The 56,330-nt window shown below is 62.9% G+C and carries 56 protein-coding genes and 1 other RNA gene (2 of these 57 cut by a window edge); 19 read left to right on the top strand and 38 right to left on the bottom strand.

Going from position 1 to position 56,330, the window contains the following annotated elements; translation table 11 throughout:
* From C2L66_RS04365 to C2L66_RS04355, 3 genes are all read left to right on the top strand, one after another.
* Positions 1-679: the end of a hypothetical protein gene (locus tag C2L66_RS04365; protein WP_054934109.1), read on the top strand. It extends 788 nt beyond the left edge of the window; the window shows 679 of its 1,467 coding nt (coding positions 789-1,467); its start codon lies off the left edge, out of view; its stop codon occupies positions 677-679.
* 24 nt (positions 680-703) lie between these two features.
* A complete protein-coding gene (locus tag C2L66_RS04360; protein ID WP_060601777.1) occupies positions 704-2,254 on the top strand; it encodes a sigma-54 dependent transcriptional regulator in 1,551 nt (516 codons plus the stop codon).
* A gap of 125 nt (positions 2,255-2,379) precedes the next feature.
* Positions 2,380-2,880, top strand: a complete 501-nt coding sequence (locus tag C2L66_RS04355; protein WP_060601779.1) for a dihydrofolate reductase — start codon at positions 2,380-2,382, stop codon at positions 2,878-2,880.
* A 962-nt stretch (positions 2,881-3,842) separates the two neighbouring features.
* Here the strand turns inward: C2L66_RS04355 and pmbA are convergent.
* Positions 3,843-5,213 carry a metalloprotease PmbA gene (gene pmbA / locus C2L66_RS04350; protein ID WP_054934105.1) on the bottom strand — a complete coding sequence of 457 codons (1,371 nt, stop codon included), beginning with the start codon at positions 5,211-5,213 and terminating at the stop codon, positions 3,843-3,845.
* A 218-nt stretch (positions 5,214-5,431) separates the two neighbouring features.
* Here pmbA and yjgA point away from each other — a divergent pair, with 218 nt between their 5' ends.
* Positions 5,432-6,043 (top strand): ribosome biogenesis factor YjgA, encoded by a 612-nt coding sequence (yjgA, locus tag C2L66_RS04345; protein WP_060601782.1) that lies wholly within the window; start codon positions 5,432-5,434, stop codon positions 6,041-6,043.
* Positions 6,024-6,650 carry a molybdopterin adenylyltransferase gene (gene mog, locus C2L66_RS04340; RefSeq protein ID WP_060602770.1) on the top strand — a complete coding sequence of 209 codons (627 nt, stop codon included), beginning with the start codon at positions 6,024-6,026 and terminating at the stop codon, positions 6,648-6,650. The genes yjgA and mog overlap by 20 nt, the downstream gene beginning before the upstream one ends.
* A 3-nt stretch (positions 6,651-6,653) precedes the next feature.
* On the opposite strand, the gene orn is transcribed toward mog, so the two are convergent.
* Complete coding sequence (gene orn, locus C2L66_RS04335) at positions 6,654-7,286, bottom strand: oligoribonuclease (protein ID WP_060601786.1); 633 nt, start codon at positions 7,284-7,286, stop codon at positions 6,654-6,656.
* A gap of 130 nt (positions 7,287-7,416) precedes the next feature.
* Here orn and C2L66_RS04330 point away from each other — a divergent pair, with 130 nt between their 5' ends.
* The 3 genes from C2L66_RS04330 to C2L66_RS04320 are packed head-to-tail and all read left to right on the top strand — an operon-like array spanning position 7,417 to position 9,958.
* Positions 7,417-8,676, top strand: coding sequence for a M48 family metallopeptidase (locus C2L66_RS04330; RefSeq protein ID WP_060601790.1), 1,260 nt, complete (start codon positions 7,417-7,419; stop codon positions 8,674-8,676).
* Positions 8,673-9,626: a ribosome small subunit-dependent GTPase A gene (gene rsgA / locus C2L66_RS04325; protein ID WP_060601793.1), complete on the top strand. Its 954-nt coding sequence runs from the start codon at positions 8,673-8,675 to the stop codon at positions 9,624-9,626. Before C2L66_RS04330 ends, rsgA begins: the two co-directional genes overlap by 4 nt.
* Positions 9,627-9,637: 11 nt before the next feature.
* Positions 9,638-9,958: a putative signal transducing protein gene (locus C2L66_RS04320; protein WP_060601796.1), complete on the top strand. Its 321-nt coding sequence runs from the start codon at positions 9,638-9,640 to the stop codon at positions 9,956-9,958.
* Positions 9,959-9,985: 27 nt separating this feature from the next.
* On the opposite strand, the gene C2L66_RS04315 is transcribed toward C2L66_RS04320, so the two are convergent.
* The 6 genes from C2L66_RS04315 to rpsP form a co-directional block, all read right to left on the bottom strand.
* A complete protein-coding gene (locus tag C2L66_RS04315; protein WP_042314525.1) occupies positions 9,986-10,924 on the bottom strand; it encodes a CobD/CbiB family protein in 939 nt (312 codons plus the stop codon).
* A gap of 163 nt (positions 10,925-11,087) precedes the next feature.
* Positions 11,088-11,786 (bottom strand): CoA pyrophosphatase, encoded by a 699-nt coding sequence (locus C2L66_RS04310; protein ID WP_054934098.1) that lies wholly within the window; start codon positions 11,784-11,786, stop codon positions 11,088-11,090.
* A gap of 92 nt (positions 11,787-11,878) precedes the next feature.
* Positions 11,879-12,268 carry a 50S ribosomal protein L19 gene (gene rplS, locus C2L66_RS04305; protein ID WP_035990096.1) on the bottom strand — a complete coding sequence of 130 codons (390 nt, stop codon included), beginning with the start codon at positions 12,266-12,268 and terminating at the stop codon, positions 11,879-11,881.
* Positions 12,269-12,414: 146 nt separating this feature from the next.
* The gene (gene trmD, locus C2L66_RS04300) at positions 12,415-13,182 is read right to left on the bottom strand and encodes a tRNA (guanosine(37)-N1)-methyltransferase TrmD (RefSeq protein WP_035990094.1); all 768 of its coding nucleotides are present in this window, start codon (positions 13,180-13,182) and stop codon (positions 12,415-12,417) included.
* Between the two features lie 25 nt (positions 13,183-13,207).
* Complete coding sequence (gene rimM, locus C2L66_RS04295; RefSeq protein ID WP_035990092.1) at positions 13,208-13,912, bottom strand: ribosome maturation factor RimM; 705 nt, start codon at positions 13,910-13,912, stop codon at positions 13,208-13,210.
* 96 nt (positions 13,913-14,008) lie between these two features.
* A complete protein-coding gene (gene rpsP, locus C2L66_RS04290) occupies positions 14,009-14,263 on the bottom strand; it encodes a 30S ribosomal protein S16 (RefSeq protein WP_006476550.1) in 255 nt (84 codons plus the stop codon).
* 401 nt (positions 14,264-14,664) lie between these two features.
* On the opposite strand from rpsP, the gene C2L66_RS04285 reads away from it, so the two are divergent.
* On the top strand, positions 14,665-15,132 hold the full coding sequence (locus C2L66_RS04285) for an NINE protein (RefSeq protein WP_054934100.1): 468 nt from the start codon (positions 14,665-14,667) through the stop codon (positions 15,130-15,132).
* An 8-nt stretch (positions 15,133-15,140) separates the two neighbouring features.
* On the opposite strand, the gene C2L66_RS04280 is transcribed toward C2L66_RS04285, so the two are convergent.
* Positions 15,141-16,295: a PA0069 family radical SAM protein gene (locus C2L66_RS04280; protein WP_054934097.1), complete on the bottom strand. Its 1,155-nt coding sequence runs from the start codon at positions 16,293-16,295 to the stop codon at positions 15,141-15,143.
* 111 nt (positions 16,296-16,406) lie between these two features.
* The gene (locus C2L66_RS04275) at positions 16,407-16,895 is read right to left on the bottom strand and encodes an Lrp/AsnC ligand binding domain-containing protein (RefSeq protein WP_054934096.1); all 489 of its coding nucleotides are present in this window, start codon (positions 16,893-16,895) and stop codon (positions 16,407-16,409) included.
* A 165-nt stretch (positions 16,896-17,060) separates the two neighbouring features.
* Here C2L66_RS04275 and C2L66_RS04270 point away from each other — a divergent pair, with 165 nt between their 5' ends.
* On the top strand, positions 17,061-18,347 hold the full coding sequence (locus C2L66_RS04270; RefSeq protein WP_054934095.1) for a D-amino acid dehydrogenase: 1,287 nt from the start codon (positions 17,061-17,063) through the stop codon (positions 18,345-18,347).
* An 87-nt stretch (positions 18,348-18,434) separates the two neighbouring features.
* On the opposite strand, the gene C2L66_RS04265 is transcribed toward C2L66_RS04270, so the two are convergent.
* From C2L66_RS04265 to C2L66_RS04240, 6 genes are all read right to left on the bottom strand, one after another.
* Positions 18,435-20,225 carry an acyl-CoA dehydrogenase gene (locus C2L66_RS04265; protein WP_060601799.1) on the bottom strand — a complete coding sequence of 597 codons (1,791 nt, stop codon included), beginning with the start codon at positions 20,223-20,225 and terminating at the stop codon, positions 18,435-18,437.
* A gap of 103 nt (positions 20,226-20,328) precedes the next feature.
* Complete coding sequence (locus C2L66_RS04260; protein WP_054934091.1) at positions 20,329-21,264, bottom strand: electron transfer flavoprotein subunit alpha/FixB family protein; 936 nt, start codon at positions 21,262-21,264, stop codon at positions 20,329-20,331.
* A gap of 28 nt (positions 21,265-21,292) precedes the next feature.
* Positions 21,293-22,042, bottom strand: a complete 750-nt coding sequence (locus C2L66_RS04255; protein ID WP_054934090.1) for an electron transfer flavoprotein subunit beta/FixA family protein — start codon at positions 22,040-22,042, stop codon at positions 21,293-21,295.
* Positions 22,043-22,286: 244 nt separating this feature from the next.
* A complete protein-coding gene (locus tag C2L66_RS04250) occupies positions 22,287-23,087 on the bottom strand; it encodes a MetQ/NlpA family ABC transporter substrate-binding protein (protein WP_054934089.1) in 801 nt (266 codons plus the stop codon).
* A 28-nt stretch (positions 23,088-23,115) separates the two neighbouring features.
* Entirely contained in the window at positions 23,116-23,769 is a 654-nt protein-coding gene (locus tag C2L66_RS04245) for a methionine ABC transporter permease (protein WP_035991258.1), read from the bottom strand.
* Positions 23,759-24,793: a methionine ABC transporter ATP-binding protein gene (locus C2L66_RS04240; protein WP_060601807.1), complete on the bottom strand. Its 1,035-nt coding sequence runs from the start codon at positions 24,791-24,793 to the stop codon at positions 23,759-23,761. Before C2L66_RS04240 ends, C2L66_RS04245 begins: the two co-directional genes overlap by 11 nt.
* A gap of 238 nt (positions 24,794-25,031) precedes the next feature.
* Here C2L66_RS04240 and C2L66_RS04235 point away from each other — a divergent pair, with 238 nt between their 5' ends.
* Positions 25,032-25,907 carry an alpha/beta hydrolase gene (locus C2L66_RS04235; RefSeq protein ID WP_060602773.1) on the top strand — a complete coding sequence of 292 codons (876 nt, stop codon included), beginning with the start codon at positions 25,032-25,034 and terminating at the stop codon, positions 25,905-25,907.
* Positions 25,908-25,913: 6 nt separating this feature from the next.
* Here C2L66_RS04235 and C2L66_RS04230 read toward each other — a convergent pair whose 3' ends face one another.
* Positions 25,914-26,723: an enoyl-CoA hydratase gene (locus C2L66_RS04230; protein WP_054934087.1), complete on the bottom strand. Its 810-nt coding sequence runs from the start codon at positions 26,721-26,723 to the stop codon at positions 25,914-25,916.
* 38 nt (positions 26,724-26,761) lie between these two features.
* Positions 26,762-27,685, bottom strand: a complete 924-nt coding sequence (locus C2L66_RS04225) for a histone deacetylase family protein (RefSeq protein WP_054934086.1) — start codon at positions 27,683-27,685, stop codon at positions 26,762-26,764.
* Between the two features lie 206 nt (positions 27,686-27,891).
* Here C2L66_RS04225 and mltB point away from each other — a divergent pair, with 206 nt between their 5' ends.
* On the top strand, positions 27,892-29,100 hold the full coding sequence (gene mltB / locus C2L66_RS04220; RefSeq protein ID WP_054934085.1) for a lytic murein transglycosylase B: 1,209 nt from the start codon (positions 27,892-27,894) through the stop codon (positions 29,098-29,100).
* 85 nt (positions 29,101-29,185) lie between these two features.
* Here the strand turns inward: mltB and cysM are convergent, their stop codons facing one another.
* The 17 genes from cysM to gyrA all read right to left on the bottom strand — a co-directional run bounded on the left by cysM (position 29,186) and on the right by gyrA (position 48,518).
* Positions 29,186-30,088: a cysteine synthase CysM gene (cysM, locus tag C2L66_RS04215; RefSeq protein WP_054934084.1), complete on the bottom strand. Its 903-nt coding sequence runs from the start codon at positions 30,086-30,088 to the stop codon at positions 29,186-29,188.
* A 312-nt stretch (positions 30,089-30,400) separates the two neighbouring features.
* On the bottom strand, positions 30,401-30,766 hold the full coding sequence (locus tag C2L66_RS04210) for a ComEA family DNA-binding protein (RefSeq protein ID WP_060601810.1): 366 nt from the start codon (positions 30,764-30,766) through the stop codon (positions 30,401-30,403).
* Between the two features lie 76 nt (positions 30,767-30,842).
* Positions 30,843-31,835 carry an ADP-glyceromanno-heptose 6-epimerase gene (gene rfaD / locus C2L66_RS04205; protein WP_035990061.1) on the bottom strand — a complete coding sequence of 331 codons (993 nt, stop codon included), beginning with the start codon at positions 31,833-31,835 and terminating at the stop codon, positions 30,843-30,845.
* A 78-nt stretch (positions 31,836-31,913) separates the two neighbouring features.
* Entirely contained in the window at positions 31,914-32,915 is a 1,002-nt protein-coding gene (gene rfaE1 / locus C2L66_RS04200) for a D-glycero-beta-D-manno-heptose-7-phosphate kinase (RefSeq protein WP_051453772.1), read from the bottom strand.
* A complete protein-coding gene (locus C2L66_RS04195; RefSeq protein ID WP_060601813.1) occupies positions 32,872-34,284 on the bottom strand; it encodes a UDP-glucose dehydrogenase family protein in 1,413 nt (470 codons plus the stop codon). Before C2L66_RS04195 ends, rfaE1 begins: the two co-directional genes overlap by 44 nt.
* A gap of 90 nt (positions 34,285-34,374) precedes the next feature.
* Complete coding sequence (lapB, locus tag C2L66_RS04190) at positions 34,375-35,550, bottom strand: lipopolysaccharide assembly protein LapB (RefSeq protein WP_054934082.1); 1,176 nt, start codon at positions 35,548-35,550, stop codon at positions 34,375-34,377.
* Positions 35,551-35,604: 54 nt separating this feature from the next.
* Complete coding sequence (locus C2L66_RS04185) at positions 35,605-35,898, bottom strand: LapA family protein (RefSeq protein ID WP_007576449.1); 294 nt, start codon at positions 35,896-35,898, stop codon at positions 35,605-35,607.
* 339 nt (positions 35,899-36,237) lie between these two features.
* The gene (locus C2L66_RS04180; protein ID WP_054934081.1) at positions 36,238-36,561 is read right to left on the bottom strand and encodes an integration host factor subunit beta; all 324 of its coding nucleotides are present in this window, start codon (positions 36,559-36,561) and stop codon (positions 36,238-36,240) included.
* A gap of 22 nt (positions 36,562-36,583) precedes the next feature.
* Positions 36,584-38,314 (bottom strand): 30S ribosomal protein S1, encoded by a 1,731-nt coding sequence (gene rpsA / locus C2L66_RS04175; RefSeq protein ID WP_054934080.1) that lies wholly within the window; start codon positions 38,312-38,314, stop codon positions 36,584-36,586.
* A 149-nt stretch (positions 38,315-38,463) separates the two neighbouring features.
* Positions 38,464-39,150 carry a (d)CMP kinase gene (gene cmk, locus C2L66_RS04170; RefSeq protein WP_054934079.1) on the bottom strand — a complete coding sequence of 229 codons (687 nt, stop codon included), beginning with the start codon at positions 39,148-39,150 and terminating at the stop codon, positions 38,464-38,466.
* 47 nt (positions 39,151-39,197) lie between these two features.
* Positions 39,198-40,502 (bottom strand): 3-phosphoshikimate 1-carboxyvinyltransferase, encoded by a 1,305-nt coding sequence (gene aroA, locus C2L66_RS04165; RefSeq protein ID WP_060601815.1) that lies wholly within the window; start codon positions 40,500-40,502, stop codon positions 39,198-39,200.
* 18 nt (positions 40,503-40,520) lie between these two features.
* Positions 40,521-41,483, bottom strand: a complete 963-nt coding sequence (locus tag C2L66_RS04160; RefSeq protein WP_060601817.1) for a prephenate dehydrogenase — start codon at positions 41,481-41,483, stop codon at positions 40,521-40,523.
* Positions 41,484-41,534: 51 nt separating this feature from the next.
* Positions 41,535-42,647, bottom strand: coding sequence for a histidinol-phosphate transaminase (gene hisC, locus C2L66_RS04155; protein ID WP_054934076.1), 1,113 nt, complete (start codon positions 42,645-42,647; stop codon positions 41,535-41,537).
* A 71-nt stretch (positions 42,648-42,718) separates the two neighbouring features.
* Positions 42,719-43,801, bottom strand: coding sequence for a prephenate dehydratase (gene pheA / locus C2L66_RS04150; RefSeq protein WP_060601820.1), 1,083 nt, complete (start codon positions 43,799-43,801; stop codon positions 42,719-42,721).
* Between the two features lie 72 nt (positions 43,802-43,873).
* The gene (serC, locus tag C2L66_RS04145; protein ID WP_035990040.1) at positions 43,874-44,956 is read right to left on the bottom strand and encodes a 3-phosphoserine/phosphohydroxythreonine transaminase; all 1,083 of its coding nucleotides are present in this window, start codon (positions 44,954-44,956) and stop codon (positions 43,874-43,876) included.
* 212 nt (positions 44,957-45,168) lie between these two features.
* Positions 45,169-45,774 (bottom strand): DUF2059 domain-containing protein, encoded by a 606-nt coding sequence (locus tag C2L66_RS04140; RefSeq protein ID WP_054934074.1) that lies wholly within the window; start codon positions 45,772-45,774, stop codon positions 45,169-45,171.
* 116 nt (positions 45,775-45,890) lie between these two features.
* Entirely contained in the window at positions 45,891-48,518 is a 2,628-nt protein-coding gene (gyrA, locus tag C2L66_RS04135) for a DNA gyrase subunit A (protein WP_082434013.1), read from the bottom strand.
* A gap of 502 nt (positions 48,519-49,020) precedes the next feature.
* On the opposite strand from gyrA, the gene ompA reads away from it, so the two are divergent.
* From ompA to C2L66_RS04110, 5 genes are all read left to right on the top strand, one after another.
* The gene (gene ompA, locus C2L66_RS04130; RefSeq protein ID WP_007576432.1) at positions 49,021-49,671 is read left to right on the top strand and encodes an outer membrane protein OmpA; all 651 of its coding nucleotides are present in this window, start codon (positions 49,021-49,023) and stop codon (positions 49,669-49,671) included.
* Between the two features lie 195 nt (positions 49,672-49,866).
* Positions 49,867-50,565, top strand: coding sequence for a bifunctional 2-polyprenyl-6-hydroxyphenol methylase/3-demethylubiquinol 3-O-methyltransferase UbiG (gene ubiG, locus C2L66_RS04125; RefSeq protein WP_054934072.1), 699 nt, complete (start codon positions 49,867-49,869; stop codon positions 50,563-50,565).
* A gap of 16 nt (positions 50,566-50,581) precedes the next feature.
* Positions 50,582-51,295 (top strand): HAD family hydrolase, encoded by a 714-nt coding sequence (locus C2L66_RS04120; protein WP_060601823.1) that lies wholly within the window; start codon positions 50,582-50,584, stop codon positions 51,293-51,295.
* A 108-nt stretch (positions 51,296-51,403) separates the two neighbouring features.
* Positions 51,404-51,773: a transfer-messenger RNA gene (ssrA, locus tag C2L66_RS04115) on the top strand.
* Positions 51,774-52,060: 287 nt separating this feature from the next.
* Positions 52,061-52,312: a PAAR domain-containing protein gene (locus C2L66_RS04110; protein ID WP_054934070.1), complete on the top strand. Its 252-nt coding sequence runs from the start codon at positions 52,061-52,063 to the stop codon at positions 52,310-52,312.
* A 101-nt stretch (positions 52,313-52,413) separates the two neighbouring features.
* Here the strand turns inward: C2L66_RS04110 and C2L66_RS04105 are convergent, their stop codons facing one another.
* Positions 52,414-53,541: a glycosyltransferase family 4 protein gene (locus C2L66_RS04105; RefSeq protein WP_060601825.1), complete on the bottom strand. Its 1,128-nt coding sequence runs from the start codon at positions 53,539-53,541 to the stop codon at positions 52,414-52,416.
* A gap of 378 nt (positions 53,542-53,919) precedes the next feature.
* Between C2L66_RS04105 and C2L66_RS04100 the strand changes: the two genes are divergently transcribed.
* Complete coding sequence (locus tag C2L66_RS04100; protein WP_054934068.1) at positions 53,920-54,279, top strand: COG4315 family predicted lipoprotein; 360 nt, start codon at positions 53,920-53,922, stop codon at positions 54,277-54,279.
* Positions 54,280-54,339: 60 nt separating this feature from the next.
* On the opposite strand, the gene C2L66_RS04095 is transcribed toward C2L66_RS04100, so the two are convergent.
* Positions 54,340-54,606 carry a hypothetical protein gene (locus tag C2L66_RS04095; RefSeq protein WP_054934067.1) on the bottom strand — a complete coding sequence of 89 codons (267 nt, stop codon included), beginning with the start codon at positions 54,604-54,606 and terminating at the stop codon, positions 54,340-54,342.
* Between the two features lie 156 nt (positions 54,607-54,762).
* Positions 54,763-55,842 (bottom strand): substrate-binding domain-containing protein, encoded by a 1,080-nt coding sequence (locus C2L66_RS04090; RefSeq protein WP_054934066.1) that lies wholly within the window; start codon positions 55,840-55,842, stop codon positions 54,763-54,765.
* Positions 55,843-55,976: 134 nt separating this feature from the next.
* Here C2L66_RS04090 and C2L66_RS04085 point away from each other — a divergent pair, with 134 nt between their 5' ends.
* Positions 55,977-56,330, top strand: partial view of an NAD(P)H-dependent oxidoreductase subunit E gene (locus C2L66_RS04085; protein WP_054934065.1) — the 5' portion only. It continues 168 nt past the right edge of the window; the window shows 354 of its 522 coding nt (coding positions 1-354); the start codon lies at positions 55,977-55,979; the stop codon falls past the right edge of the window.

Raw genomic sequence — 56,330 nt, 5'->3', positions numbered from 1 at the left:
CGTCGGCGGCGCGGGCGGCGCGGCGAATACGCTGTCGGACGCGTCCGTCAATTCGAGTTCGGTGGGCGACGTGAACTTCGGGCTCTATTACCAGATCCTGAAAGAGACCAACAACATTCCCGACGTGGTCGGCAGCCTGCGCGTGAAATCGCCGACGGGCACCTCGCCGTTCGGCATCAAGGTCGTGCAGCTCGAACCGGACAACACGAACCTGGTCGCGCCGTCAAAGCTGCCCACGGGCACGGGCTTCTGGAACCTGACGGCAGGCCTGTCGGTGCTGAAGACCTATGACCCTGTCGTGCTGTTCGGCAGCCTGTCCTACACGTACAACATCGCGCGCTCGTTCTCGGATATCTCGTCGATCGCCGGTCAGACGCAGCCCGCGACCGTCAAGCTCGGCGATATCTTCCAGCTCGGCGCGGGCGTCGCGCTCGCGTTCTCCGACAAGGACTCCGCCAGCATCTCGTACACCCTCGCACTGCAGCCCGCGTCGAAAACCAAAGCGCCCGGCGGCGATTACGTGAAGGTGCCGGGCAGCGAGACGACGGCGGCCGTGATGAATTTCGGCCTGAACCATGTAGTGAACAAGCATCTGACGATCAACGGTTCGGTATCGATCGGCATGACGCCCGACGCGCCGAACTATGTGATCGGCGTGCGCTTTCCCTATACCTTTTGACGTGACACCGATACGAGGCAGATCGTGCGCGAAACTTCTCATCTGAGCTCCGTTCCTCCGCTCGCAGGCTCCGGGTTGCGTCTGGCCGTTTCACGCGGGAACGACACGCCTGCTACGTGTCCCGCGACCGTCGACACGCCGCGCGTCGCCGCGCCCGATCCCGGCACGCGCATCCTGCTGTACGCCGCGCGCACGCCTGACGACGCGCTCGTCGAGCATCTGAAGAGCCGTGGCTGGAGCGTGCTGGTCGCGCGCTCGGCGCACGAGATCGGGCGGCTCGTGAAGCCCGCGACGATGTGCGCGGGTATCGTCGACATGGCGAGCTTTTCGGTGCGCGATCTGCCGGGCCTGGAGGCGAGCCTGCGCGCGCAGCAGGTCGGCTGGATCGCGCTGGCGAATCCCGAACGGCTCGCAGACCCGGCCGTGCGGCGGCTGATCAGGCATTACTGTTTCGACTACGTGAAGATTCCCGTGGCAAACGCGACGATCGACTATCTGGTCGGCCACGCGTACGGCATGGTCAATCTGTGCGACGCCGACCTGCCGCCCGACACGACGGGCGCGAGCGACGACGAGATGGTCGGCACCTGCGAAGCGATGCAGCAGCTGTTCCGCACGATCCGCAAGGTCGCGAACACCGACGCGAGTGTGTTCATCTCGGGCGAATCGGGCACGGGCAAGGAACTGACGGCGCTCGCGATCCATGAACGCTCTCCGCGCCGCAAGGCGCCGTTCGTGCCGATCAATTGCGGCGCGATTCCGCATCATCTGCTGCAGTCGGAGCTGTTCGGCTACGAGCGCGGCGCGTTCACGGGCGCGAACCAGCGCAAGATCGGGCGCGTCGAATCGGCCAACGGCGGCACGCTGTTTCTCGATGAAATCGGCGATCTGCCGATGGAAAGCCAGGCTAGCCTGCTGCGCTTCCTGCAGGAAGGCAAGATCGAGCGGCTGGGCGGGCACGAATCGATTTCCGTCGACGTGCGCATCATCTCGGCGACGCACGTCGATCTGGAGGGCGCGATGGGGGATGGGCGCTTCCGCCAGGACCTGTTTCACCGTCTGTGCGTGCTGCGCGTCGACGAGCCGCCGCTGCGCGCGCGGGGCAAGGACATCGAGCTGCTTGCGCATCATATTCTCGGCAAGTTCAAGACGGACAATGCGCGCAAGATTCGCGGCTTCACGCCCTCGGCGATCGAGGCAATGTACAACTACCATTGGCCGGGCAATGTACGCGAGCTGATCAACCGGGTGCGCCGCGCGATCGTGATGGCGGAAAACAAGCTGATATCCGCTGTGGATCTCGACCTCGCGAACTTCAGCGAGCAGCAGACGATGAGTCTTGCCCAGGCGCGCGAGGCCGCGGAGAAGCGTGCCATCGAAGTCGCGCTGCTGCGGCATCGGCACCGGCTCAACGAAGCCGCCACGGATCTTGGAATTTCGCGTGTGACGCTGTATCGGCTGATGGGCACGCACGGGTTGCGCGATACGTCGAGCGACGACAAGGCGGGTTTCAGGGCCGATGAGAAGGCTGATGGCAAGGGTGCGTTTAGCGGCGACCAGCAATCGCGCGAGTGACGGTTGCTGGTGATTTCGCTGTTCGCGCGGGCATCCTTGAGCGAGGCGCGTTCTCGCGGCATTCTCGCGGACGGGGCGCGGTCGGGTAGAATCAGCTTCCGCTTTCCATCCGCTTCACTTTTCGCATGACGACGCTGACGCTGATCGTCGCTCGCGCCCGCAATGGCGTGATCGGCCGTGATAACCAGTTGCCCTGGCGGCTGCCCGAAGACCTCGCATTCTTCAAACGCACGACGATGGGCGCGCCTATTGTCATGGGGCGCAAGACGCATGAATCGATTGGGCGGGTGCTGCCTGGGCGGCGCAATATCGTCGTGACGCGCGATGCTCAGCGACGCTTCGACGGGTGCGATACCGTTACCAATCTCGATGATGCGTTGGCGCTCGCGGCGCGCGATGGGGCCGCCGAGGCGTTCTTGATCGGCGGTGCGCAGTTGTATCAGGAAGGTGCGCTTCGCGCGGATAAGATGATCGTTACTGAAATTCATGCCGATTTTGACGGCGATGCGAGGTTTCCGGCGCCTGATCCGGCGATTTGGCGTGAGGTTTCTCGCGAGATGCATCGGGCTAAAGAGCCGAATGATTTTGAATATGCGTTTGTGGTTTATCAACGCGTAGCGAGGTAGGGGTTTTTGTCTGCGACGCTATTGGTTGGGGTGCTAGCAGGTTCGTGTTCTTTGCTTCTGCGCTGGTATCCGCGGTTTGTTTTGCGTCGCTGGCATCCGCGTTACGGTGTTTGCTGGTCGCGCGTTGCCCGTGCGGTGTGTTGGCCTTTGCTTTCGCTGGCATCCGCGATTCGTTAGCTCGCTTCAAGCGTCGCCCCTGTGCGGGGCGGCACCTACTTTTCTTTGCCGCCGCAAAGAAAAGTAGGCAAAAGAAAGCGGCTCACACCGCCAGCCCATCTTCTTATCCACGGGCCCCCAACGTCCCCACACTTCACACACCAGTGGCCCTGGTTGGTGCTCGTTGCCAACGCTTCGAATGAACGCCTGACCCACTTCAAATACCCGTACCCGGGCAAGCGGCAGCGAACGGTATGCGCCGCCCAGGTGGCAAACTGTGTGTAGGCCGTAGCGCCTCGCACGCCTCACTCCGGACCGATTGCGCATGCGTCCTACCCTGTAGGAGCGCTATCCTATACGACGCGACAACCTACACACAGTTTGCCACCTGGGCGGCCGTGGAGTATGTGGCACGGCGTGCTGTAATGCGGGACTCTGAGGCGGGTGATGAGCACCGCAAGTGCGCTGGCAACGAGCATGAGTCATGCGGTTGCCGAGTGAAGCGTGGGGACGTTGGGGGCCCGTGGACAAGAACACGGGCTGGCGGTGTGAGCCGCTTTCTTTTGCCTACTTTTCTTTGCGGCGGCAAAGAAAAGTAGGTGCCGCCCCGCACAGGGGCGACGCCTGAAGCACGCTAACGTAACGCGGATGCCAGCGAAAAGCAAAGGCCAACACACCGACCAGCGAAGCGAGAAGTCAAATCGCGGATGCCAGCGCAAAAACAAAAACAAAAAACACCAAACAACATCACAAAAGCCAGCGGCAAGCCAACCGAAAGACCCCAGCCGGCCGCAGGCAAAAAAAAATCACTGCCCAGCAACAGTCATCCGCTCAATCAAAACAGAACCCGTCTGCTTAGTCCCGCGGACAATCGTGTCCGCCCCAATCGCTACGACATGCCGGAACATCTCCTGCAGCGTACTGGCAACAGTAATCTCTTCAACGGGATACTGAATCTTCCCATTCTCGACCCAGAACCCCGACGCGCCGCGCGAATAATCGCCCGTCACGTAGTTGACGCCCTGCCCCATCAACTCGGTGAGCAACAACCCCGTCCCGAGCTTGCGCAGCATCTCCTCGAAGTCATCCGACGCCTGCGTCAACGAACTCCGCAGCGACAGATTATGCGAACCACCCGCATTGCCCGTCGTCGGCATGCCGAGCTTGCGCGCCGAATACGTCGACAGAAAATACCCTTCGACAACGCCGTCCTTCACCACCGAACGCTGCTTCGTCCGCACGCCCTCTTCGTCGAACGGCGCACTGCCCATCGCGCGCGGCACGTGCGGATCTTCCACGACCTGCACATGCGGCGCAAACACCGGCTTGCCGAGACTGTCGACCAGAAACGTCGTCTTGCGATACAACGCGCCGCCACTCGTCGCCTGCACGAACGCGCCGAGCAGACCAGCCGCGAGCGGCGCCTCGAACAGCACCGGCACCTTGCGCGTGTCGAGCCCGCGCGCGCCCATGCGCGCCAGCGCCCGCTCGGCGGCATAGCGTCCGACCGCTTCGGGATCGGCAAGCTCACCAGCACTACGCTTCGACGTATACCAGTCGTCGCGCTGCATGTTGCGCCCGCTCCCCGCGATCGGCGCGCACGCCACGTAATGACGCGAGTACGGATAACCCGAGAGAAACCCTCGCGACGTGCCGAGCACGAACTGCGAATGCTGGGCCGACACACTCGCGCCTTCCGAGTTCTTGATCTGCGGGCTCACGGCGAAGGCGGCATCTTCCGCGCGACGCGCGAGCTCGACAGCTTCGTCCGCGTCCAGATTCCACGGGTGATACAGGTCGAGATCCCGCGGGTCCTTTTCCAGCAGCTCTTCTTCCGCCAGACCCGCGCAGTCGTCCTCGGCCGTGAAGCGCGCGATGTTGTACGCGGCCATCACCGTGTCCTTCAGCGCTTGGGACGAAAAGTCAGACGTACTCGCGTTGCCGCGCTTGTTGCCGATGAACACCGTCACGCCGACCATCTTGTCGCGGTTGTGCTCGATGGTTTCGACTTCGCCGCGCCGCACGGAGACGGACAGGCCGTCGCCTTCCGAAATCTCGGTTGCCGCGTCGCTTGCGCCGAGCGACTTTGCGTGACGAAGAATGTCGGAGGCGATTTCCTTCAGTTCATCCTGCGTATGCGGGAAAAATCGTTGCCGGGCTTCCGTGTCTGCTGCCATTGTCGTTTGCCGTCCTGAGTTGCGGTGCCGTCCGGGCCGAAGCCCGCGAGAGTTCGTCGTTGCCAGCGCTGTGTTCAGCCGGCCTGTGCGCCGACGTATCCCGCGATCATAGCAAGCTCTACGCTAGCGTACCTGGCATTCGCATGTGCCTCGCGCGCATTGCTTCGCGGACCGCACCTCGCCCGGCCAGCGCGGCCCGGCACGCTACAATATCGGGCATGACACGCAAAACCCGCATTCAACCCATGGAACCCGCTGACGTCGTCGACGACAACGGGTATGACCGTCCCAGCAAGTCGCAACTGAAGCGCGAAATGCACGCGTTGCAGGAGCTGGGCGTAGAGCTCGTCGCGCTGCCGAAAGACGCATTGAAGCGCATGCCGATGCCCGAATCGCTCGATGACGCCGTGCGCGAAGCACGCCGCATCACCGATCACGAAGGCAAGCGCCGCCAGATGCAGTACGTCGGCAAGGTGATGCGCGGCCTGCTGGACCACGAAACGGCCGCGCTGCGCGAAGCGCTCGACAGGTACAAGGGCGTCAACAAGGCCGAAACGGCGCGCCTGCACTGGATCGAACGCACCCGCGAGCAGCTGCTCGCCGACGACGCCGCACTGACCGAATTCATCCGCCAGCACCCCGCCGCCGACCCGCAGGAAGGCCGCACGCTGATCCGCAATGCGCGCAAGGAAGCGCAGCAAGGCAAGCCGCCGCGCTACTTCCGCGATCTGTTCCAGTGGATCAAGAACGCAGACGGCGCCGGCCATGACGACGCCGGCAGCAACGATTCCGAAGATCTGGACGACGACGATGACGAATCCCGTGCGTAATCATCCCGACGAGCTGATCGTCGGCCTCGTGTCGATCAGCGACCGCGCCAGCACGGGCGTCTATGAGGACAAGGGCATTCCGTCGCTGCAGGAATGGCTCGGCAGCGCCGTCACCTCGCCGTTTCGCACGGAAACACGGCTGATCCAGGACGACGCGCCGACCATCACGAAGACGCTGATCGAACTGGTCGACGAAGCCGGCTGCGATCTCGTGCTGACGACAGGCGGCACAGGCCCCGCGCGCCGCGACGTGACGCCCGAGGCGACGCTGGCAGCGGGAACGAAGGAAATGCCCGGCTTCGGCGAGCAGATGCGCCAGATCAGCCTCAACTTCGTGCCGACGGCGATCCTGTCGCGCCAGGTGGCGGTGATTCGCGAGACGGCCGAACGCGCCGCGCTGATCGTCAATCTGCCGGGCCAGCCGAAGTCGATCAGGGAAACGCTGGAAGGCTTGCGCGATGAAGCAGGGAAAGTGAAGGTGCCGGGCATTTTCGCCGCCGTGCCGTACTGCATCGACCTGATCGGCGGCCCGTACATCGAGACGAACGCCGCCGTGGTGGCGGCGTTCCGGCCAAAGAGCGCGGTGCGCGCTCCGCGGCAAGGCTGAAACTTATTTCGCGCTGGCTTCGCTGGACGGCGCGTCGGCCGCGCTCGCGGTGCTCGCCGCCGGGATCAGGAAATGCTCGCGGTAGTAGCGCAGTTCGTCGATCGATTCGTGGATGTCGGCGAGCGCGGTGTGCATCGCGCGCTTCTGGAAGCCCTTGTAGATCGCGGGCTGCCAGCGGCGGCACAGTTCCTTCAGCGTGCTGACGTCGAGGTTGCGGTAATGGAAAAACGTTTCCAGTTCGGGCATCCAGCGCGCCATGAAACGGCGGTCCTGGCAGATCGAGTTGCCGCACATCGGCGACTTGCCGGGCGGAACGTGCTGGCCGAGGAACGCGCGGATCTGTTCGGTGGCGTCGGCCTCCGTCACCGTCGACGCGCGCACGCGGTCGATCAGCCCGGAACGGCCATGCGTGTTCTTGTTCCAGTCGTCCATCTTGCCGAGCGTTTCGTCGCTCTGATGAATGGCGAGCACGGGGCCTTCAACCAGCCTGTCGAGCGTCGAGTTCGTCACGACCACGGCGATTTCGATGATACGGTCGTTGTCGGGATCGAGCCCCGTCATTTCCATGTCCAGCCAGACGAGATTCATGTCGCTGCGCACGAGCGGCTGATCGACGGATTCGATAATGTCAGTCATTGAAGGCAACCTTGATTGGGGACCGCGCGAGCGGATCGCGTTACACCCGCCGCCCGCCGAAGATGGCGCGCTCCCGCCCGCGAGCGGGAACAACCATATAATTCTCGCATAGAACCTACGGATTCCCCGGATGCCTCCTCTCTACTTCACCGTTCTGTTCGTGATCGCCGTGCTGGCGATGGTCGGCACGAAGCTCTGGCTCGCGTCGCGCCAGATCCGCTTCGTTGCGGCGCACCGCGAGAGCGTGCCGCAGCAGTTCGCGGGCACGATCGCCCTGTCGGCGCACCAGCGCGCCGCCGACTACACCGTCGAGCGCACGCGGCTCACGATGATCGAGATCGTCGTCAGCGCGGCCGTGCTGATCGCGCTCACGCTGCTGGGCGGCGTGCAGGCGCTCGATCTCGCCATCGGCGACGTGGCGGGCAACGGCTACATCGGCCAGATCCTGCTGGTGGCGGCCGTGATCGCGATCACGAGCGCGATCGACCTGCCGTTCGACTATTACCGCCAGTTCGGTATCGAACAGCGCTTCGGCTTCAACCGGATGACCAAGCGCATCTTTTTCGTCGACCGCATCAAGGGTGTGCTGCTGGGCGCCGCGTTCGGCCTGCCGCTGCTGTTCGTCGTGCTGTGGCTGATGAATCAGGCGGGCACGTACTGGTGGTGGTGGACGTGGGTCGTATGGGTCGTGTTCCAGATGCTGGTGCTGATCCTCTATCCGTCTTTCATCGCGCCCATGTTCAACAAGTTCGAACCGCTGAGAGACGAGGCGCTCGTGCAGCGCATCGATGCGCTGATGAAGCGCTGCGGCTTCGCGGCCAAGGGCCTGTTCGTAATGGACGGCAGCCGCCGTTCGGCACATGGCAACGCGTATTTCACGGGCTTTGGTTCGTCCAAGCGCATCGTGTTCTTCGACACTCTGCTCTCGCGTCTGTCGGGCAGCGAGATCGAAGCGGTGCTCGCGCATGAACTCGGCCACTTCAAGCGCCGCCACGTGATCAAGCGGATGATCGTCACGTTTCTGATCAGCCTGGCGATGCTTGCGCTGCTCGGCTGGCTCACGCAGCGTACGTGGTTCTTCGAGGGGCTCGGCGTGCGTCCGTCGCTGACGGCCAGCAACGACGGCCTCGCGCTGGTGCTGTTCTTCCTCGCGGTGCCCGTGTTCCTGTTCTTCGTGACGCCGCTGGGCAGCCTCAGTTCGCGCAAGCATGAATTCGAAGCGGACGCTTTTGCCGCGACGCAGGCCGACGCGAAGGATCTCGTCAACGCGCTCGTCAAGCTGTACGAAGACAACGCGTCGACGCTCACGCCCGACCCGCTCTACACCGCGTTCTACTACTCGCATCCGCCTGCGTCGCAGCGGATCGACCGTCTGCTGCGTCACGCATGAGCGGCCGCTCGCCGAAAGCGCTGCGCGCCGCTGCCGCCAGCGACCGCGCCCAGGAGCGCGTGCGCGGCCTCGTGATCGCCGCGCATGGACGTCACTACATCGTCGCGCCCGAGGACGGCAGCGCGATCCTGCAATGCTTCCCGCGCGGCAAGCGCAGCGAGATCGCCGTCGGCGATCAGGTGCTGTACGAGTCGACATCCGCCGATCAGGGCGTGATCGTCGAGATCGGCGAACGGCGCAATCTGCTGTATCGCTCGGATCAGTACAAGTCGAAGCTGTTCGCGGCCAATCTCGATCAGCTGCTGATCGTGCTCGCCACCGAGCCGCATTTCAGCGAAGACCTGCTCGGCCGCGCGCTCGTCGCCGCGGAAGAGAACGAACTGAAGCCGCTGATCGTGCTGAACAAGATCGACGTCCAAGCCGCGCTGCCGCTCGCGCGCAAGCGGCTCGACCTGTATCGCGGACTCGGCTATACGGTGCTCGAAGTGTCCATCAAGGGGCAGCCGGACGCCGCGCGCGAAATCCTCGAAGCCCATCTGAGCGGCCATTCCACCCTGCTGCTCGGCCAGTCGGGCATGGGCAAGTCGACGCTCGTCAATCTGCTGATTCCCGATGCCGAAGTGGCGACGCGCGAAATCTCGACAGCGCTCAACAGCGGCCGCCACACGACCACGTTCACGCGCCTCTACCCGCTTCCCGTTGGCGAAGGCGCGTTGATCGACTCGCCGGGCTTTCAGGAATTCGGCCTGCATCATCTGACGGAAGGCATGCTCGAACGCGCGTTTCCCGAGTTCAGGCCGCTCTTGCCCAACTGCCGGTTCTACAACTGTCACCATCTGCATGAGCCCGGTTGCGCGATCCTCGAAGCCGTCGCCGATGGCCGCATCGCGAAGGAACGGCACGCGCTCTACGCGCAGCTCGTACATGAGGCAAGCCAGATCGTCCGTTGACAGCAATCATGATGAAGCTCATGCACGCGCCCAACGTCGTGATTGGGCAGCATTGGATCAACGTGCTGGCAGCGGCGGGTATTGCGTGCGAATTGCATAACCGCTATCTGAGCGGCGCGATCGGCGAGATTCCGGCGGATCAGTGCGCGCCCGAGTTATGGCTCGTCGACGAACGCGACGAAGCATTGGCGAGGAAGTTGATCGATGCGGCGCGCAGCGGACCGGCCATCGGCGCGCCCAGCTGGCGCTGCGCACAGTGCGGCGAACTGCTCGAAGCGCAGTTCACCGTGTGCTGGAATTGCGGAACGGCGCGCGATCCGCTGGACGGGTGAAACGCCTGTTTAAGGGAAAGCCGGCGCTCAGGCGAGCCAGACGGCGATCGTCAGCATCAGCAGCAGGATCATCCACAGGATCACAGCCCGCCATACCAGGCCCACCGCCGATTGCAGCGTGCGCGGCGTGCAGTCGTCGCCGACGGGCATCGGGCCGCCGTCGCCCGTTGCCAGCGCGTCGAGGCTCGATACCTCAGCGAGCGGGCCCGCGAGACGCGCACCCAGCGCGCCGCTGCCGGCGGCGAGCAGCACGCCGTCGTTCGGGTCGGGCCATTGGCGCGCATGGTTGCGCCACGCGTAGATCGCGTCTTCGAAGTTGCCGACGATCGCAAAGCCCATCGAAGTCAGACGCGACGGAATCCAGTCGATCACGAAGAACGCGCGTTGCGCGAAGGTGGAGAACGCAGCCGTCCGGTCGTCGACAGGCTTCGACCAGGTGCGCGCCAGATACTCAGCCGTGCGATACAGCACCGCGCCCGCCGGACCGACAGGAATCAGGAACCAGAAGAACACGCCGAACACATGCCGATGCGATGCGACGACGGCATGAATCAGCGTGTGCCGGACGATTTCGCTGACGGGCATATCGACGGTATCGAGGCCCGTCCACTCATTGAGAATTTCACGCGCGCGCGGCACGTCATCGTTGTTCAGCGACAGATGGATGTCGGTGAAGTAGTGGCTGAACTGGCGAAAGCCGAGCGTGAAGTACAGCACCGCAACGTTCCAGAGGAACGCGAGCACGAAGTGGATCTCGTACAGCACGAAATAGATCAGGCCGGTGACGAGCGTCCACGGCAGCACGACGACCAGCCACGCGAGGATGCCGTGCTTCTCCTTGCCGGCATCGAAGCCGTGCGCCGTCGATTCCGCATGGTATTGAAGGAGCGCCGACACCGGATTGTTCGGCGACAGCGCGCGCATCTGTTCGATGATGAGGGCCAACAATACGGAGAAAAAAGTCATGCGAGACGCCGTGCTATTCGAGTTCTTACCGGGCGGTTCTTGCCGGCCGATCCGGTCCGATGAGCGGAATTGGCCATAACGATAGCACAGGGTCTGATGAGGCTGAGCGGCTGCAATACAAACGTAATGAAGCGGCCCTGGATGCCGATCGCGCGGCTACGCATCATGCGGCGAGGAAGCGATAGAAATTGCGCAACATGCCCGCCGTTGCGCCCCAGATGAAGTAATCGCCGCCTACCTCGCCGCGCGGATACGGCATTGCAAAAAAACGACGCTCGCCGCCTTCCCAACTCAGCACGCGGACCTCGTGATTCTTCGGGTCCATCAAAAAGCCTAGTGGGACTTCGAAAATCTCCGCTACCTCGAACGTATCTGCCTGCACTGTGAACGGCGGATGCACGAGACCGACCACGGGCGTCACGCGAAAACCCGTGCCCGTCAGGTATTCGGGCAACGCGCCCAGCACCTCGACGCGCGACGGATCGAGGCCGACTTCTTCCTGCGCTTCGCGCAAGGCAGTTGCCGTCGTGGTGGCGTCGTGAGGCTCGTGACGGCCGCCGGGGAAACTCACCTGCCCCGCGTGATCGTTCAGATGCGCGGTGCGCTGCGTGAGCAGCACGGTCAAGCCGCCGTCACGCACGACGAGCGCCACCAGCACGGCGGCGACGCGGGGATCGCCTGTTTCGCGCCACCGCACTTCGCGCGTCTCCTGCTCCCATGGCACGTTTTGCTCGAAGCGTGCGCGCAGGCCGTCCGGCGTCAGGCGCTCTGGCGCGATGGCAGGCAGATCGATATCCGCCGGTTCAACAGGCAAGCTTTCGGGATCAAAAACGGGACGGGAGGGACGGGAAGGCGCGGTCAATGGAAGTCTCGAAACGAGCGCGAGTGGACACGACTCTATTTTGACCTGGCAAACAAAAAAGCACCCGCGGAGGGTGCTTTTTCTTACAGCTTTTACTCTTGAGCAGCTGCAGCGCGGTCTTTCGACACCAGCTTTTCTTTGATTCGAGCCGACTTGCCCGAACGTTCGCGCAGGTAGTACAGCTTCGCACGACGCACATCGCCACGACGCTTGACGACGATGCTTGCCAGCAGCGGCGAATACGTCTGGAACGTACGCTCGACGCCTTCGCCCGACGAAATCTTGCGGACGATGAACGACGAATTGAGGCCACGATTACGCTTCGCGATCACGACGCCTTCGTAAGCCTGAACGCGCTTGCGGTTACCTTCAACCACGTTGACGCTGACGATCACCGTATCGCCGGGAGCGAATTCGGGGATGGTTTTGCCTGCGAGCGCGCGCTCGATTTCTTCCTGCTCGAGTTTTGCAATCAGATTCATTACTGACTCCTGTTGCCATCTTGTCGGCGTTCGTACCTGCCTCGCGCTGCGCGCGTTCGGCTACGGCCCCGATAGAGGATGGGTTCACATCTGGAACCGGCCACGCATGGACGGCTCCGCCTTGACCCCGCTTCGTTGCGCGAAGCTCAATGCTTCGCTGCTTCCTTGGCGAGATTTGCGAGCCACGCCTCGTCGGCACGGCTCAACAACTTGTTCTTTCTGGCCTGAACGATCAGATCGGGCCGCTTGACCAGCGTATTGCGCAACGCTTCGCGCCGCCGCCACAACTCGATTTCCGCATGATGGCCGCCGAGCAGCACATCCGGCACACGCACGCCGTCGTATTCCTCGGGACGCGTGTAGTGCGGGCAATCGAGCAAGCCATCGACGAAACTGTCCTGCACCGCCGATTGTGCATCATTCAGCACACCCGGCAGATGACGCACGACGGCATCGATCAACGCCATGGCCGGCAACTCCCCACCCGACAGCACGAAGTCGCCGAGGCTGACTTCTTCGTCGACGACGCGGTCGATCAGACGTTGATCGATCGCTTCGTAGCGCCCGCACAGCAAAATCAGACCAGGCTCGGCGGCAAAGCGCATGACCTTGTCGTGATTGAGCGTGGCGCCTTGCGGCGACATCATCACGACGCGCGCGCCTTCGATGCCCTGCTCCGCCTGCGCCGCCTTCGCGGCGCCGATCGCGTCTTCCAGCGGCTTGGCCAGCATCACCATGCCGGGGCCGCCGCCGTACGGGCGATCGTCGATCGTGCGGTAGTTGTCGGTTGTGAAATCACGCGGATTCCACGTGCGCAACCCATATCGCTCCTGCTTCGCCGCACGGCTCGTAATACCCCAGTCGGTCAGCGCGCGAAACATGTCAGGAAAGAGCGTAACGATATCGAACTGCATCGCTCTCTCCGTAAAGCGAAATGTTTTAGTAATCGGCTTCCCAGTCGACGATGATCTTCTTCGCCGCCTGATCTACCGTTTTGATGAAGACGCCGACGAACGGGATCAGGCGCTCGCCGGTGACCGGCTCGCCGTCTTTCCCGGTAGCCGGATATTCGATGCGCAACACCGACTGCGCACCGTTGTCGATCAGATCTGCAACCTTGCCGAGTTCGACCCCCGCCTCGTTCACAACATCGAGGCCCAGCAGGTCGACCCAGTAGAATTCGTCGGTTCCGAGCGCAGGGAAATCGCTGCGACGCACGTAGACGCGATGGCCACGCATCGCGAATGCAGCATCCCGGTCAGCCAGGCCGCCGAGTTGCGCAACGATGCTGTCGCCATGAACCTTGGACTGCAGGCGGGGCGCCGATTTGCGCTCGCGGCCCTTCTCGAGCCACCAGCGTTTGGCACTGAGCAAGGCGTCGCCGCCCTGACCGGCGTCCGCATGCGCGGCCACCTTCACCCAGCCTTTGAGACCGTATGCATCGACGATTGCGCCGACTTCGACAGCGTCGTCGGGCCAGCTTTCCGCCGATTCAGCCTGCATGCCTTGCGCAGCTTCGGCCGTTGCGGCATTCGCCGCGGCCCGTTCGACCGGCTTGCGGACAAACGCGCCAAACGACGCTCGCGCGCCAGGCTGTGTTTTCGCCTTGGCGCGTCCTGAACTATCCGAATCACGCTCCGACATCAGCGAACCTCAAGCCCTGCATACGTCAAACCTGCACACCTCGGACTCGCGCAGAACCACTGCCGCACGAGCCGACGATGTACCGTAACACTGCACTTAAGCAGCCGGTTGCGCCTTTTGCGCTTCCTTCACCAGACGCTGGACGGTCGGCGACAGTTGCGCGCCAACGCCTTGCCAGTACGTCAGGCGGTCTTGAGCGATACGCAGCGACTCACCCTTCGTGGCGACCGGGTTGTAGAAACCAACGCGCTCGATGAAGCGGCCGTCACGACGGTTACGCGAATCGGTTGCGACGATGTTGTAGAAAGGGCGCTTCTTCGAGCCGCCACGAGCCAAGCGGATGATGACCATACTAGAATCCTTGAAAACCGGGGTTCGAAACTACTGAAACACGCGATTATAGCCGGAAACCGAAAGCACAACAAACACTTAGCGGGATAAACTGAGCCGGGACGCTGCGGGCAAGCCTCGATGGCCAGGCCACATGGGCCCGTACAAGCACGATGGGAGCGACATGAGGCGCTTGCTGATGCGATTTTGCCTATATGTCAGGGCACCGTCGCGCGGATGCCACGCTGCGCCTGCGCGCCGTTTCCGTTTCCGGGTCACATCCGCTTCGCGCCGCCCCACCGCGGAATGCCGGCATAAGTTTCCACAAGTGCCGCGCGCAATGCGGCCAGCGTAGAATGCGCGACGGCTGTGCGTGGATTCCGCAGCCTCAGAAGCCGTCCGTCACCCTGTCGCTCACGCTCATGGCCACCGTCGCTACGCATCACTCGCGCTTTCGCTCGAAGACCCTCACCGCCGCGCTCGCTTTCTTCTTCGGCACGCTCGGCGCGCACCGCTTCTATCTGTACGGTTTGCGCGACGTGTGGGGTTGGGCGCACCTCGTTGGGACGATCATCGGCATTCCTGGCTTCATGCTGCTCGCCGCCACCGAACGCGCCGCGATCATGGGCTGGGCGCTCGCCTTTCCCGGTGCCGTGTCGATGCTGGCGGCTTTCCTCGCGGCGATCGTCTACGGCCTGCGCCCCGACGAAAAATGGGACGCCCAGTTCAACGCCGACACCGGCCAGCAGAGCCGCTCCGGCTGGACCGTTATCTTCGTCGTGATCTTTTCGCTGCTGATCGGCGCATTCCTGCTAATGACGGGACTCGCGCTGTCGTTCCAGACCTACTTCGAATCGCAAGTCGAGGCCGCAAAAGCGATCTCGCAATAAGGTCGCATTCAGAAAAGACTCAATTGAGGCGTGTCCGGCGTGTCCGGCGTAGCCGGCTTACGCGGTTTGGGTGACTCGGCGCGCTTGAAATGCGACATGTCGAGAATGCCGTGATTGCGCGCATTGAGACCAAGCCGCCGTACCGCGTTCGCAAAACGCTGCTTGAGCAGATCAGCCCATAGCCCCTCGCCTTTCATACGCGTCGAAAACGACGCGTCGTAGTCCTTGCCGCCGCGCATGTCGCGCACGCGATTCATCACGCGCTCGGCGCGGTCGGGGAAATGCGCTTCCAGCCACCCCTTGAAGAGCGGCGCAACTTCCCAAGGCAGACGCAACACGATATAGCTCGCGCTCGTCGCGCCCGCTTCCGCGCAGGCCTCCAGCACGCGCTCCATATCCTGCTCGGTGACGAACGGAATTACGGGCGCAATGCTCACACCCACCGGGATGCCCGCCTCGCTCAACGCGCGAATCGTCCTGAGCCGCCGCGCGGGCGTGGCAGCGCGCGGCTCCAGCGTGCGAGCGATGTCGGCGTCGAGCGTCGTAATGGTGATGGCCGCCATCATCAGCCCTTTCGCGGCCATCGGCGCCAGCAGATCGATATCGCGCTCGATCAGCGAGTTCTTGGTGATCGCGGCGAACGCCTGGTTGTGCTCGCTCAAGACCTGGATCACGCGCCGCGTCAGCTTGAGATCCCGTTCGACGGGTTGCCATGCGTCCGTATTCACGCCCAGCGCGATCGGCTCCGGCACATAGGATTTCTTCGCCATTTCACGCGCGAGCAGTTCCGGCGCGTTGACCTTTGCGTAGATCCGGCTTTCGAAGTCGAGGCCCGGCGACAGGCCAAGATAACTGTGCGTAGGCCGCGCGAAGCAATAGATACAGCCATGCTCGCACCCGCGATACGGATTCAGCGACACGCTGAACGGAATATCGGGCGACTGGTTGTGCGTGAGGATGCTTTTGGCGCGTTCCTCGAATAGCTGCGTGCGCAACGCGGGACGCCCGCTTTCCTCTTCCGACGGCGCGATCCAGCCGTCGTCGACGGCCTCGCGCTGGTCCACTTCGTAGCGGCCCTGCACATTCGTGACCGCGCCGCGCCCCTTGCGCGGAGCGGGCGGCGCGATTGGAAATTCGGGAATGTCTCGATCGTAGTCGGTCACGGCACACGGCAAAAGCAATGCTGAATACTGTACAAATATACAGTGTTTACAGCTTTTGTCGAGCGTGACTTGAGCGGCCGGTTCGGCCTTGCGCGAGTCACGCCGTAAGCGTCACTCGCCTACAGCAATGTTCAGCGTTTCCTTGATTTCTTCCATCACGACATAGCTTTTCGACTGCACCGCGCCCGGCAGTTGCAGGAGTATGTCGCCAAGCAGCTTTCGGTAGTCGGCCATTTCGCCGATGCGCGCCTTGATCAGATAGTCGAAATCGCCCGACACGAGATGGCATTCGAGCACCTCGGGAATCTTCTGCACTTCGCGCCGGAACTGGTCGAACATGTTGCCGCTCTTGTGATCGAGCGTGATCTCGACGAACACCAGCAATGCCGCGCCCAGTTCCGCCGGATTCACGCGCGCGTGATAGCCCGTAATGACGCCGTCGCGCTCCATGCGCTTGACGCGCTCGATGCACGGCGTCACGGAAAGACCCACCTGCTCGGCCAGTTCCTTCATGGCGATCCGGCCATCCTGCTGGAGGATTTTCAGGATCTTGTGATCGAGTTTGTCGAGCGCTCGAACGGGCTGACGCTGTGTACGCATGGTTTTTACTGAAAATCTGAAAAATACAATAACAAAACCTACCTCGACGCAAATAGTATAGCGGTTAACACTAGGCATGCGGCAAACCACCTCGTCTATCGAACAAAAACGCGAAGAACGGGGTTTTCCACCACGCTGCGAGCCTTCCGACCTTTAGGAGCAGCTATGCGAGTCGTCGTTCTGGGCAGTGGCGTCGTTGGGGTTACGACCGCCTATTATCTTGCGCGCGCGGGACACGAAGTCACCGTGATCGACCGCGAAGCGGGCCCTGCGCTCGAAACCAGCTTTGCCAACGCCGGCCAGATTTCGCCGGGCTACGCTGCGCCGTGGGCGGCGCCGGGCGTGCCGCTGAAGGCCGTCAAATGGATGTTCCAGAAACACGCGCCGCTCGCCATCCGGCTCGACGGCACGCAGTTTCAGCTGCAATGGATGTGGCAGATGCTGCAGAACTGCACGTCCGCGCGCTATGCCGTCAACAAGGGCCGCATGGTGCGTCTCGCCGAATACAGCCGTGATTGCCTGCAGGCGCTGCGCGCCGAAACGGGCATCCAGTACGAAGGGCGCACGGGCGGCACGCTGCAACTGTTCCGCACGCAACAGCAACTCGATGGCGCGGCGAAGGACATCGCCGTGCTCGAGGATGCGAACGTGCCGTACGAACTGCTGATGCCGGGCGATCTCGCGCGTGCCGAACCCGCCCTCGCCGCGACAGCGCACAAGCTGACGGGCGGCCTGCGTCTGCCGGGCGACGAAACGGGCGACTGCCAGTTGTTCACGACGCGTCTTGCCGCGCTCGCTGAACAGTTGGGCGTCAAGTTCCGCTACAACACGCCGATCGACGCCCTGGCGCTGGAAGGCGAGCGCATCGCCGGCGTGAAGTGCGGCAGCGAGATGGTGCGCGCGGACAGCTTCGTCGTCGCGCTGGGTTCTTACTCGACGAAGTTCCTGTCGGGCGTCGTCAAGATTCCCGTGTATCCGCTCAAGGGCTACTCGATCACCGCGCCTATCGTCAATCCCGAGTCGGCGCCCGTCTCGACGGTGCTCGACGAGACGTACAAGATCGCGATTACGCGTTTCGACGACCGGATCCGCGTCGGCGGGATGGCGGAGATCGTGGGTTTCGACAAGAAGCTGAAGCAGGCGCGCCGCGAGACGCTCGAAATGTGCGTGAACGACCTGTTCCCCGGCGGCGGCGATACGTCGAAGGCAACGTTCTGGACGGGCCTGCGCCCGATGACGCCGGACGGCACGCCGATCGTCGGCCGCACGCCCGTGTCGAACCTGTTCCTGAACACGGGACACGGCACGCTCGGCTGGACGATGTCGTGCGGCTCAGGCCAACTGCTCGCCGACCTGATCTCGGGCAAGCGTCCGGCGATCCAGTCCGGCGATCTGTCGGTGCATCGCTATCTCGGCGAGACGACGGGGCAGACGCGTCCGGCTTACGCCTGATTCGCTTCTCCCGGATACAGCAACGGCGCCTCACGGCGCCGTTGTTTTTTCTGCTTTGGTTTTCGACGTGACGCGAATGGGGCGTCGTCAGAACTGATCTTCGGACAGCGCGAGCACGCCCTCGCCGCCCTTCGCGCTGGTGATCGACGCTTCTAACGCCACCGCCTGCGGCAGCACATGTTCCGCGAAGAACTGCGCGGTCGCGATCTTCGCGCTATAAAACGACGCGTCCTGCGCGTGCTTCTCGTGCGCCGCCAGCATCGCGCGCGCCATCTGCCAGCCGCCCAGCACGATGCCCGCAAGCTTCAGATACGGCACGCTGCCCGCGAATACCGCATTCGGATCGCGCTTCGCATTCCCGACGACATACGCCACGGCCGATTGCAGCGCGTCGTGTCCGAGTGACAGATGTGTCTGCATCGAATCGAACGCTGCGCCCTTGTGCTGCTTGAGCGCTTCGACCGTCTGCGCAATCTGCGCCAGCAGTGCTTTTGCGACCGCGCCGCCGTCACGCACCGTCTTGCGGCCGACGAGATCGTTCGCCTGGATGGCCGTCGTGCCTTCGTAGATCGGCAGGATGCGCGCGTCGCGATAGTACTGCGCCGCCCCCGTTTCCTCGATGAAGCCCATGCCGCCATGCACCTGCACGCCGAGGCTCGTCACATCCACCGACAGCTCCGTGCTCCAGCCCTTCACGATCGGCACCAGGTATTCGTAGATCGCCTGATGCTCCGCACGCTTTGCCTCGTCGGGATGGCGGTGCGCGAGATCGCTGTGCGAGGCCGCGACGTAGGCCAGCGCGCGCGAGCCTTCCGTGAGTGCGCGCATCGTCGACAGCATGCGGCGCACGTCGGGATGATGAATGATCGACACGGCCTGCTTCGCGGAGCCGTCAACCGGCCGGCTCTGCACGCGCTCCTTCGCGTACGCAACCGCCTTCTGGTACGCACGATCCGATATCGCCACGCCCTGCATGCCGACCGCAAACCGCGCCGCGTTCATCATGATGAACATGTATTCGAGGCCGCGATTCTCTTCACCGATCAGGTGACCGATTGCGCCACCGTGATCACCGAACTGAAGCATGGCCGTCGGGCTCGCCTTGATCCCGAGCTTGTGTTCGATCGACACGCAATGCACGTCGTTACGCTCGCCCAGCGAGCCGTCCTCGTTGACGAGAAACTTCGGCACGACGAACAGCGAAATGCCCTTCACGCCCTCGGGCGCATCCGGCGTACGCGCGAGCACGAGGTGGACGATGTTGTCCGCCATGTCGTGCTCGCCCCACGTGATGAAAATCTTCGTGCCGAACAGCTTGAACGAACCGTCGCCCTGCGGCTCGGCGCGCGTGCGCACCAGCGCGAGATCGGAGCCCGCCTGCGGCTCGGTGAGGTTCATCGTGCCCGTCCATTCGCCGGAAATCAGCTTCGGCACGTAGGTCTTTTTCTGGGCGTCGCTGCCTGCCGTGAGCAGCGCCTCGATCGCGCCATCCGTCAGCAGCGGGCACAGCGCGAACGACAGGTTCGACGCGTTCAGCATCTCGATACAGGCCGTTGCGATCAGCTTCGGCAAGCCCTGGCCTTCGTATTCGACGGGATGCTGCACGCCCTGCCAGCCGCCTGCGGCGAACTGGCGGAATGCATCGGCGAAACCGGGCGTCGCCGTGACGTGGCCGTCTTTCCAGCTGCTCGGGTTCCTGTCGCCTTCGACGTTCAGCGGCGCCAGCACTTCCCCGCACAGCTTCGCGGATTCTTCGAGCACGGCTTGCGCGGTTTCAGCGTTTGCATCGTCAAAGCCGGGCAGCGCGGCGATGTCATCCAGTCCGGCCAGTTCCTGCATCGCGAACATCATGTCCTTGATGGGTGCCGTGTAGCTCATGTGTGTCTCCTCCCTGACTCCGATGAAAAAAGAGGCGCTGGATTCAACATCCTCGCGCCTCTTCGCTTTGCTGTCGTGCGCCGTCAGACGGCGTGCCAATCTATCAGCCGAGTTCTTTCACCAGCTCCGGCACGACGGTGAACAGATCGCCGACGAGGCCGTAATCCGCGACGCTGAAAATCGGCGCTTCTTCGTCTTTGTTGATCGCGACGATCACCTTCGAGTCCTTCATGCCTGCCAGATGCTGGATCGCGCCCGAGATGCCGACCGCGATATACAGCTGCGGCGCAACGATCTTGCCCGTCTGACCGACCTGATAGTCGTTCGGCACGTAGCCAGCGTCGACGGCTGCGCGCGATGCGCCCATGGCCGCGCCGAGTTTGTCGGCCAGCGGCTCCAGCACTTGCGTGTAGTTCTCGCCGCTGCCCAGACCCCGGCCACCCGAAACAATGATGTTCGCCGACGTCAGTTCCGGACGGTCCAGCTTCGTCACTTCGCGGCTGACGAACTGCGAGATGCCCGTATCGGCTGCCGCTTCGATCTTCTCGACCGACGCGCTGCCGCCTTCCGCCGCAACGGGATCGAAGCCCGTCGAGCGAACCGTGATGACCTTGATGGGATCAGCCGATTGCACGATCGCGATCGCATTGCCAGCGTAGATCGGGCGCTCGAACGTGTCGGCCGAATCGACTGCCGTGATGTCGCTGATCTGCGCGACGTCGAGCTTCGCCGCGATACGCGGCGCGATGTTCTTGCCGTAGGCGGTAGCCGGCGCGAGGATGTGCGAGTAATCCTTCGCGATGTTCAGCACCGTCGCCTCGACGTTTTCCGCGAGGCCCGCGGCCAGTTGCGGCGCGTCGGCGAGCAGCACCTTCGCCACGCCCGCCACTTTCGCCGCCGCATCGGCCGCGCCTTGTGCGTTGTGGCCCGCCACCAGCACATGAACGTCGCCGCCGATCTTCTGCGCGGCAGCAACCGTGTTCAGCGTCGCTGCCTTCAGCGCCGCGTTGTCGTGTTCAGCAATTACCAGAATCGTCATTTCATTCGTCTCCGTGTGCTCGTAAAAATCAAAGCACCTTGGCTTCGGTCTTGAGCTTTTCGACCAGCGACTTCACATCGGCCACCTTCACACCAGCCGAGCGCTTCGGCGGCTCGCTGACCTTCAGCGTCTTCAGACGCGGCGTGACATCGACGCCCAGGTCCGCCGGCTTCACGGTTTCCAACGGCTTCTTCTTGGCCTTCATGATGTTCGGCAGCGTCACGTAGCGCGGCTCGTTCAGGCGCAGATCGGTCGTGATCACAGCCGGAAGCGTGAGCGACAACGTTTCCGCGCCGCCATCGACTTCGCGCGACACCGTCGCCTTGCCATCCGCCACCACGACTTTCGATGCAAACGTCGCCTGCGGCAGATTGGCCAGCGCAGCGAGCATCTGACCCGTCTGGTTGGAATCGTCGTCGATGGCCTGTTTGCCGAGAATCACCAGCTGCGGCTGTTCCTTGTCGACCAGCGCCTTGAGCAGCTTCGCGACGGCTAGCGGTTGCAGTTCTTCATTCGACTCGATCAACACAGCGCGGTCCGCGCCGATCGCCAGCGCCGTGCGCAGCGTTTCCTGACATTGCGTCACGCCCGCCGACACAGCGATCACTTCCGTCGCCACGCCCGCTTCCTTCAGACGCACGGCCTCTTCGACGGCGATTTCGTCGAACGGATTCATCGACATCTTCACATTCGCAATGTCGACGCCCGTGTTGTCCGACTTCACGCGGACCTTCACGTTGTAGTCAACCACTCTCTTGACTGGCACCAGGATTTTCATGCACACGCTCCAAAGTTACGAATACGTCAACCCGACGGACATTATAGCGACAGCCTCTGCGGCAGCCGCTCCGGGATTGCTTGGTGTTGAGGATATCGCTCCCCGACGGCGTGACGGAAATAGCGAACGGTCGTGCTATTCTATCTCTAAAAAAACCCGGACGCCAAGTCCGGGTTCCTACCGATTCTTCAGGCCACACAGTCCGGCGCGCCGCCTGGGGCAACATGGCGCCGCCTAGCCTGGATCACCACGACGCGATCACCGCGCCGCCAAACTTGCTTTCGATGAACTGCTTCACTTCCGGCGAGTGGTAAGCCGCGACCAGCTTCGCCACCCACGGCTTGTTGCGGTCCGACTCGCGGATGGCGATGACGTTCACGTACGGGCCCTTCGGATCTTCGATCGCGATGGCGTCCTGTTTCGGCTTCAGGCCCGCTTCCATCGCGAAGTTCGTGTTGATCGCCGCCGCGTCGACGTCGCCGAGCGAGCGCGGAATTTGCGCCGCGTCGAGTTCGACGATCTTCAGCTTCTTCGGGTTCTCGACGATATCGAGCGGTGTCGCCTTCAGGCCCGCATCCGCTCTCAGTTTGAGCAGGCCCTGCTTCTGCAGCAACAGCAGCGCGCGGCCGCCGTTGGTCGGATCGTTCGGCACGGCGATCTTCGCGCCCGCCGGCAGTTCGGCCAGCGTCTTCACCTTTTTCGAATAGATGCCCATCGGGAATGTGACCGTGTCGGCGATCCTGATCAGCTTGTAGCCGCGATCCTTTACCTGCGCCTGCAGATACGGGTCGTGCTGGTAGCTGTTCGCGTCGAGATCGCCGCCCGCGAGCGCCGCATTCGGCTGCACGTAATCCGAGAACTCGATGACCTTGATGTTCAGGCCGTTCTTCGCCGCGACCGTCTTCACGACGTCCATGATCTGCGCGTGCGGGCCGCCCGTCACACCGACCTTGATCGATTCCTCGGCGAATGCGAGCGAAGATGCGCCGATGAGTGACGCCACGCCCAGCACGGCCGCAGCCTTCAGAATGAAACGACGTTGCATGACCAAACCTTTGTCTTATTGAATGTGTTTATTTGTGGCTCAAACGACGCACGAGCCAATCTCCAAACGACTGCACCAGTTGCACGAAGACGATCAGGATCACGACGACCGTCAACATCACTTCCGGCAGGAACCGCTGATACCCGTAACGGATGCCGAGATCGCCCAGACCGCCGCCGCCAATCGCGCCCGCCATCGCCGAGTAGCCGACCAGCGAAACGAAGGTGATCGTCAGACCCGCGACGATGCCCGGAAGGGACTCCGGCAACAGCACCTTGAACACGATCTGCGAAGTGGTCGCGCCCATTGCCTGCGCGGCTTCGATCAGCCCGCGATCGACCTCGCGCAATGCCGTCTCGACGAGTCGCGCGATGAACGGCGCAGCGGCGATCGTCAGCGGCACGACGGCCGCCGCCGTACCGATCGACGAACCGACCACCAGCCGCGTAAACGGAATCACCGCGACGAGCAGAATGATGAACGGCGTCGAGCGCACGGCGTTGACGACCACGCCCATCACGCGATTGGCGGCGATGTTCTGCAGCACGCCCTGGCGGTCGGTCAGATAGAGCAGCACGCCGAGCGGCAAGCCGACGGCCGCGCCGATCAGTCCCGAGATGCCGACCATGATCAGCGTCTCCCAGAACGACTGCACGAACATATCGAACATTTCACTCAACATACGACAACTCCTCGACCACCACGCCCTGTTCGCGCAGATACGTCATCGCCTGCGCCACCTTCGCCGGTTCGCCGCCCGCGAGCACCGCGAGCGAGCCGAACGCCTGCCCCTGGATCTCGTCGATCTGGCCGTGCAGGATGTTGAAGTCCAGTTCGTAGCGGCGGATCGTCTCCGAGAGAATCGGCTGATCGACACCCGAACCCCTGAACGCGAGCCGCAGCAGATGACCGCTGCCCGTCTTCAGACGCTCGGCGACGCGCGCCTTCATCGCAGGCGGCAACTCCTGTGCGATCACATCGCCGATCAGCGCGCGCGTAACTTCGTGGTGCGGCTGCAGGAACACGTCGATGACCTTGCCCTCTTCGACCACGCGGCCGTTATCGAGCACCGCGACGCGGTCGCACACCTGCTTGATGACTTCCATCTGGTGCGTGATCAGCACGATGGTCAGCTTCAACTCGCGGTTGATGCGCTTGAGCAGATCGAGGATCGCACGCGTCGTTTCGGGATCGAGCGCGGAGGTTGCTTCGTCGGAGAGCAGCACTTTCGGCTTGCTCGCGAGCGCGCGCGCAATGCCGACGCGCTGCTTCTGCCCACCGCTGATCTGCGCCGGATAACGATCCTTCTGCGCCGACAGGCCGACGAGATCGAGCAAGGGCAGCACGTGCGCCTCGATTTCCGCGCGTTTCATGCCGGCCAGTTCGAGCGGCAGCGCGACGTTGTCGTACACCGTGCGCGACGACAGCAAATTGAAGTGCTGGAAGATCATGCCGATCTCGCGGCGCGCCTCGCGCAACTGCGCGGCAGGCATGGTCGTGAGGTCGCGGTCGTCGATGACGACATTGCCTTCCGTCGGGCGCGTCAGCAGGTTGATCGTGCGGACCAGCGTGCTCTTGCCCGCGCCGCTGCGTCCGATGATGCCGAATACCTCGCCGCGAGGAATCGACAGATTGACGTTGTGCAGCGCTTCGATCCAGCCCCGTGGCCCCGGAAAACGCTGCGATAGGTTGCGTAGTTCGATCATGAAAAACGAAACGGCGGACTTGCCATCGAGCGTTGCACGCCCCGGGCACCGGCCGCCGCGACTTTTATTGGGATTTGAACCCGCGATTTTACCGCAGTCATGTCATATCCTTTAATAATCAATTCGGCGACTTTCATAACCCAGAGGAATTAGAGGATGACTCCGTTCCAACGGATGCGAACGGTCATACACATGCCGCTATGATCGAGCGCAAGCGACAAACATCGGACGAATGCTCATGGAGACCTCCCAAGCCGCCGCTTCCGCCACGCGGAACCCAGAACGCTCGCAGGCCGTCACGCGCGACGGCCTCGCACTGCCGCTGTATCGCTGGCGCGCGGCAGGCCTGCGCTGCGCGACGGTGGCGCTGATCCACGGTCTCGCCGAGCACGCGGGACGGTACGCGCCCCTTGCGCAGGCGTTCAATGCGAACGGGATCGAACTGGTCGCCGTCGATCTGCGCGGTCATGGCAATGCGCCCGGCCGGCGCGCATGGATCGAACGATTCGACGAGTATCTGCTCGACGCGGACGCGCTCGTCACCGAGGCAGCCCGCAACGACGGCCCGCTGTTCCTGCTGGGCCACAGCATGGGCGGGGCGATCGCGGCGCTATACGCGATCGAAAAGCAGGCGGCGCAACGGCGCCATTTGAACGGACTGATCCTCTCCAGCCCCGCTCTCGCACCGGGCGGCGACGTGCCGCGCTGGATGCTGGCGCTGAGCCAGAAAATCAGTCGCGCGTGGCCCAGCTTCCCGGCGATGAAGATCGACGCCGCGTTGCTGTCGCGCGACCTGAGCGTGGTCGAGGCGAATCGCAACGATCCCCTCGTGCATCACGGCGCGATTCCCGCGCGCACGGGCGCTGAGTTACTGCTCGCGATGCAGCGGATCGAACGCGGACGCGCCGGCTTGCGCACGCCGCTTCTGATCTGGCACGGCACGAAGGACAAACTCACGGAACCGGAAGGCAGCCGCGACTTCGGCGCGCGCGCCGGTTCGCCGGACAAGACGCTGACGCTCTACGAAGGCAGCTATCACGAGACGATGAACGATCTGGACCGCGAGCGCGTGATCGACGCGCTCGTCGCGTGGATCCTGAAACGATCGGAATGAGCTGGCCTAGCGGCCGGGCGTGTGCGGCCAGTCGGGCGGCCGTTTGTCGATGAACGCCTGCACGCCTTCTAGCGCCGACTCGTCCATCATGTTGCAGGCCATCGTCTGCCCCGCCAGTTGATACGCGGCTTCGACGCCCATTTCGAGCTGCCGGTAGAACAGGCCCTTGCCTGCTTCGACAGCCGCGCGCGGCTTCGCGCAAATACTCCTGGCGAGCGCGGCGACTTCGGCATCGAGCATGTCGAGCGGCACCACGCGATTCACGAGACCTTGCTGCTTCGCCGCCATCGCGTCGATGAAGTCGCCCGTCAGCAGCATTTCCAGCGCGGCCTTGCGCGGCAGGTTGCGCGACAGCGGCACCGAAGGCGTCGCGCAAAACAGCCCGAGATTGACGCCCGACACGGCGAAGCGCGCGGTATCCGCCGCGACGGCGAGATCGCACATTGCGACGAGCTGACAGCCTGCCGCCGTCGCCGTGCCATGCACGCGCGCGATCACTGGCTGCGGCATGCGCTGGATCGACAGCATCATCTTCGTGCAGCGCGCGAACAGCGACTGGTAGTAATCGAGTGACGGCGCCGCGCGCATTTCCTTCAGATCGTGCCCGGCGCAAAATGCGCGCCCCGCGCCCGCGATCACGACCACGCGCGCGTCGCTCTTCGCGAGGTCGGCGAGATGCGTCTGCATGTCGTCGAGCAGCGCCTCGGAGAGCGCGTTGAACGCGTCCGGCCGGTTCAGCGTAAGACGCACGACGCCGCGCAGCTCATAAGCATCTTGCGTGACCTGGATCAGTGGCACCGCTGCATCTGCACTCATGATGTCATGGCCTCTCTTCCGATGCGCGCCGCCCGCCGTCAGAGATCGGCCAGCGCCCGCACGTGCGCGACGACGCTGCGCCCGAGCGCCGACAGGTTGTAGCCGCCCTCCAGGCAGCTGACGATGCGTCCTTTAGCGTACTTCGCCGCAACCTGGCGAATCTGCTCCGTGATCCACGCGTAATCGTCCTCGACCAGCGCCATATTGCCGAGATCGTCCTCGCGATGCGCGTCGAAACCCGCCGACACGAACAGCATCTGCGGCTTGAATGCGTCGAGACGCGGCAGCCAGATCATGTCGACGGCTTCGCGCACCACCATGCCCTTCGAGCGCGCCGCGATAGGCACGTTGCACATGTTCGGCGCCTGGTTGTCGGCGCCCGTGAACGGATAAAACGGATGCTGGAAGATGCTGCACATCAGCACGCGCGAGTCGTTCGCAAACGCGGCCTCGGTGCCGTTTCCGTGATGCACGTCGAAATCGATGATCGCAACGCGTTCGAGACCATGCACTTCGAGCGCGTGCCGCGCGGCAATCGCGACGTTGTTGAAAAAGCAGAAGCCCATCGCGCGCGCCGGCTCCGCGTGATGGCCGGGCGGTCGCACACTGCAAAACGCATTGTCGTAACGGCCTTCGATCACGGCATCCGTCGCCGCGACCGCCGCACCCGCTGCGCGCAACGCCGCGTTCCACGTATGCGGGTTCATCGACGTGTCGGGATCGATCTCCGCGTAGCCCTCGCTCGGCGCACGCTCGCGGATGTAGTCGACGTGCGCCTTCGTATGCACGCGCAACAGCGCGGCTTCATCGGCAAGCGGCGCGGACTCGCGCTCGATCAGCTCGCCGATGCGGCTCGCGATCAGTTGGTCTTCGATCGCCTGCAGGCGGGCCGGGCATTCGGGATGCCATTGGCCCATCTCATGTTGCAGACAGTCAGCGTGTGAAAAGAAACCGGTTGCCATGTGTTGATTTCGGGCAGCGCGCCTCGCGGATCGCGAAAGCGCACTGCATGTCTCCGTCCATTGACGCAAGCAGGTTGCGCGAATACTACGAAGTTACCACACGATGCGCCGGGACCGTGATGCGGCAACGCTTCTGCACAGTTTCGCGAACCCCGTCGGGTATACTGCCCCGTAACTTTTTTTGCCCGCACACATCCCAGTTCACCATGACCGTCAAGCTTGCTCCGTCCGCACACTCTCGGCTACGCGCAACGACTGTAGCCGCCGCACTGTCCATCGCATGGTGCGCGTTCGCGGGAGTCGGCCCGGCGTCGGCGCAGACTGTCGGCAAGCCGCGCGTGCAACTCGCGCAGGGGCAGCCCGAGCAGCCGGCGCAAGGGCAAACGTTCGAAGAAGAGATCGTGCCGCAGCGCTACGCGAACAACGCCGATGTCGATTCGTTCATCAACGACATGGCCGCGCGGCAGGGCTTCGATCCGGCGGCACTGCACGCACTGTTTGCGCGCGTCAGCTATTCGGCGACGGCCGTGAAGCTCGTGACGCCATCGCCGACGCCGTCCGTCAAGAACTGGCGCGTGTATCAGGGGCGCTTTCTCGACCCGGTGCGCATCAACGCGGGCGTGAAGTTCTGGCGCGCGAACCAGGCAACGCTGCAACGCGCGTACGAGCAATATGGCGTACCGCCCGAAGTGATCGTCGGCATTATCGGCGTCGAGACGATTTATGGGCGCTACATGGGCAACTTCCGCGTGCTCGACGCGCTGACCACGCTCTCGTTCGACTACCCGAACACGCCGAATCGCGCGGACCGGATGATGACGTTCCGCAAGAATCTCGAAGACTATCTCGTGTGGACGCGCGATTCTCAAATCGATCCGACCACCGTGCTCGGTTCCTACACGGGCGCGATCGGCATTCCGCAGTTCCTGCCGAGCAGCATCGTCCAATACGCGGTCGACTACGACGGCAACAAGCGGATCGATCTGCGCACGAGCCAGGCCGATGCGATCGGCAGCGTCGCGAATTATCTGAGCAAGAACGGCTGGGAAACGGGCCGCCCGGTCGTGTGGAATATCGCCACTGACACCGGCAGCCTCGGCATCGCGCAAGCGGCGGCGACGGGCGCGCCGGAACCGCGCTGGTCGCTGCAGCAACTGCTGAAGGCGGGCATGCTGATGAACGAGCCGGGCCTCGATACGCGCACGGAAGCGGGCACGCCCGTGACCGTGGTCGATCTGCCCTCGCCGGGCCGGCAGACGGAATACACGTTGGGCCTGAAGAACTTCTACGTGCTGACGCGCTACAACCGCAGCTTTTTCTATGCGCTGGCCGTGTATCAGCTCGGCGAACGCGTGAAAGCGCAGATGGCCGCGACGGAAGCGGGCAATGCGTCGACGCCCGCGGCGTCGCAATAGCCGCGCCCGTTTTCAATGCATGCGAAAACGCCGGCTTGCGCCGGCGTTTTGCTTTTGCTGACATCGCCGCGCGCGGCGAGCTGTGTCACGCGGGGAACACGCCTGTCGACAGATAACGGTCGCCGCGATCGCAGACGATGAACACGATTGTCGCGTTCTCGACCTGGCGCGCGATGCGCAGCGCCACTTCACACGCGCCCGCCGACGAAATGCCGCAGAACACGCCTTCGACAGCCGCCATCCGGCGCGCCATCGCCTCCGACGCCGCCTGGCTCACGTTCTCGACGCGATCGACACGGCTGCGGTCGAAAATTTTGGGCAGATACGCTTCCGGCCATTTGCGGATGCCCGGAATGCGCGAACCCTCTTCCGGCTGCGCGCCGATGATCTCGATTGCGGGATTCTGTTCCTTCAGATACTGCGACACGCCCATGATCGTGCCCGTCGTGCCCATCGCCGACACGAAGTGCGTGATCCGTCCTTCCGTGTCACGCCAGATTTCGGGCCCCGTCGCTTCGTAATGCGCGAGCGGATTGTCAGGATTTCCGAACTGGTCGAGGATGATGCCCTTACCTTCGCGCTGCATCTGCTCGGCGAGATCGCGCGCGTACTCCATGCCGCCCGTGACGGGCGTCAACAGAATCTGCGCGCCGTATGCGGCCATGCTCTGACGGCGCTCCAGCGACAGGTCCTCGGGCATGACCAGGATCATTTTGTAGCCCTTGATCGCCGCCGCCATCGCGAGCGCGATGCCCGTGTTGCCACTCGTCGCTTCGATCAGCGTGTCGCCCGGTTTGATGCGTCCGCGCTGTTCCGCTTTCTTGATCATCGAAAGCGCCGGGCGGTCCTTCACCGAACCGGCCGGATTGTTGCCCTCCAGCTTGCCGAGCACGATGTTGTTGCGGCTGCGGATGTCGTCGTCCACGAGTCGGACGAGCTGAATGAGGGGCGTATTGCCGATCGTGTCTTCAATCGTTTTGTAAGCCATATCGGTGCGTGCTGTGACGGTGCGCGAAGTCTTGAATCTGTTGATTCTAAACTACCGGGGGCAGCACTGCCGGCAGCCCCTGATGCGCGCATGGATGCGTCAGCGCCAGTTTCCCTTTGCGCAGCGCGCCGGGAGAAGCGCAAAAAACCGCGGCAGGCTGGATCTGCCGCGGGAGCCAGTCATCTGAATGACGGCTGAAGGGAGGTCTGTGACAACCCCCGCCAAGAAAACATCCAGACCCGAGACGGACGCACGCCTGGCGCGTGAGGCTTCACGCGCCAGGCGTGCGCGTCATACGGTCAGATCAAAAGGCTATTTCTTGACCACCACTGCCGTGTCGTTCTTCGCAGCGGGCGCGGCCTTGTGCGGCGCCCCAGCCTGTGCGGCAGCAGCAGCGACAGCCGTCGCACCAGCACCCGATGTGCCCACAGCAAGGCCCTCGGCCTGCAAACGCTCGACGGTATGACCGCCCAGGCCCTTGACCCGCTTGCTGAGATCGGCCGCGTCCTTGAACGGACCGTGCGCCGCGCGTTCGTCGAGAATGGCCTTGGCCTTAGCGGGACCAATGCCCTTGATGCCGCGCAGCGCGGCTTCGTTAGCGGAATTGACGTCGACCGACGCGAACGCCTGGCCGAAAGCGGCGAGCATGGCCGCCGTGACGAGGATTTTTTTGAACATGTGGAATCTCCCTGAAACACCGGCCGGTGACGATCACCAACCGGGAGACCCCAGTGTAGAGAGGTGTGCGAACGATTTACACCTGGCCGAATAGCCAACGCACGTAGCGATCGACGCCTTCCTGCACGGTCAGGAACGGCGCGTCGTAGCCCGCTGCCCGCAGCTTCGTCTGGTCGGCCTGCGTGAAGCACTGATACTTGCCGCGCAGCGCATCGGGGAAAGGCACGTACTCGATCAACCCGCGCTGCACCAGTTCCGCCAGCGACAACGCGGCCTCGCCGTCGAGCACGCGCAACGTGTTGACGACCGTCGACGCGATATCGTTGAACGGCTGTGCGCGGCCGCTGCCCAGATTGAAGATGCCCGACTTCTCCGGGTGATCGAAGAAATACAGGTTGACCTTCGCCACGTCCTCGACGGAGACGAAGTCGCGCGTCTGCTCGCCTGCTGCATAGCCGTTGTACTCGCCGAACAGCTTGACCTTGCCTTCGGCGCGGAACTGGTTGAAGTTGTGGAACGCGACGGACGCCATGCGTCCCTTGTGCGCCTCGCGCTGCCCGTACACATTGAAGTAGCGGAAGCCCGCGATCTGGCTTTTCGCCGTAGGCAACACGCGCCGGATCACCTGGTCGAACAGGAACTTCGAATAGCCGTACACATTGAGCGGCGCTTCGACTTCGCGCTCTTCGACAAAGCGCGTCGATCCGCCATACGTCGCCGCCGACGATGCATACAGAAACTGCACGCCTTGCGCGAGACATGCATCGAGCACCGCGCGGCTATAGCGGAAGTTGTTGTCCATCATGTAGCGGCCGTCGGTTTCCATCGTGTCCGAGCAGGCGCCTTCGTGGAAAATCGCACGCACCTTGCCGAAGTCGCCGCGCGCAAAGCGCTCGACGAATTCGGTCTTGTCGAGATAGTCGTCGATTTCGCAGTCGACGAGATTCTTGAATTTGTCGGCGCGCGTCAGATTGTCGACGGCGATGATGCGGTCTTCGCCGCGCTCGTTGAGCGCCTTGACGATATTGCTGCCGATAAAACCAGCCGCGCCGGTGACGATGAGTGTCATGATCGTCCTGCTGTGATGAGAGTCAACGGATGCGGAGATGAACCGCGCGCCGCGCGAGCAGGCTGGCGCGCGCGGGCATCAATGATGAAAGAGTTCGTCGTAGTCGACGGTGGCCGTGCCGAGCTTGGCGACCACGATCCCCGCCGCGCGATTCGCAAGCGACACGGCTTCGTCCAGCGGCAGGCCCGCGCCGAGCATCACGGCGAGCGTCGCGATCACGGTGTCGCCTGCGCCGGACACATCATACACTTCGCGAGCGACAGCCGCCGCGTGCAACACGCCTTCGTCGGAGAAGAGCGTCATGCCCTCTTCCGAGCGCGTGAGCAGCAGCGCTTTCAGGTCAAGCTCGGCGCGCAGCCTCGCCACGCGCGCATGCAAATCGGCTTCGGATTTCCACTGCCCGACCACTTCGCGCAATTCCGCGCGGTTCGGCGTGATCAGCGTCGCGCCGCGATAGCGCTCCCAGTCGTCGCCCTTCGGATCGACCAGCACCGGCTTGCCCGCCGCGCGAGCCTTCGCGATCATCTGCGTGACGTGCGTGAGGCCGCCCTTCGCGTAATCCGACATCAGGATCACGTCGTGGGTCGGCAGCAACGCGTCGTAGCGAGCGAGCCCGGCGAGCAGCGCTTCATGCGCAGGCGCCTTCTCGAAGTCGACGCGCAACAGCTGCTGCTGACGCGACAGCACGCGCAGCTTGATTGTCGTCGGCAGTTCCGGGTCGCGCTCGAGATGCGGTGCGACGCCGCTATCGCCGAGCAGTTGCACGACGCGCTCACCCGGCTCGTCGTGGCCGACCACGCACAGCAGGCCCGCCTGCGCGCCGAGCGCCGCAGCGTTGCGCGCGACGTTCGCCGCGCCGCCCAGCCGGTCCTCCTGCTTCTGTACCAGCACCACGGGCACAGGCGCTTCCGGCGAGATGCGATTGACGTCGCCGAACCAGTAGCGGTCCAGCATCACGTCGCCGACGACTAGCACGCGAGCCGCCGCCAACCGCTCGCGCGCAACGACGCCGACCTCGGGCGCGAGCGTCGCGCCTTCAGGCACGGTCGGAGTCGGATGAATGTTCAGCGGGTCGTGCATACGGACGTCCAATCGAGTGATAGTCGATGCCAAGTTCGGACATCGCCTCGGGTTCATACAGATTGCGGCCGTCGAAGATCAACGGCGTTTTCAGCTCGGACTTCAGATGCGTGAAGTCCGGGCTCTTGAACTCCTTCCATTCCGTCACGATGACGAGCGCATCCGCGCCCGCCAGTGTCTCGTCCTGCGTGCCCGCGAAGTGCAAGCGCGCCTGATGGTCGGGTGTGCTGGCCAGATCGAGCGCGAAAACACGCTTCGCCTCCGATGTCGCGACGGGATCGTACGCGCGCACCGTCGCGCCGCGCGCGAGCAGTTGCGCGATCACGCGGCGGCTGGGCGCCTCGCGCATGTCGTCGGTATTCGGCTTGAACGACAGGCCCCACACCGCGAACGTGCGGCCGCTCAGATCCTCGCCGAGCGCGTCCGTGATCTTGCGCACCAGCACTTCCTTCTGCTCGTGGTTCACTTCTTCGACGGCTTCGAGAATGCGCAGGCTGTGGCCCATTTCGCTGCCCGTGCGGATCAGCGCCTGCACGTCCTTCGGGAAGCACGAGCCGCCGTAGCCGACCCCCGCGTACAGAAAGTGATAGCCGATGCGCGGGTCCGAGCCGATGCCGCGACGCACCGCTTCGATATCCGCGCCGACGGTGTCGGCCAGATTCGCCATCTCGTTCATGAACGAGATGCGCGTGGCCAGCATCGCGTTGGCCGCGTATTTCGTGAATTCGGCCGAGCGCACGTCCATGTAAAGCGTGCGCTCGTGATTGCGGTTGAACGGTGCGTACAGGCGGCGGATTTTCTCGCGCGCCCTGTCGCCGTCTTCATCATTGTCGACGCCGACGACGATGCGATCCGGGCGCATGAAGTCGTCGACGGCCGCACCCTCTTTCAGGAACTCCGGATTCGACACGATCGAAAACCGATGCTGCGCGCTATCCGCGAGACCGCGCTTCTCCAGCTCTTCCGCGATCACCGCGCGCACGCGCTGCGCGGTGCCGACGGGCACCGTCGACTTGTCGACGATCACCTTGAAGCCGTTCATCGTGCGGCCGATGTTGCGGGCCGCTTCCAGTACGTATTGCAGATCGGCGGAGCCGTCTTCATCCGGCGGTGTGCCCACCGCGATGAACTGGATCTCGCCGTGCGCGACACTCGCTTCGACATCGGTCGAAAACGTGATGCGCCCGGCTGCGCGCGAGCGCGCGATGATCTCCCGCAGGCCCGGCTCGTGAATCGGCATGCCGCCGTTGTTGAGAATGTCGATCTTGCGCGGATCGACGTCCAGACAGAAAACGTCGTTGCCGACTTCGGCAAGACATGCGCCCGTGACGAGACCTACGTAACCCGTGCCGATAATGGTGATTTTCATACGCTTCCCGGTAGATGGTGCCGGTTCAATATTCGACGCTTCGATGCTGCGTGACGGCTTTGCTGCCCGCGTTCATGCGCGCGCCAGATCTCAGCTGGACGCCGTGATTGGCTCGACGCGGCGCGGCGCATAGGTTTCCCAACCGCTGCAGCCGGGACACTGCCAATAGAACAGCCGTGCCCGGAAGCCGCAATTCTGGCACGTGTACCGTGGCAGATTTTTGGTGCGCTGACGGATCAGCGTGCGCATCAATTCCAGTTCGCTGCGACGCGGTTCTTCGGCCACGGCCTGTTGCGCTTCGAGCAGGCGCGTCATGCCGGCGAGATTCGGTGACTTCTGCATCTGAGTACGCGCGAGCGCATGCGCCGCCTCCGGACCGCGCAGCGCCGACACGTGCTGATACGCGACGTCGAGCAGATCGTTCGACGGATAACGGTCCACCCACGAGGTCAGCAGATCGGCGCCCGCTTCCTGACGGCCTAGCGCTTCGTAGGCCTTCATCAGCTTTTCAGCGACGAGCGGCAGATACGCGGCATTCTGTTGCTCCACGTGCAGCCACTGTGCAATCGCCTTGTCGTACTCGCCGGCCGCCGCATCCACATCGCCAAACAGGATCGTCGCGCGCACGTTCTGCGGATACGCCTTCAACGCGAGATCCAGCTGGCGGCGGGCCTCATCCGGCTTCTTCTGCTGCAGCGCTTCCTGCGCGAGCTCGCAATGAAAGTGGCCGATTTCCTTATCGAGCGAAGCGGCGCCCATCGTTTCGAGGCGGCGCGCGGTGTCGATCGACTTGTTCCAGTCTTTTTCGATCTGATAGATCGTGAGCAGCGAGCGCTGTGCGCCGAGCGCGTAGTCGCCCGATTGCAGCGCCTTGAACGTCTCTTCCGCGCGGTCCAGCAGGCCCGCCTTCAGAAAGTCCTGCCCGAGTTCGTACAGCGCATGATCACGCTCGTTGGCGGGCAAGTCGGCGCGGCTCAGCAGGTTCTGATGCACGCGGATCGCGCGGTCCGTTTCACCCCGGCGGCGAAACAGGTTGCCGAGCGCAAAGTGCAGTTCAATCGTTTCCGGATCGAGCTTGACGACTTCGATGAAGGCGTCGATGGCCTGGTCCGGCTGCTCGTTCAACAGAAAGTTTAGTCCGCGAAAATAAGAACGCGGCAGGTTGGCGCTTTCGGACAACAGCGTCTTGAGGTCGTAACGCGCAGCCACCCAGCCGAACGCGAACGCGACGGGTATGACGAGCAGCCACCAGAGGTCTAGATCCATGCGAATGTGCGGAGTGCGAAAGAGGCCGCGCGGGTGGCGCGCGGCGTGAAAGGGCTAGATGAGCGGCGGCATAGGCGGTTCTTCGACGACCGCGGGCGTTTCGCGCGCCACGCGCAGTTCCCGCTTGAGCCGGCCGTTTTCCATCCGCAGGCGGAACATTGCCGGCAGCGACGATACGAGACCGGCCAGCAAGCCCACGACGAAGAACGCGAGGCCGATCAGAATCAACGGCGCCTGCCACGAATACCCGGCGAGGAAATTCAGCGTAGCGCTTTGCGTATTGGACAGTGCAAGCACCAGCAGCAGCACGAACACCAGCACGCGAATCAGCCAGACGATAAATTTCATGTATTGATCTCTTGACGGCGGTTGCGGGATGACGCCGGCTTGATGACGCGTCGCGCCACGGTGTTTGCCCGCGCCGAAGTGACCCGTATTGTAAATGAAGCCTATGTCGACTGGCGCAGCCGTGCGGATCGCGATGCCTTACTGTCGTTTTTGGGCTGGAAAATGGTGCGCAATCGCAGAAGTGTCAACCATGTCCCCATACGCTCGATATCGACGGCGGGAGGACCTGGAGACGGACGAAAAAAAAGCGCCCTGAGGCGCTTTTTCTGGTCAATGCCGTCTGACTGACGTAGCCACGGCGAGCTTCAACCTGAACTGCGAATACAACACAGAGCCGGCTTAAAGATCGTCGTCCGCGGATTCGGCTTTCAAAGGCTCGCCCGCACGACGATCGACGCGTTCGCGCAACTCCTTACCAGGCTTGAAGTGCGGCACGTACTTCTCAGGCACCAACACTTTTTCGCCCGACTTCGGGTTGCGCCCGACGCGGGATGGACGGCGATTCAGGCCAAAGCTGCCGAAGCCGCGAATTTCGATGCGATGGCCGTTCGCCAGAGCGTCCGACATCGCATCGAGCATCGTCTTCACCGCGAAATCCGCATCCTTGAGGACAAGTTGCGGAAATCGCGCAGCCAGCTGGGCGACCAATTCTGATTTGGTCATACTGCAGCAGACCCCTTAAGGCTTACTGGTTCTGGCCGTCGAGCTTGGCCTTCAGCAGCGCGCCCAGGTTCGTCGTGCCGCTGGCTGCCGAGCTGGTGTCAGCTGCCAGGCCGCGAATCGCTTCCTGTTGCTCAGCCGAATCCTTGGCCTTGATCGACAGGTTGATGCCACGCGACTTGCGGTCGATGTTGATGATCATCGCATTGACCTTGTCGCCTTCCTTCAGCACGTTGCGAGCGTCTTCCACGCGGTCTTGTGCGATTTCCGAAGCGCGCAGGTAGCCTTCGACGTCCGCCGTCAGCTGAACCACTGCACCCTTCGCGTCAACCGTCTTGACCACGCCGTCAACGATCGAACCCTTGTCGTTCATGGCAACGAAGTTGCTGAACGGGTCGCCTTCGAGCTGCTTGATACCCAGCGAAATACGTTCCTTCTCGACGTCGATGCCGAGAACGATCGCTTCCACTTCGTCGCCCTTCTTGTACTTGCGAACAGCTTCTTCGCCCGTTTCCGACCACGACAGGTCAGACAGGTGAACCAGACCGTCGATGCCGCCAGGCAGACCGATGAACACGCCGAAGTCGGTGATCGACTTGATTGCGCCCTGAATCTTGTCGCCCTTCTTGAAGTTGCGGCTGAAGTCGTCCCACGGGTTCGGCTTGCATTGCTTCATGCCGAGGCTGATACGGCGGCGGTCTTCGTCGATTTCGAGAACCATGACTTCGACTTCGTCGCCCAGCTGGACAACCTTCGACGGCGCAACGTTCTTGTTCGTCCAGTCCATTTCCGACACGTGGACGAGGCCTTCGATGCCCGACTCGACTTCAACGAACGCGCCGTAGTCGGTGATGTTCGTGACCTTCCCGAACAGACGCGTGCCCGACGGGTAACGGCGCGAGATGCCTTCCCACGGATCGTCGCCCAGTTGCTTGATACCGAGCGAAACGCGGTTCTTTTCCTGGTCGAACTTGAGGATCTTTGCCGTGACTTCCTGGCCAACCGACAGCACTTCCGACGGGTGACGCACGCGACGCCATGCGATGTCGGTGATGTGCAACAGGCCGTCGATACCGCCGAGGTCCACGAACGCGCCGTAGTCGGTGATGTTCTTGACCACGCCTTCGACGATCGCGCCTTCCTTCAGCGTTTCGAGCAGCTTTGCGCGCTCTTCGCCTTGCGTCGCTTCGATGACAGCGCGGCGCGACAGCACGACGTTGTTACGCTTGCGGTCCAGCTTGATGACGCGGAATTCCAGCGTCTTGCCTTCGTACGGCGTCGTGTCCTTGACAGGGCGCGTGTCGACCAGCGAGCCCGGCAGGAATGCGCGAATGCCGTTGACCATGACAGTCATGCCGCCCTTGACCTTGCCCGTGATGGTGCCCGTCACGAGTTCGTTGTTGTCGAGGGCCTTTTCCAGCGACAGCCACGAAGCCAGACGCTTCGCCTTGTCGCGCGACAGGATGGTGTCGCCGTAGCCGTTTTCCAGCGCGTCGATCGCGACGGAAACGAAGTCGCCCGCCTGCACTTCTACCTCGCCCGCGTCATTCAGGAACTCTTCGAGCGGGATGTAGGCTTCGGACTTGAGACCAGCGTTGACGACCACGAAGTTGTGGTCGACACGCACGACTTCGGCGGAGATCACTTCGCCGGCGCGCATGTCTTGCTTGGTCAGCGACTCTTCGAACAGAGCCGCAAAAGATTCGGTATTCGGGGTAGAGGTTTGCAGGTCGGACATAAAAATCTGAATTTGCATGGTTCTCGCAGCGTCAGGTGAACCACCACGGTTCATCACTACGGCAAAGGAGCGAAAGCCATACGGGGTTAAGGGTTAAACAATCGCTTCGTGTTTGCTCACGAGGCACCTACACAACAACAAAAACACTTCGATGCGAGATCCCGTGTTCAGCTTTGCGGGACCAGCGCCTTGTACCACTGCGTCACCTGTTCGACCGCCTGGTCGATCGACAATGCCGAGGTATCGAGGAGCTGCGCATCCGCTGCAGGCTTGAGCGGCGCGGCTGCGCGCTTGCTGTCGCGCTCGTCGCGTTCACGCAAATCCCGGAGCAAGTCATCCATATTAGCAGAAAATCCTTTTTGGATCAATTGCTTATGCCGGCGGGCCGCGCGAGCCTCGACGCTGGCCGTCAAAAACACCTTCAGGACCGCGTCGGGAAAGATCACCGTGCCCATGTCGCGGCCGTCCGCGACGAGGCCCGGCTGCTTGCGAAAGGCCCGTTGACGGGCCACCAGGGCAGCTCTGACGGGCGCATGAACGGCGATCGCCGACGCCCGGTTGCCGACTTCCTCGGCGCGGATGTCGGTGGATACGTCGACGCCATCCAGTTGCGCAATGCCCTCGCGGAAGGTGATATGAAGTTCGCCGATCAGTTTTGCAAGGGCGTCCGCGTCGTCGGCGGCGATGTCGTAGCGCATGCTGGCGAGCGCGGCGAGCCGGTACAGCGCACCACTGTCCAGCAGGTGAAAGCCGAGTTCGGCGGCCACCACGGCGGCCACGGTGCCTTTGCCGGATGCGGTCGGGCCGTCGATCGTGATGACGGGGGTCTGGTGAAAGGGACGGGTCGGTTTCATCGAGAAAGTCGCCCGTCGGAACAGGCAGCGAATGTTGTCAAGACGGGTCAGGGTTGGGCGAGCGCGAGGAAGCGTTCGAAGTAATCGGGAAACGTCTTGCCGACGCATTTCGGATCGTTGATCCGCACGGGCACGCCGCCCAGGCTCACGAGCGAGAAACACATCGCCATGCGGTGATCGTCGTAAGTGTCGATTGCAGCGTTCGGCGTCAGCGTTTCAGGCGGCGTGACGACCAGGAAATCCTCGCCCTCCTGCACCTTCGCGCCCACTTTGCGGAGTTCGGTCGCCATCGCGGCGATACGGTCGGTTTCCTTCACGCGCCAGCTTGCGATGTTGCGCAGCGTGGACGTGCCGTCGGCGAACAGCGCAGCGACGGCGATCGTCATGGCCGCGTCGGGAATCAGGTTGAAGTCCATGTCGATGGGATCGAGCTTGCCGTGGTCGTTGCCGACGCCGCGCACTTCGATCCAGTCGTCGCCCATCGTGACGTTCGCGCCCATCTTCATCAGCGCCGTCGCGAACCCGACGTCGCCCTGGATGCTCGCGCGCCCCACGCCTTCGACACGCAGCGGCCCGCCGCCCAGCGCGCCTGCCGCGAGGAAATACGAGGCGGACGACGCGTCGCCTTCGACCATGATCTTGCCCGGCGACTGGTAGCGCACGCCGTTGGGAATCGTGAAGCGCTCCCAGCCGAACCGTTCGACCTTGATGCCAAAGCGCGCCATCAACGCGATCGTGATCTCGATATATGGCTTTGAAATCAGTTCGCCCGCCACTTCGACGATCGTCTCGCCGCTTTCCGTCTTGACGAGCGGCAGCGTCATCAGGAGCGCCGTCAGGAACTGGCTGGACACGTCGCCGCGCACGCGGATGGGCGCATCGACGGAAATCTGCGCCGGACGGATGCGCAGCGGCGGAAAGCCTTCGTTCTCTTCGTAATCGATCTTCGCGCCGATCTGCCGCAGCCCGTCGACCAGATCGCCGATGGGCCGCTCGTGCATGCGCGGCACGCCGTGAATCCGGTAGTCGCCGCCGTTCACCGCGAGCGCTGCCGTCAGGGGCCGCACCGCCGTGCCCGCGTTGCCGAGGAAAAGATCTGCGCGCGCCGCGGGGAGCGCGCCGCGCGTGCCCGTCACGACGCACGTGTCGCCGTCGCGCTTGACCTTCACGCCGAGCTTTTCGAGCGCGTCGAGCATCACGCGGGTGTCGTCGGAATCGAGCAGATTGGTAATCGTCGTCTCGCCCTCGGACAAGGCCGCGAGCAGCAGCACGCGGTTCGAGATGCTCTTCGAGCCGGGCAGACGGACGGTGCCGGACGCGCCGGAAAAAGGTCCGAGATCGAGATGTTCCATGTGAATTCCAATGTCCAGTTATTTCGACGCGTCGTCGGTTGCGCAGCGTTCGGGCGACGCTTTTTGCGTGGGCGTGGCACGTTCCTGCCATTCGCTGCGCGCCGCGCGCGATCGGGCGAACACAGCTTCGAGCGTGGCGCCGTCGCCGGCTTCGATCGCGCTGCGCAGGCCCGCCAGCACGGCCGTGTAGGCGTCGATCTCGTCGAGCAGCGCCGCGCGGTTCGCCACGCAGACGTCGCGCCACATTTCCGGGCTCGACGCGGCAATCCGCGTGAAGTCGCGGAATCCGCCCGCCGCGAAGGAAAATTTGAGCGCGGCGTCGGATGAATTGAGAATTTGCTCAACCAGCGCGAACGACAACACGTGCGGCAAATGGCTGACTGATGCGAACACGCGGTCGTGCTGCTCGGGCGGCATTGCGTGCACGCTGGCGCCCGTCGCGCGCCACATCGCGGCAATACGGTCGACGGATGCTTGCGCGTTCTCCGGCAACGCGCACAGCACGACGTTCCGGTTCACGTACAGGTCGGGCAACGCGGCGTCGACACCGCTCGATTCGCGGCCCGCAATCGGATGACCGGGCACGAACTGGCCGATCCGCTCGCCCAGCGCCGCGCGTGCCGCCGCAACGACGTCCGACTTCGTGCTGCCAGCGTCGGTGACGATGGTTGAAGGGTCGAGAAACGGCGCGATGCGTTCGAGCAACGGCTGCGTCTGGGCGACAGGCGCAGCCAGCAGCACCACGTCGGCGCCTTTCAACGCAGCGCGCAGCGCGGTGTCGTCGGCGAGCGAGGCGCTCGCGTCGATCACGCCCAGTTCGAGCGCGCGCTCAGTCGAAGCCGCCGTCCGCCCCACGCCGATCACGCGCCGCTCGCCGCCCGCGTCGCCGCGTTCGCGCAACGCGCGCGCAAGCGATCCGCCGATCAGCCCGACGCCGAAAATCACCAGTTTGTCGAAAGAGAACGCTGCCACGTCAGTCACAGAAAAAACGCGCCTCGCTTTTTTCGAGGCGCGCGGATTGCATTGATACGCTCAAGCCGTTGCCAGCGTCTTTTCAAGCGCCGCGATGAATGCCTCGTTTTCCTCCGGCAGGCCGATCGTCACGCGCAGCCACTGCGGCAGGCCGTAGTTGCCCACCGGCCGCACGATCACGCCCTGCTTCAGCAGTTCGAGATTCACACGGTTACCGGCGCCGTCGTCGTTGCCGACGCGCACCAGCACGAAGTTGCCGTGCGACGGCACGTATTCGAGACCGAGCTTGTCGAACGCTTGCGTCAGGCGGCGATAGCCTTGCGCATTCAGTTCGGCGCTCTTTTCCAGGAATGGCTTGTCGTTGAGCGCGGCGATCGCGGCCGCTTGCGCGAGCGTGTTCACATTGAACGGCTGACGCAGACGGTTCATCAGATCGGTTAGTTCCGGCTGCGCGATGGCGAAGCCGACGCGCAGACCGGCGAGGCCGAATGCCTTCGAGAACGTGCGCGACACCAGCAGGTTCGGATAACGGCGCACCCAGGCGATCGAGTCGTAGCGCTTGTCGGCGCTCAGATATTCCGTGTACGCCTCGTCGAGCACCACGGCGACGTGGCGCGGCACCTTCGACAGAAACGCTTCGATCGTCGCGCCGTCGATGAATGTGCCCGTCGGATTGTTCGGGTTCGCGACGAAAACGAGGCGCGTGTCGTCGCTGATGGCGGCCAGCATCGCATCGAGATCGTGGCCGTACTTCACGGCGGGCACGACGATCGCGCGTGCGCCGAGGCCCTGCGTCGCCAGTGCGTACACGGCGAACGAGTACTGCGCATAGACGACCGACTGGTTCTTCTCGACGAACGCATGCGCTGCCAGTTCCAGAATGTCGTTGCTGCCGTTGCCAAGCGTGATCCAGTCAGCAGGCACGTCGTATTGCGCGGACAGCGCGGCCTTCAGTTCGAACGCATTCGCGTCCGGATAGCGGCCGAGTTCGCTCGCCGCCTGCGCCATCGCCGTCTTCGCGGACTCCGGCATGCCGAGCGGATTCTCGTTCGACGCGAGCTTCACGATACGCGCTTCGTCCAGCCCAAATTCGCGCGCGACTTCCGAAATCGGCTTGCCAGCCACATAAGGCGCGATCGCGCGAACATAAGACGGACCGAAAGACGTTGTCATGTGTATCTCCGGATAATTCCTGGGCTTGCTTACTGGTTGCGAAATAGTTGCGAAACGCGATGTCGGACGAATCAGCGGGCGCGCGGATACGAGCCGAGAATTTTCAGGAAGTCTGCTTTCCGGCCGAGATCGGCGAGCGCGGCCGAAACGGGCGCGTCGTCACGATGGCCTTCGACGTCGATGTAGAAGTAATACTCCCACGTGCCGACGCGCGCCGGACGCGACTCGAAACGCGTCATCGACACGCCGTGGCGCGCGAGCGGTTCGAGCAGCTTGAACATCGCACCCGGCTCGTTCGCGACGGATACGATCAGCGAGGTCTTGTCATAGCCGCTCGCGCCCGTCGGCTGCTTGCCGATCATCACGAAACGCGTGCGGTTATGCGGGTCGTCCTGGATCAGCGCGTACGCGACCTGCAGACCGTACTGCGTCGCGGCCCGGTCGCCCGCGATTGCCGCGATGGTCGGATCTTCCGCCGCCATGCGCGCGGCTTCGGCATTGCTCGACACGGCCTGGCGCTCCAGATGCGGCGCGTGCGTGGCCAGCCAGCGCTGACACTGGGCGAGCGCCTGCGCGTGCGCGCACACGCGCGTCACGCCCGCCAGGCCGCCGTTGAGCGTGAGCAGATTGTGATGGATAGGCAACGCGAGTTCGCCGCCGATCAGCAGTTGCGTTTGCAGCAGCAGATCGAGCGTGCGCGACACCGCGCCTTCCGTCGAATTCTCGATCGGCACGACGCCGAATTCCGCTCCGCCCGCTTCGACCGAGCGAAACACTTCGTCGATCGACGAACACGGCAAGCCTTCGATCGACTGACCGAAGTACTCGTGCATCGCCTGTTCGCTATACGTGCCGGCCGGCCCGAGGTACGCGGCCGTGATGTTCTTCTCCAGCGCGCGGCTCGCGGCCATGATTTCGCGCCAGATCGCGCTGATGTGCTCGCCTGCGAGCGGCCCTTCGCTCATGTCCTGCAGACGGGCAATCACCTGCTGCTCGCGCTCCGGACGAAACACGGGCGCGTTGAAGTGCTTCTTGACCTCGCCGACTTCGAGTGCGACCGCCGCGCGCTGATTCAGCAGCGCGATGAGCTGCGCGTCGATCGCGTCGATGCGTTCGCGCAGCGGTTTGAGTTGAGAATTGAGTTCGTCGTCCATGCTTCTAAAGGACCGCTACGAGTCCTGTATGGGGCCAGTTCGGAGAAGATGCGCGCGCTGCGACGGGAATGATCACGCGCTGCGCTGTTCGAATTCCCTCATGTACTCGACAAGCGCTTTGACGCCTTCGAGCGGCACCGCGTTGTAAATCGACGCCCGCATGCCGCCGACGGACTTGTGGCCCTTCAGCTGCACCAGCCCGCGCGCTTTCGCGCCGGCCAGGAAATCTTCATTGCGCGACTCGTCGGCGAGGAAGAACGGTACGTTCATCCGCGACCGCGCGTTGCGCTCTACCTTGTTCAGATAGAAGCTCGATGAATCGATCGTGTCGTACAGCAGCTTCGCCTTTTCGACGTTGCGTGCCTCGATCGCGGTCAACCCGCCCTGCTTCTTCAGCCACTTGAACACCAGCCCTGCGATGTAGATCGCATAAGTGGGCGGCGTGTTGTACATCGAATTGTTCAGCGCGACCGTCTTCCATTCGAATGCCGACGGACACACGGTCATCGAACGGTCCAGCAGATCCTCGCGCACGATCACGACGGTCACGCCCGCCATGCCGATATTCTTCTGCGCGCCGCCGAACAGCACGCCATATTTGGCGATGTCCATCGGGCGCGACAGGATATGCGACGACGCGTCGGCAACGAGCGGAATATCGCCGAGATCGGGAATTTCAAACGTCTCGACGCCGTGGATCGTTTCGTTCGTGCAAAGGTGCACGTAGGCGGGATCGTCGGACAGGTTCCACTCGGCGCGCGCCGGCGCGCGGGTGAAGCCTTCGGCCGTTTCGCCGCTCGCCGCGATATGCGCCGCGCCGTATTTCTGAGCTTCCTTGAACGACTTCTGCGACCAGGAGCCGGTCACGACGAAGTCCGCGCGCGCCTTGCGGCCCATCAGGTTCATCGGCACGATTGCGTTTTCGCCGAGCCCGCCGCCTTGCAGGAAGAGAATCTGATGGCTCGCGGGCACCTGCAGCAAGTCGCGCAGATCGGTCAGCGCCTCTTCATGGATTGCCATGAACTCTTTGCCGCGATGGCTCATTTCCATCACGCTCATGCCGCTGCCGCGCCAATCAAGCATTTCGTCGGCTGCCTGACGCAGCACTTCTTCGGGCATGGCCGCAGGACCGGCGGAGAAATTGAAGACGCGCATCGTGAGAACCCTGGGAAGCAGGCACGCGGCATGGGAAAGAGCCGAAAACCGCGCCTGAAAGAAAATGGCCGTCTGCGCGCAAGCGCAAACGGCCATTATCGCATTGACGCTCGAAACCCGCCAAACCCCGGCGTTTCAAGGGAATTAACGCCTTCCCTCTCACATCACCCGTGGCAGGCGCATCGCGCGCCGTTCAGCCTCGTTCGACCTGCTTACTTCGCCGGCTTGACGGAAGCGACTTCCTTGTCAGCCTGATCGCGCGTTGCCTTGATCGATTGCGGCATGTACTTCTGCATCAGACCGTTCACGACGTCGCGGCCAACCTGGTCTTGAACCTGGATGAACTTGCGGCCCGTCGGGCTCTTGTAGAACGCGGTCAGATCGTTGATTTCCTGCGTGCTGTAGTACTTCGCATAAGCGTCGTATTGAGCTTGCATCGCGTCCTGCTTGAATGCGTCCGTTGCGAAAACCTGACCTGCCGAGTCAACCAGCTTCGGCACGGCATTCTTCTGCAGCGACGGAACGGAAGCCTGCTTTTGCTTGTCCGTCATCGTCTTGTTTTCCGACAGCGCGTCCGACAGGATGGCCGGGACCAGCTGCTTTGCCTGCATCTGCGCGCTATTGCCGATTGCGCCGACCAGCTTCTGTGCGTCGATCGCGTCGAGCAGATTCTTGATGGCAGCCTGCTTCGCCGGGTCGACGGGGGCCGCAGCTGCCGGGGCAGCCGGAGCCGGCTGCTGGGTTTGCAGCGCTTGCGCCATCGCGAGGGTCGGGACGAAAGCGGCCAGAACCATCAACTGCTTGAAACGTTTTTGCATCACTACTCCCTAAGAGAAATTAACCTAACTGCTTCGCCGCGCAGGCGGCGCATCGGCCCGATGCGCTCAACATGCCCGCGCGGCTTTACGCATTACTTGAGAAGCTTCGCTACAGATTACGACGCTTCGTTATCGTCGCCGCCCGCTTCGTCCGCAGGCGCGTCGGCGTCGCCGTCCACGTCTGCTTCCGCTTCAGCAACCTGCTGCAGACCGGAAAGCTTGGTGCCTTCATCAAGGCTGATGAGTGTAACACCTTGCGTAGCGCGGCCCATTTCTCGAATTTCCGACACACGCGTGCGGATCAGCACGCCCGTATTCGTGATCAGCATGATCTGCGCGTCCGCGTCGACCAGCGTCGCGGCGACCACCTTGCCGTTACGCTCGGACGTCTGAATCGCGATCATGCCCTTCGTGCCGCGGCCGTGGCGCGTGTATTCCGTGATCGGGGTGCGCTTGCCGTAGCCGTTTTCCGTGGCCGTCAGCACCGACTCCTGTTCGTCGCCCGCGACGAGCAGCGCAATCACCTGCTGACCGTCTTCGAGCTGCATGCCACGCACGCCGCGCGCTTCACGGCCCATCGGACGAACGTCGTTCTCGTCGAAGCGCACAGCCTTGCCCGAATCCGAGAACAGCATCACGTCATGCTCGCCGTCGGTGATCGCCGCGCCGATCAGGTAATCACCGTCGTCCAGACCGACCGCGATGATGCCCTTCTTCAACGGGCGGCTGAATGCTTCAAGCGGCGTCTTCTTGACCGTGCCCAGCGCCGTCGCCATGAAAACGAACTTGTCAGCCGAAAATTCCTTGACGGGCAGCACGACGGTGATCTTCTCGCCGTCCTGCAGCGGGAACATGTTGACGATCGGGCGGCCGCGGGAATTGCGCGAACCTTGCGGCACCTCGTACACCTTCAGCCAGTAAACGCGGCCGCGGTTCGAGAAGCACAGGATGTGGTCATGCGTGTTCGCGATGAAGAGCGTGTCGATCCAGTCGTCTTCCTTCATCTGGGTCGCCTGCTTGCCGCGACCTCCGCGCTTCTGGGCGCGATATTCGGACAACGGCTGCGATTTCACATAACCGGAGTGCGACATCGTCACGACCATGTCTTGCGGCGTGATGAGGTCTTCGGTGTTCAGCTCAGTCGCGTTCATCTCGATCCGCGAACGGCGTTCGTCGCCAAATTCGCTCTTGATCGATGTGAGTTCGTCGAAGATGATCGAAGTTATGCGCTCGGGACGGGCCAGGATATCCAGCAGGTCGGCGATTTGCGCCATCACGTCGCGGTACTCGCCGAGGATCTTGTCCTGCTCGAGACCCGTCAGGCGTTGCAGGCGCATCTGCAGAATTTCTTGCGCCTGCGTGTCCGACAGACGATAAAGCCCGTCGGGCTGCATGCCGTACGCCGGATTCAGGCCTTCCGGCCGGTACGCAGTGCGGCCGCCCGACGACGCGTTGTCCGTCTCCGCGCGTTGCAGCATTTCCCGCACGATCGACGAATCCCACGAGCGGTCCATCAACTCCTGCTTCGCGATAGGCGGCGTCGGCGCGGCCTTGATGATCGCGATGAAATCGTCGATGTTGGCAAGCGCAACCGCGAGACCTTCGAGCACATGGCCGCGTTCGCGGGCCTTGCGCAGTTCGTATACGGTGCGCCGCGTCAGGACTTCGCGTCGGTGCGACAGGAAATGCGACAGCATTTCCTTCAGGTTCAGCAGCTTCGGCTGACCGTCGACCAGCGCGACCATGTTCATGCCGAACGTGTCCTGGAGCTGCGTCGCCTTGTAGAGATTGTTGAGAATCACCTCAGGTACTTCGCCGCGCTTCAGCTCGATCACGACGCGCATGCCGCTCTTGTCGGATTCGTCGCGAATGTCCGAGATGCCTTCCAGCTTTTTCTCATTCACGAGCTCGGCGATCCGCTCGAGCAGCGAACGCTTGTTCACCTGATACGGCAGTTCGTCGACGATGATCGCCATGCGCTGGCCGCGATCGATCTCTTCGAAGTGCGTGGCCGCGCGCATCACGACGCGCCCGCGCCCCGTGCGGTAGCCGTCGCGCACGCCGGCGACGCCATAGATGATGCCTGCCGTCGGAAAATCCGGCGCCGGCACGATCTCGATCAGCTCGTCGATCGTCGCTTCGGGATTCTTCAGCAGGTGATGGCAGGCGTCGACGATTTCGGTCAGATTGTGCGGCGGGATGTTCGTCGCCATGCCGACGGCAATGCCCGACGAGCCGTTGATCAGCAGGTTCGGAATGCGCGCGGGCAGAATGGTCGGCTCGTTTTCGCTGCCGTCGTAGTTCGGCTGGAAGTCGACCGTTTCCTTGTCGATGTCGGCGAGCAGTTCATGGCCGATCTTGGCCATGCGGATTTCGGTGTAACGCATCGCCGCGGCGTTGTCGCCGTCGACCGATCCGAAATTGCCTTGTCCGTCGACGAGCATGTAGCGCAGCGAAAAGTCCTGCGCCATGCGGACGATCGTGTCGTATACGGCCGAATCGCCGTGCGGGTGGTACTTACCGATCACATCGCCGACGATACGCGCCGACTTCTTGTACGCCCGGTTCCAGTCGTTGTTCAGTTCGTGCATGGCGTACAGCACGCGCCGGTGAACCGGCTTGAGACCATCGCGGACATCGGGAAGCGCGCGCCCTACAATCACGCTCATTGCGTACTCGATATACGAGCGGCGCATTTCCTCCTCTAGGGAGATTGGTAGAGTCTCTTTGGCGAATTGATCCATTGTCCGTATCGTTTACGCGCGAAGACGATGAGGGAAACGCGTTCTTCACCCCACCGCTTGGGCCTACCCCTATGCATCTGCGAGCGCAGCGCATCACGCGATTCTACCATGCACCGCATCCGCTCCCGGCGACATGCGTATACCTATTAGTGGGACGCGCGAAAACGGCACCTGGAAGCGCCTCGCACGCGTGGTGACCAGGCCCGAAAAATGCTCCCTCGCAAGCCGCCCGAAACCGCCTCCGGCGGGCTCTTGACGAACTTGACACCTTTTGTTGCGCATGCACCACATTCGACCGGGCGTATGAATAGGGGGCGGATTTTTTTATCGTCGGAAGGGAACGATATGGCAAAATGCCAACGCACAAAGTTAGACACTGCTCGAAGTCTACGCACAGCGTCTTTTGTTCCGCACCGATGTTATACTTCGAGCAATGTATGACTGGTCTTTGTCAACAGGCTCGCAGTAAACCTGCGGTAATCTCAATTTCGAGAGGAGAAATATGAATAAACTTTCAAAGCTCGCGTTCATTGCAGCTACCGCAGTTATGGCTGCATCCGCTATGGCACAGTCGGTGCCGGCGTCGCGACAAGCCACGAATGACAACTGGGTGAACGGCACCGGCGAATACGTGTGGATGAACGGCACGAATGAGCTTTGCTGGCGCGACGCGTTCTGGACGCCGGCAACGGCTAACGCAAAGTGCGATGGCGCACTGGTCGCACAAGCACCGACGCCGCCGGCACCTCCGGCACCGGTCGCTCCGGCCATCACCAGCCAGAAGATCACGTATCAAGCTGACACGCTGTTCGACTTCGACAAGGCAATTCTGAAGCCGGCTGGCAAGGAAAAGCTGGACGATCTCGCATCGAAGATTCAAGGCCTGAACCTGGAAGTCGTCGTGGCCACGGGCTACACCGACCGCATCGGTTCGGACAAGTACAACGACCGTCTGTCGCTGCGCCGTGCACAAGCTGTCAAGGCATACCTCGTCAGCAAGGGCATCGAAGCCAACCGTATCTACACGGAAGGCAAGGGCAAGCGCAACCCGGTCACGACGGGCTGCAACCAGAAGAACCGCAAGCAACTCATCGCCTGCCTCGCACCGGATCGTCGCGTGGAAGTCGAAGTTGTCGGTACTTCGAAGCAGTAAGCTACAAAACAGCGCAGTATCTAAAGCCCCGCTTCGGCGGGGCTTTTTTTATGCCCCACCCGCGCGCGGCCTCACGGTGCGCGCGACGGCGCACAGCAAGCGCGACCCGGCGCGTTTTGCCGCCCCATGCGCAGCCCTATATACTCAGGGTTTCTCCGATCCACCCGCCTTCCCGCCCTCAAGGCCGCATCCGTCATGACCAATGCCGATCCCCACGAACTGCAGAAATTCAGCGATCTCGCGCATCGCTGGTGGGACCCGAACGCCGAGTTCAAACCATTGCACGAACTGAATCCGGTGCGGCTCAACTGGATCGACGCGCACGCGCATCTCGCCGGCAAGCGCGTGCTCGATATCGGCTGCGGCGGCGGGATTCTGTCGGAGTCGATGGCGACTTTGGGCGCCGATGTGAAGGGAATCGACCTTTCCAATGAAGCTTTGGGCGTCGCGGATCTTCACAGCCTTGAAAGCGGTGTAACGGTAAATTACGAGGAGATCGCCGCAGAGGCGCTGGCCGCCCGCGAACCTGCCTCGTTCGATGTCGTCACCTGCATGGAAATGCTCGAGCACGTGCCCGATCCGTCGAAGGTCGTGGAAGCGTGCAAGACGCTCGTCAAGCCGGGCGGCTGGGTGTTCTTCTCGACGCTCAACCGCAATGTGAAGTCGTACCTGTTTGCAGTGGTTGGCGCGGAGTACATAGCGCGCATGCTGCCGAAGGGCACGCACGACTACGCCCGCTTCATCCGTCCGTCGGAGCTGGCCGGCTTCGCGCGCGCGGCGGGCCTGCACACGGTGGAAATCAAGGGCATCACCTACAACCCGCTCACGCGCCATTTCGGCGTGTCGAACGATACCGACGTCAACTACATGCTCGCGTGCCGTCGCGAAGCCTGATCCAGCGCCTACCTCAATGAGCGATCCCACGCCCCTGCCACAGCGCGAAGACGAAGAAGCATCGGTCGGTCTTTGCCAGGGCATTCTGTTCGACCTCGACGGCACGCTTGCCGACACCGCGCCCGACCTCGCCGCTGCCGTCAACAAGATGCGCCATGAGCGCGGTCTGGAGATGGTGCCGCTGGAACAGTTGCGCCCGCTCGCGTCAGCGGGTGCGCGCGGGCTGCTCGGCGGCGCCTTCGGCATCGGCCCCGACCATCACGATTACGCGTCGATGCGCGACGAGTTCCTGGCAAACTACGAAGCGGATCTCTGCATCGAAACGCTGCTGTTCCCAGGCATTGGTGACATTCTCGATGATCTCGATGCGCGCGGCGTGCGCTGGGGCATCGTGACGAACAAGGTCGCGCGGCTGACGGAGCCGCTCGTCGCCCAGCTTGGGCTGGGCGCGCGCGCGGGCTGCGTCGTGAGCGGCGATACGACACCGCATTCGAAACCCCATCCTGCGCCGCTGTTCCACGCCGCGAAGGAACTGGACCTGCCGCCGGAGCGCGTCGTCTATGTCGGCGACGATCTGCGCGATGTGCAGGCGGGCTTTGCGGCCGGCATGGTAACGGTCGCGGCGGCGTACGGGTATTGCGGCAATGACATTCCGCCGACGCAATGGCACGCCCAGCATGTCGTCAATACCACGGGCGAGTTGCATAACCTGCTGCGCGACATCAGTTGACGGACGGATTCGCCACTTACGGGCGCGCGCATTCGTTTCGCCGTGACTCGCGAGCGCCGCTACTGTAAAATGATCACGTGAGCCGCCTGCGTGGCTCATTCCTTCCGTGGGGGCGACCTGGTTTCGACAGGGGTTGCGAAGCGGCTAGGGCATGTCGAGGACCCGTCACCTCGTTAATCAATGGGAAAAACGTAACTGCAAACGACGATACGTTCGCACTGGCAGCCTAAGGGCCGCCGTCCTCTGCCTAGTTCACTGACGGGCTAGTGTCGCAAGACCGGTAGCAATACCGACAGAGGTCATATACGTCAGTTAAGCCTTGACGGCGTCACGACGTCCGGGTCGAAAATTTAGTGAATCGCCGTAGCGCAGCGTGTTCGTTCGCGTCGCTGCGGTTAAATCAAAAGACTGAACTAAACATGTAGAACTAGTCGTGGAGGACTTCTGGACGCGGGTTCGATTCCCGCCGCCTCCACCAATATTCAATACGGCGCAGCATGCCGCAGTACGAAAACCCGCACAGCGAAGCGCTCTGCGGGTTTTTTGTTGCCATCACCCGTACGCGAACACGACCTGCGCCTGCTCCATACACTGGCCAACGTCGCCCCGGCTGACGCTCTCCTCGACTCCGCATTCGTTCGCGCCCCGTTTTCGACCTTTTCTGATAGTCACTGCGGTTGACCTGACGTCAAATGGACGGCCGCCTCCGAGTCCGACGGCACGCCTTATCAGCCTAGTACAACTAACCAAACGGGAGATGCACAATTGACCCACACAGACGAACTCATCATGGCCCGCCTCGGTGACATCACCGACCACGGCGGCAAGATCGTCGAGGCGACGCCGGATCTGACCGATGAAGGTATCTCCATCGCGCTCGACGGTCACCTGGTCGCATGTCCGCGCTGCGGCGGCAAATATCCGATCATCGCTAGCGGCCGACGCCGGCACAACGGCAAGCGCATTGCCTACATCGGCGACATCACGACCTGCGGCGCGACGCTCGTCCGCCCATAACCACACGCGACATACCCTTCCCCGGCAAAAATAAAGCCCGCGGCAGCATCACGCTGCGCGGGCCTCGCGCCGCTCGCAATACGTTCGCACGGCGAAAGCGGTCACGCTGCAGCGCGCTCGTACACCTCTTCCGTTTCCTGAATGAACTTGCTGTTGCAAAACTCCCGCTCGGCTTTCGCGCGCGCGTTTCGTCCCATCGCGGGTAACTGGCTGCGGTTCGCGAGCATCGCGCGCAGCCGCGCGGTCATCGCCTGCGTGTCGCGCGGCTCGACGATCCAGCCGTCCACGTCGTCATCGACGTTCTCAGGCAAGCTGGCGTACCGCGTGACGAGCACCGGCCGGCCCATCGCCATCATCTCGCGGCAGGCAAACGAACTGCTTTCCACCGCGTGCGACACCATGAAGCCGGCATCGAACGTCGCGATGTAGTCGCGGACGTCGTCCGTAAAGCCGCTGATCAGCAGATGCTCGTCCATGTTCAGCGCTTCGATGACCTTGCGCTGCTCGTCATTGGGCTCCGTGCCGACCACCACCAGGACGATCTGTTTGCGCAAATCCTCGGGCAACGCGGCGACGGCCGCCACCATGTCCATCGTCCCCTTGTACCAGTCGAATCCGGTAATCGTGCCGACCACCAGCTTCCCGGCGTGCCTGGTCCCGAGCAGCGCGTCGCGCCTGCGCGCGGCCGCGTAGTCGTCGAAAGGCGCATAAAAATGAATGTCGACTCCGTTCGGAATCACCGACACGCCGCAATCCGCATACACGGACCCTTCAAGCAGTTGCGCTGCCGGCTTCGACACGGCGATCACATGATGCGTCGCGCGCCGCGCCTTGAGCTTCGTCATGAAGTCGCGCTTGACGCGGATCGTGTTGTGCTTGGTGTACACGCAATACGGCCGCTTGAACGAGGCGAACAGCGTCGCCAGCAGCACGAGCCGATGATCGGGCGAACCGTTCACATGAACGACATCGAAGCGCTCGCGTTCGAGCAGCGCGCGCAGTTGCCGGATCGCACCGACGAAGCGCCCGAGGTCCTTGAGCTTGGCGGGAAACTCGATCGGCAGTGCACGGATATTCGCGACGCCGCTCGCATGCTGCAACAGCCTGCTGGTTTTCGGCGCACCAACGAAGACTTCGTGACGCGCGGCCAAGGCGCGCGCAATAGTCACGACGTACGTGTCGTGACCGCCTCCACGACCAGTATGGAAGTTGGTCAGCAGTATTTTCATTCTCGGCATTCCCCGTATGCGAGGGCTTGAATTCGCCACTCGGCCCGTGTCCAGCAATGCAGGCCGGCGCAATGCAATTTGCATTGCCTCTTGATAGATCAGGGGAATTATACCGTTCGCGGTGGCCGCCCTTTTAGGCGCCCGGCGATAGCGAGAGCGTCGTCCGGCCAGAACGAAGAGAGATGAAAAAAGCCCGCGCTCGAACAAGACGGGCCCTGCTGCACACATGCACCGGTCGCATTTCGACCAACAGCGCGTGGAATAACAATGCGCGCCAACCGTTTATTCGATGCGCGCACATTCAAGGCATTTAAGACGCGCACTCACCGAACGATTGCATAAACTCCATACACAACACGTCAGAACAGGAGCCGCATCATGCGCAAGATTCTCCTTCTCATCGCCGCGCTCGCCGTGCAGCAGACCGCCTTCGCCGCGCCGCCGAAAACCATGGACGGACGTTTCGTCGACGCAGAGGGCCGCACGCTCTACACCTTCGACAAGGACACGACACCAGGCAAAAGCGCGTGCTCGGGCGGTTGCGCCGCGGCATGGCCCGCCGCCGCAGCAGCCGCCGGCGACAAGCCGTCGGGCGACTGGACCGTGATCGACGGCGCGGATGGCCAGAAACAATGGGCGTACAAAAACAAGCCACTCTACCGCTTCGCGAAGGACGAGAAGCCCGGCGACATGAAGGGGGACGGCTTCAAGGACGTATGGCACACGGCCAAGCCGTAATCCGGCCAGCCGTTTCGACGACGCACACGACGCCGAAAGGCGCCGCGTGCGTTGCGTCATTTACTGATCTTCAGGGCACTTCAGGTTGCAGCCGTTCGGATCGCCGTTGTCGCCGCGCTTGCGCAATTTCGAAGGCTTGTCGCCCTGATATTTCTTCGACGGTGCGGATGCGCCGAACGGCATCTGCGGATGCTCGTTCAGCTTGAACTCCTGGGTGAGGATACCGCCCGGCACACCCGGCGAATTCTGCGCGAAAGCAGCGGACATCGTGGCAAACAACGCGCCGGCCGTGAGGGCGGCAGCGCAAGCGGGAACGAGATATTTCATATCGAATCGGTGCGGCAGACGGGCGCCGCGCAATTGCGGCAGGATTACGAAAGCGTAGAGATTAGCGCAAAGCGTCGTGCGGCGCAGCGTCTGCAGACGTATTCGTTGTTACGGGCGCTTACCCTGCACGCCCGGACGTCCCGCGGGCCGTGTGTGTCAGGCCCCGCTCTCCTCCAGACCTGCTTCCAGTTCGAGCAGTTTCCCGCAGTCGCCGGGATCGTAGCCCTCCAGATGCGCGACACTCTGCCGGAAAGTGTCGCCGCGCATCACCGACATCACCGTTGTCAGCGGCTCGCGCTCCAGGCGCGCGCGGTCGCAGGCAAAGTAATAGTCTTCGTCGACGACCGGGATGAAGTCGAGCCCGAAGTGATGCGCCGCCGGTTCCACGCCGAAGCCGACGTCCGCCATTCCGCTCGCGACAAAAGCGGCGATCGCCGAATGGGTCAGTTCAGTCGACGCATAGCCGTTGACGCGATCCGGATCGACTCCGACGCGCCGCAGCGCAAGATCGATCAACATGCGCGTCCCCGAGCCGTGCTGCCGGTTGACGAAGCGGATGTCGTCGCGTGCGAGGTCGGTCAGACCGCCTATTCCCTTCGGATTGCCCTTCGCGAGAAAAAGCCCCTGTTTGCGCCGCGTCAGATGCACGAGCACATGTCGCTGCGGATCGAGCCACTGACGATACTTATCTGCGCATGCCGCGCGAAACTCGCCGCGCGGCAGATGGAAGCCCGCCAGATCGCACTCGCCGCGCGCGAGCGCGGTGATCGCCTCGGCGCTGTCGCGGTATTTGATGTCGAGGGGCACTTCGTCGGCGACGAGCGCCGTCACCAGCGCCGCCACCGCATACCCATGCGAGGCATGAATGCGGACGTCTTCGGCGGGCGGCGCGAGCCAGCGGTTCAGATCGGCGGCGACCTCGCTCGCCAGCGCCTGCATGTTGCCGTCCAGACGCTCGCCGCAAAGTCGTTGCGCGCGCAACACGGCTCGCCCGAGTTCCGAGAGGGCGGAGCCGCGGCCGCGCTCTTTCTCGATTAGCGCCCCGCCCAGTTGGGTCTCGATGGCGCGTAGCAAACCCCATGCGTGACGGTAGGACAAACCCTTAAGCGCAGCGGCCTGCGCGATGCTGCCCGTCTGGTCGACAAGCGACAGTAACGGCACAGCGTCAGTCAGGCTGGACGTTTGGCCGTTGCTGTCCCGCACAATAAGCTGCGCCTGGCATTCGATTCGAATCATATATGTTGCCGTAGTTCCTATTGCGAAAGCCGATCCACCCGCCTATCGTTCGCATTGATATATCAAACAAGCAAAGCATAGATGCGCGGGTTATGAATAACAAGTGCATATATCGACTTTGGAGGAGCCCCACTGTGGATCGACCGAACGCCATTGCGCCAGACGAACTCGTGCAACGCCACGCACGACCCGGCATGTCGCTGGTTGCGCTACTGCATGCCATTCAGGACGACGTCGGCTTCGTGCCGCCCGACACCGTCGCGCCGCTCGCGCGGACGATGAACCTGTCCCGGGCCGAAGTGCATGGTGTCATCACTTACTACCACCACTTCCGTCAGTCGCCTGCCGCGCCCGTCACGGTGCAACTGTGCCGCGCGGAAGCGTGCCGCAGCATGGGGACGGAAGCGCTCGCCCAGCATATCGAGGCGCGCACGGGTTGCCGCTTCGACGCGCACAAGCACGAGGCCCACAACCACGATCACGCCCAT

This window comes from Paraburkholderia caribensis (assembly GCF_002902945.1).
GTDB lineage: Bacteria > Pseudomonadota > Gammaproteobacteria > Burkholderiales > Burkholderiaceae > Paraburkholderia > Paraburkholderia caribensis.
The sequence above is the reverse complement of the archived record's forward strand: the minus strand, read 5'-3'. Positions and strand labels throughout refer to the sequence as shown.

Excerpts from the sequence above, each read along its gene's own strand:
- C2L66_RS04355 (WP_060601779.1), top strand. The coding sequence starts at position 2,380 with ATGACGACGCTGACGCTGATCGTCGCTCGCGCCCGCAATGGCGTGATC.
- pmbA (WP_054934105.1), bottom strand. The coding sequence starts at position 5,213 with ATGGCAGCAGACACGGAAGCCCGGCAACGATTTTTCCCGCATACGCAG.
- yjgA (WP_060601782.1), top strand. The coding sequence starts at position 5,432 with ATGACACGCAAAACCCGCATTCAACCCATGGAACCCGCTGACGTCGTC.
- mog (WP_060602770.1), top strand. The coding sequence starts at position 6,024 with ATGACGAATCCCGTGCGTAATCATCCCGACGAGCTGATCGTCGGCCTC.
- orn (WP_060601786.1), bottom strand. The coding sequence starts at position 7,286 with ATGACTGACATTATCGAATCCGTCGATCAGCCGCTCGTGCGCAGCGAC.
- C2L66_RS04330 (WP_060601790.1), top strand. The coding sequence starts at position 7,417 with ATGCCTCCTCTCTACTTCACCGTTCTGTTCGTGATCGCCGTGCTGGCG.
- rsgA (WP_060601793.1), top strand. The coding sequence starts at position 8,673 with ATGAGCGGCCGCTCGCCGAAAGCGCTGCGCGCCGCTGCCGCCAGCGAC.
- C2L66_RS04320 (WP_060601796.1), top strand. The coding sequence starts at position 9,638 with ATGAAGCTCATGCACGCGCCCAACGTCGTGATTGGGCAGCATTGGATC.
- C2L66_RS04315 (WP_042314525.1), bottom strand. The coding sequence starts at position 10,924 with ATGACTTTTTTCTCCGTATTGTTGGCCCTCATCATCGAACAGATGCGC.
- rplS (WP_035990096.1), bottom strand. The coding sequence starts at position 12,268 with ATGAATCTGATTGCAAAACTCGAGCAGGAAGAAATCGAGCGCGCGCTC.
- trmD (WP_035990094.1), bottom strand. The coding sequence starts at position 13,182 with ATGCAGTTCGATATCGTTACGCTCTTTCCTGACATGTTTCGCGCGCTG.
- rimM (WP_035990092.1), bottom strand. The coding sequence starts at position 13,912 with ATGTCGGAGCGTGATTCGGATAGTTCAGGACGCGCCAAGGCGAAAACA.
- rpsP (WP_006476550.1), bottom strand. The coding sequence starts at position 14,263 with ATGGTCATCATCCGCTTGGCTCGTGGCGGCTCGAAGAAGCGCCCTTTC.
- C2L66_RS04285 (WP_054934100.1), top strand. The coding sequence starts at position 14,665 with ATGGCCACCGTCGCTACGCATCACTCGCGCTTTCGCTCGAAGACCCTC.
- C2L66_RS04275 (WP_054934096.1), bottom strand. The coding sequence starts at position 16,895 with ATGCGTACACAGCGTCAGCCCGTTCGAGCGCTCGACAAACTCGATCAC.
- C2L66_RS04270 (WP_054934095.1), top strand. The coding sequence starts at position 17,061 with ATGCGAGTCGTCGTTCTGGGCAGTGGCGTCGTTGGGGTTACGACCGCC.
- C2L66_RS04265 (WP_060601799.1), bottom strand. The coding sequence starts at position 20,225 with ATGAGCTACACGGCACCCATCAAGGACATGATGTTCGCGATGCAGGAA.
- C2L66_RS04260 (WP_054934091.1), bottom strand. The coding sequence starts at position 21,264 with ATGACGATTCTGGTAATTGCTGAACACGACAACGCGGCGCTGAAGGCA.
- C2L66_RS04255 (WP_054934090.1), bottom strand. The coding sequence starts at position 22,042 with ATGAAAATCCTGGTGCCAGTCAAGAGAGTGGTTGACTACAACGTGAAG.
- C2L66_RS04250 (WP_054934089.1), bottom strand. The coding sequence starts at position 23,087 with ATGCAACGTCGTTTCATTCTGAAGGCTGCGGCCGTGCTGGGCGTGGCG.
- C2L66_RS04245 (WP_035991258.1), bottom strand. The coding sequence starts at position 23,769 with ATGTTGAGTGAAATGTTCGATATGTTCGTGCAGTCGTTCTGGGAGACG.
- C2L66_RS04240 (WP_060601807.1), bottom strand. The coding sequence starts at position 24,793 with ATGATCGAACTACGCAACCTATCGCAGCGTTTTCCGGGGCCACGGGGC.
- C2L66_RS04235 (WP_060602773.1), top strand. The coding sequence starts at position 25,032 with ATGGAGACCTCCCAAGCCGCCGCTTCCGCCACGCGGAACCCAGAACGC.
- C2L66_RS04230 (WP_054934087.1), bottom strand. The coding sequence starts at position 26,723 with ATGAGTGCAGATGCAGCGGTGCCACTGATCCAGGTCACGCAAGATGCT.
- C2L66_RS04225 (WP_054934086.1), bottom strand. The coding sequence starts at position 27,685 with ATGGCAACCGGTTTCTTTTCACACGCTGACTGTCTGCAACATGAGATG.
- mltB (WP_054934085.1), top strand. The coding sequence starts at position 27,892 with ATGACCGTCAAGCTTGCTCCGTCCGCACACTCTCGGCTACGCGCAACG.
- cysM (WP_054934084.1), bottom strand. The coding sequence starts at position 30,088 with ATGGCTTACAAAACGATTGAAGACACGATCGGCAATACGCCCCTCATT.
- C2L66_RS04210 (WP_060601810.1), bottom strand. The coding sequence starts at position 30,766 with ATGTTCAAAAAAATCCTCGTCACGGCGGCCATGCTCGCCGCTTTCGGC.
- rfaD (WP_035990061.1), bottom strand. The coding sequence starts at position 31,835 with ATGACACTCATCGTCACCGGCGCGGCTGGTTTTATCGGCAGCAATATC.
- rfaE1 (WP_051453772.1), bottom strand. The coding sequence starts at position 32,915 with ATGCACGACCCGCTGAACATTCATCCGACTCCGACCGTGCCTGAAGGC.
- C2L66_RS04195 (WP_060601813.1), bottom strand. The coding sequence starts at position 34,284 with ATGAAAATCACCATTATCGGCACGGGTTACGTAGGTCTCGTCACGGGC.
- lapB (WP_054934082.1), bottom strand. The coding sequence starts at position 35,550 with ATGGATCTAGACCTCTGGTGGCTGCTCGTCATACCCGTCGCGTTCGCG.
- C2L66_RS04185 (WP_007576449.1), bottom strand. The coding sequence starts at position 35,898 with ATGAAATTTATCGTCTGGCTGATTCGCGTGCTGGTGTTCGTGCTGCTG.
- C2L66_RS04180 (WP_054934081.1), bottom strand. The coding sequence starts at position 36,561 with ATGACCAAATCAGAATTGGTCGCCCAGCTGGCTGCGCGATTTCCGCAA.
- rpsA (WP_054934080.1), bottom strand. The coding sequence starts at position 38,314 with ATGCAAATTCAGATTTTTATGTCCGACCTGCAAACCTCTACCCCGAAT.
- cmk (WP_054934079.1), bottom strand. The coding sequence starts at position 39,150 with ATGAAACCGACCCGTCCCTTTCACCAGACCCCCGTCATCACGATCGAC.
- aroA (WP_060601815.1), bottom strand. The coding sequence starts at position 40,502 with ATGGAACATCTCGATCTCGGACCTTTTTCCGGCGCGTCCGGCACCGTC.
- hisC (WP_054934076.1), bottom strand. The coding sequence starts at position 42,647 with ATGACAACGTCTTTCGGTCCGTCTTATGTTCGCGCGATCGCGCCTTAT.
- pheA (WP_060601820.1), bottom strand. The coding sequence starts at position 43,801 with ATGGACGACGAACTCAATTCTCAACTCAAACCGCTGCGCGAACGCATC.
- serC (WP_035990040.1), bottom strand. The coding sequence starts at position 44,956 with ATGCGCGTCTTCAATTTCTCCGCCGGTCCTGCGGCCATGCCCGAAGAA.
- C2L66_RS04140 (WP_054934074.1), bottom strand. The coding sequence starts at position 45,774 with ATGCAAAAACGTTTCAAGCAGTTGATGGTTCTGGCCGCTTTCGTCCCG.
- gyrA (WP_082434013.1), bottom strand. The coding sequence starts at position 48,518 with ATGGATCAATTCGCCAAAGAGACTCTACCAATCTCCCTAGAGGAGGAA.
- ompA (WP_007576432.1), top strand. The coding sequence starts at position 49,021 with ATGAATAAACTTTCAAAGCTCGCGTTCATTGCAGCTACCGCAGTTATG.
- ubiG (WP_054934072.1), top strand. The coding sequence starts at position 49,867 with ATGACCAATGCCGATCCCCACGAACTGCAGAAATTCAGCGATCTCGCG.
- C2L66_RS04120 (WP_060601823.1), top strand. The coding sequence starts at position 50,582 with ATGAGCGATCCCACGCCCCTGCCACAGCGCGAAGACGAAGAAGCATCG.
- C2L66_RS04105 (WP_060601825.1), bottom strand. The coding sequence starts at position 53,541 with ATGAAAATACTGCTGACCAACTTCCATACTGGTCGTGGAGGCGGTCAC.
- C2L66_RS04100 (WP_054934068.1), top strand. The coding sequence starts at position 53,920 with ATGCGCAAGATTCTCCTTCTCATCGCCGCGCTCGCCGTGCAGCAGACC.
- C2L66_RS04095 (WP_054934067.1), bottom strand. The coding sequence starts at position 54,606 with ATGAAATATCTCGTTCCCGCTTGCGCTGCCGCCCTCACGGCCGGCGCG.
- C2L66_RS04090 (WP_054934066.1), bottom strand. The coding sequence starts at position 55,842 with ATGATTCGAATCGAATGCCAGGCGCAGCTTATTGTGCGGGACAGCAAC.